A 57,671-nucleotide genomic window follows, 5' to 3' on the forward strand; every position below is an offset into this window, starting at 1 on the left:
TTGCTCAGCCATGATTTCGACATTGCCGCTTTCCAGGCCTCTGCTCGGCATCTGGTTTTCCATTTTCGCGATTCCCTCGGCCATCGGGGCGGTGTACTCCTTTTCGGCCTCCTGGGCGGTTTTACTGTCGCAGGCGGACAGCAGGCAGAGCAGGGGAAGGGCGGACAAAAGGGGCAGCAGGCGTGTCATTTTCATCCCGCGAGACTAAGACCCGCTTCCGGCGCTCGGCAAGCGCATATAGACGACGAAGCTGGTTAAGAGTTTGAGAGTTTGAAGGTTTGAGAGTTAGGGGGAGATTGATGGTTTAGACTGATTGTCCAGTGTGGGCATGCGCCTTACTCGATGAGGACGAGGGTGCCGGAGGGGACGGCGTTGTAGAAGTCGATCATCTCGGCGTTGCGCAGGAGGACGCAGCCGTGGCTGCGGGCGTTGGCGAAGTCGGCCTCCAGATTGGTGCCGTGGATGTAGATGTAGCGGTCGTGGCTGTCGCAGCCGGGTCCGGCGTTGTGGCCCGGTTCGAGTCCGCGCAGCCACAGAATGCGCGTGGTGACGAAGTTGCGTTTTTCCTCGGGGCCGTACTCCCAGTAGCGCTTGCCGGTGGGGATGCGGCCGATGAAGACCATGCCCTCGGGGGCGCCGTCGCCGATTTTCTCGTCAATAAAGTGCAGCCCGGTCGGCGTGCCGAGCGAGTTTTCCACACACGAGGGCGGGTTGATCCCGAAGGCGGTGTCGTAGGTGCGCACGAGAGCGCCATTGAGGAAGTGCCTCAGTTTCTTCTCGCCAAGACTGACATGAATCGCATGCTGTGTCGGTTCAATTGACAGCCGGGCACACCTGGCTAAGATACTAGAATAACCGTTAAAAACCACCATGAGCTATCGAGTCGGCATTGTCGGCGCCACCGGCGCCGTTGGTCAAGAACTGATCGAACTGCTCCATCGTCGGAATTTCCCGATGGAGTCCCTGACGCTGCTTGCGTCCAAGCGTTCGACCGGGAAGACCATCACCTGGGAAGACAAGTCCTGGGTCGTCGAGGAAGCCGTGGCCTCCGCCTTTGACGGGCTGGATGTCGCGATTTTCAGCGCCGGAGCCTCGACCTCGAAGGAACTCGGCCCCGAAGCGGCCAAGCGTGGCTGCGTGGTGGTGGATAACAGCTCGGCCTTCCGCATGGACGCGGATGTGCCGCTCGTCGTGCCCGAAGTCAACGCCCATGCCATGCGCGAGCACAAGGGCATCATCGCCAACCCGAACTGCTCGACCGCCGTCGCGTTGATGGGCCTGTACCCGCTGCATGAGGCTTTCGGGCTGAAGCGCTTTACCGCCGCGACCTATCAGGCCGTTTCCGGCGCGGGCGCGTCCGCCATGCAGGAGTTGGTTGACCAGCTTCACGCCTGGGCCAAGGACGAGCCGTTGAAGGTCGAGAAGTTCCCGCACCAGATCGCCTTCAACGTGCTCCCGCACGTCGATGTCTTCTACGAGGACGGCTACACCAAGGAGGAGCACAAGATGCTCAACGAGTGCCGCAAAATCCTCGGCCTGGAAAGTCTGCGCGCCTCCACGACCTGCGTGCGCGTGCCGGTCCTGCGGGCCCACAGCATCGCGATCAACGCCGAGTTCGAGCGCCCCGTGGACCTGGCCAAGGCCCGCGAAGCCATCGCCGGTTTCGCCGGTGCCGAGCTGTGTGACGACCCTGCCCACAACCGTTACCCGATGCCCCTGGACTACTCGGGCAAGGAAAAATGCGGGGTGGGACGCCTGCGTATCGACTCCGCGCTCGACAATGGCCTGGCCCTCTGGGTCGTCGGCGACCAGCTCTGGAAGGGGGCGGCGCTCAACGCCGTCCAGATCGCCGAGGAACTGCACCGTCAGTCCGCGTTGGCCTGAGCCGGTCCGCGTTGGTGGGCGGGCTGAGCAGTTGGCCTGTTTCGTTTTTTTATCGCCAAAGGCGGCCTCTTGCGGGGCCGCCTTTTTTGATGAAAAAATAGAAGGGAATTGCCCGCGAAGACACGCGAAGTCCACCTTTCTATCACACCGTTTCTAAACCGAAATGAGACCGTTTTTGATAAAGAAAGAGATTTAACAGGAAGGCCGGAAAGAACGGTAAGCAAGACCTCCGGCTTTTCTTCCCTTGCTTCCCGGCCTTCCTGTTAATCCTTTTTACGGTATCAGAATGGGTGAGATGAGATATAAACTTCGCGCCTCTTCGCGTGTCTTCGCGGGCAATCCTCTTTCCCTTCTTTTTGCGGGCGGCGATGTCAGGCTTATCTTGTCGAAGCCGTCCGGAACTGGTAGCTACATAAAAAATGTCGGAATCGTGGCTGCAACGGCTTCGGGCGTGGTCCCCGCACTTTGCCCGGCGTCTGGAGCGTTTCCCGCCGGAGCGCGAATGGCTGGACCGTGAACTGGCGCAGGGGCGCGACTGGGACACGGCTGACCTGGAAAAACTCTGGGCGGAACTGGCCCCGCAGGAGCCGCAGGTGTGTTCCGAGGCCGCGCTGGGCACCTTGCAACAGTTGCGCCAGCGGGTTTCCCTGCGGGTCGCCGCCCGCGAGATCGCCGGGCTGGCCCCGGTCGATACCTCGCTGCGGGAAATGACCCTGCTGGCCGAGTTTTGCCTGCGCAGGCTCTGCGGCTGGCTCTGGGCCGAGTTGACGGCCCGGCACGGCACGCCTTTTAACGAGGAGACCGGGCAGCCCGCCCGCTGGTGCGTGATGGCGCTGGGGAAGTTCGGCGGGGGCGAGTTGAACTTTTGCTCCGACCTCGACCTGGTTTACGTCGTGGACGGGCACGGCCCCTGCGAAGGCGGGCCGGGCCGCTGGGACAGTCGGCAATTCTTTGACCGGTTTTTTCGCGACCTGTCGGCCCGCCTGAGCCAGAATGCGCCCGAGGGGCAGCTCTACCGGATCGACCTGCGGCTGCGCCCCGAGGGCGAGACCGGACCGCTGGTGCGGACCTTTGCCGCGCTCACCGGCTACTATTGGAGCGCGGGGCAGCTCTGGGAGCGCATGGCCTGGATCAAGGCTCGCCCCGTGGCCGGGGACCGGGCGCTGGCCGGGGAGATTCTCGAAGAGCTGAACCCCTTCCGCTATCCGCGCAGCCTGACCGGCAACCTCGTCTCCGAAGTCGCCGGGCTCAAGGCCCGCACCGAGCGTGAAGTGGTCGGCGAGGCCCGTCTGGCCGCCGACATCAAGTCCGGTCCCGGCGGTATCCGTGAAATCGAGTACCCGGTGCAGGCCCTGCAACTGCTCGAAGGCGGCCGCAACCCTTTTCTCCAAAGCGGTTCGACGCTGGAGGCTCTCGGCCAGCTCGCCCGTTACGGGCTGCTGCCGCCCGCCGAGGCCGGGGAGCTGACCGAGGCCTACCGTTTTCTGAGAATGGTGGAGAACCGCCTGCAAATGCGGGCGGATGCGCCCGCCCACCTCCTGCCCGAGAACTCCGGCCAGCGCGAAGCCTTGGCTCTTAGCCTTGGGTTCGCAGACTGGGTACATTTTCTGGACGAGCTGGACCGGCGGCGGGAACGCGTGCATGCGCTGTTCGCGGACCGCTTTGTCACCCCGCTGGACGAGCACCGGCTGGAGGCGTGGAGCGCTTTTTTGGCGGGGCAAGAGCCCGAACCCTTTGTCCGTAGCTGCCTTCAGCAGTGGTTCCCCCGGGCGGAGGACATCCCGGCCCGGCTGCGGCACTTTGTCCTCGGAGACGCGCAGTTTCTGATCACCCGGGACCAGGTGCGGGCCTTTCTCGATCTCTCACAGCACTGGGACGACCTGCTTCCGCGCCTGGCCCGGCCCTTGCGGACGCTGGAGCGGGTGGGGGACTTCGCGGAGCAGTACGGCTCGCGACGCCAGTTTTTCCAGGCCGGCGGCAATCCCGGTCTCTTGCGCACGCTCTGCCTGCTGTTCGATCGCAGCAACTTCATCTTTACGCTTTTTTGCCGCCACCCGGAGATGGTGGACGAACTCATGGCCGAGGCGCCCCGGCGGCGGAAAAACCGGGACGAGTTGCGCCGCGAAGTCGGCCTGCTGCCGCGCGGGGAGGATTTTCCGCGTTTGCTGTGGCTCTACGTCAAGGCTGAGCAGGTCCGGCTCGCGATGGGAGAGCTGCTCTATGACCTTCCTCTGGAAAAAACGACCCGCAGCCTGGCCGCGCTGGCCGATGTCGCGGTGGAGGCTGCGCTGGCTGAGGCGGACCCCGAGGGCGAGTTGGCTGTGATCGCGGCGGGAAAGTTTGGCGGCGGGGCCTTGACCCCCGGCTCGGACCTTGACCTCATGGTCTGGGGGAGCCGTAAAAACCTCACCCGGCAGGGAGAAAAAGCCCGCGCGCTGACCCGCCTGCTGGGCTACCGGACTCCGCTGGGGCCGGTTTTCGAGGTGGATCAGCGTTTGCGGCCCCACGGGCAGGACGGCCCGCTGGTGGTGACGCCGGAAGCTTTTCGGGAATATCACGCCGGGGCCGGGGCTCAAGCCTGGGAGCGGCAGCTTTTATGCCGTTGCCGCCCGGTGGCGGGAAACCCGGACCTGCTGGCCGATTTCGAGCGCCAGCGGGACGAACTTCTCTACGCCGGGGCGCCGCCGCAGGCGGCAGATTTCCTGGACATGCGCGCCCGTATCGAAGCCACCGCCGCCCCGGAGGCGGCATCCGCCTACAAGACCGGCCCCGGCGGGCTGGTGGACGTTGATTTCGCGGCCCAGTGGCTCCAGATGACGTGCGGACGGGCCGAAACCGCCCTCCGCCGCACCGATACGCGCAAAATTCTGCGAACCGCGGCCCGAATCGGTTGTCTGGATAAGGCGGTGGCCGAAGACCTGCTCGAAGACCACGGCTTTTTGCGCATGATTGAACTGAACCTGCGACGCGTCGATTTTACCGGTGTCTCCCGCCTGCCGGAGGGAGAGGTTGAGCGGCGTTCGCTCGCGCACTGGATGGGCTACGGGGACTTCGCGGGGCTCCGGGCCGACCTGTCGCGCCGCATGGCCCGGGTGCGGGGGCATTTTAGCCGCCTTTTCGAAATGTAAATAGCGTTCGACAAATTCCGATACCCGAATATGCTCTTAAAACTCCGCGCGAGTAATCTCCAACCTCTCTGACTCAACCATGAAATTTGCCAGATCCATCAGCCTCGCCCTGTTCGTGTTCCTCGCGGGGGGGGCGCTCGCCCAGGCCGAGAAGCTCAACAGCGCGCCCTTCGAGACCACCGGCACCATGCGGGAGGAAACCCGCTACCTGATCCAGTGCCTCGAAACCCAGCACTACCTGAACCAGCCGCTGAGCAAGCTCGACAGCGAGGGCTTCATCAAGTCCTACATCCAGGACCTCGATCCGCAGCACCTCTTTTTCCTCCAGAGCGAGATCAACGACTACGAAGCCCGCTTCGGCCCGAGCCTGTACCTCTTTCTGGAGCGCGGACGGCTCTATCCGGCCTTCGTGATCTTCGAGGACTACCGCGACCGCGTCATCGCCCGCGCCGCCTGGGTGCAGGAGCGCCTCCAGCAGGACTTTAACTTCACCAGCGAGAGCACCTACGCCCCCGACCGCTCGAAGACCGAGTGGCCCGCCACCGAGGCCGAGGCCAACGCCCTGTGGGAGAAGCGGATCGAGTATCAGGTGCTGGACCAGATCCTGAGCGAGATCGACAACGACGAGGTCGCCGTGGACGAGGCGGTGAAGGAAAAAGTCGATGCCACCGCCGCCGCCGAGGTTGTCGTGGCAGCCGAGGAAGTTGTCGTGCCCGAGATCACCCCGGAAATGCTGACCGAGGCCCGCGACGTCATCCGCAAGCAGTACGAGCGCATGGAAAAATCCGTCACCGAACTGGAGGCCAGTGACGTGCAGGAGATTTTCCTCACCGCGCTGACCCACATGTACGACCCGCATTCGACCTATTTTTCGGCTAACTCGCTGGAGGAATTTTCCATCGCCATGCGTAACTCGCTGGTCGGCATCGGTGCCGTCCTGCAGGACAACGAAGGCTACTGCACGATCAAGGAGCTACTCCCCGGTGGCCCCGCCGAGCGCAGCCGCGAGCTTGACCCCGAGGACCGCATCCTGGCCGTGGCCCAGGGCAAGGACGGGGAATTCGTCGATGTGGTCGGCATGAAGCTGACCAAGATCGTCAAGCTGATCCGGGGCAAGGAGGGCACGCTGGTGCGCCTGCTGGTGCGTCCGGCCAAGGGCGACCCCTCGGACCGCAAGACCGTCAACCTCGTGCGTGACGAGATCAAGCTGACCGCCAACCTCGCCAGCGCCGAAGTCTTTGACGTGCCTGCGGGCAACACCACGGTTCCCATCGGGGTGATCGAGCTGCCCGCCTTCTACGGCTCGGGCGACCCGTCCTCCGATGAGCCGAGCACAACCGGCGACGTGGAGGAACTCATCGGCAAGCTCAAGGACATGGGCGTGAAGGGCCTCGTGCTCGACCTGCGCCGCAACGGCGGCGGTCTCCTGACCGAGGCCATCGGCCTGACCGGACTCTTTATCCCCGACGGCCCCGTCGTGCAGGTGCGCGACATCATGGGTCAGGTGCAGGGCCGCGTGGACGACAACGGAATGGTGGCCTGGGACGGGCCGCTCATCGTGCTGGTTTCGCGCTTCAGCGCCTCGGCCTCCGAGATCGTGGCCGGTGCCCTCAAAAACCACAACCGCGCCATCATCGTCGGTGACGAAGAAACCCACGGCAAAGGCACGGTGCAGGCGATTTTCGAGATGAACCGCTCGAACTTCCTCTCCTCGGTCAAGCCCCGCCGCGGCGCGGCCAAGGTCACGGTCCAGAAGTACTATCTGCCCGACGGCACCTCGACCCAGATCAAGGGCGTGCGCTCCGACATCGTGCTGCCCTCGGCCAACATGCTCCTGCCCATCGGCGAGGACGACCTGCCCAACGCCATGGCCTGGGACTCCATCCCCGGCATGGAGTGGAGCTACAGCATCGATTTCACACCCGAGGGCGAGCCCATCAGCCCCGCGCTGCTCGACGACCTGCGCCAGCGCAGCATGGACCGGCAGGGCGCGCTGGAGGAGTTCACCTACCTCAACGACAACATCGACTGGGTGAAAAAACGCCGCGAGCAAAAGGACTATTCGCTCAACCTCAGCGAACGCCTCGCCCTGCGCAAGGAAGACGAGCTTTTCCAGCAAAAGATGAAGAAGGGCCTGCGCGAACTTGCCTCGCTCAATTTCCCCTCCGAATCGGTCCTGCTAAAAGTGACCGAGGAGCAGAACGCCGAGCACGAGGCCTACCTGGCCGAAATCGCCGAGCGTGACGCCCAGGAGGCCGCTCAGGCGGAAAGCACCCCGGCTAAAGGAGCCGAGAAGGCCGCTGAACCGCTCAACGACGCCGCCCCCAAGACGGTTGACGCCGGAGATGCTTCCGAGACCCCGGCTGTGGCTGAGTTTAACCCGAAGTCGAAGCTCGAAATCGAGAGCCTCGAATCCGCCGCCAAAACCGTTTACACGCCAAAGGAAACCTTCGATCCGGACGCGCAAGTGAAGGAAGATGTTGAGGTGCAGGTGTTCAAGACCAAGGACGGCGAGAGCGAAACCGTCCGTGTGGAGGTTGACGAAGAGGAAGACTTGCCCGACTTTGACATCCACTTGCGTGAAGCCCTCCGCATCATGGCCGACTGGGTGGAAATGAGCGAGCAGGCCGCGCCGTCCGCCCCGCTGGCCGCCAACGCCACCAAGGACAAAAACGGCTGAGTTCAGGGCAACTGTCGAAAGAACAAGCTCATTGGCGGCTTTCGGGCCAATTATTTCCCACCCACCGTCCAAGCCCGGACGGTGGGTGTTTTTCGTGTCGGCTGCCAGGTCTTATCACGTGATGGCAGTGGGTATTTGCCCCGCCACAGGGATGAAAAGGGCTTAACATTCTAAAATTTGCTATTGCTAATTAGCGCCCATGCTATAACGAATGGCGGCTCACATGAATCAATAATGGATGGACGGGCTTCGAATCCCTCAACCCGGGCATTCATTTAAGGGCTAGACGCCAAAGGTAATACAATGGACATCTACGTGGGGAACCTCCCCTATGAACTAGACGAGCAGACGCTCCAGGATGCCTTCGCCGCTTACGGTGAAGTCGAAAAGGTCAAGATCATCATGGACCACGAAACGGGCCGCTCCAAGGGCTTCGCCTTCGTGACCATGAACGATAACGAAGCAGGCCAGAATGCCATCGCCGAACTCAACGGCGCTGAGCTCAACGGCCGACCCATGAAAGTCAATGAAGCTCGCCCGCGCGAGGAACGTGCCCCCCGCCGTGATTTCGGCGGCGGCGGTGGTGGTTTCGGTGGCGGCGGCGGCGGCGGTGGCTTCCGCAAACCGGGCGGTTTTAAGCGCGGTGGCGGCGGCTTCGGCGGCGGCGGCGGTGGTGGCGGCCATCGCGGCGGGCGTGATCGTCGTGGCGGCCGTGGCGGCTACCAGGACGGTTTCGGCGACTAATTCGCTCCTACCTCCAAACCCAAACTCTTTCGGGCCTGTGCGGATACTATTCCGCACGGGTCTTTTTTTTGCGGGCGGGCAGTTGGTGCCCCGGCGGTGTTGTCCGGCCTTGCCGGGAGCGTAAAACTGATGCAGGGTGGTGGGGTGATCAACGGACTCACAGTCAAGGTTTGCGGTATCACCCGCTGGGCGGATGCCGAGCTCGCGCTCGAACTGGGCGCGGACTATATCGGCATGATCTGCTACGCGAAATCGCCCCGTGCGGTCACGCTGGAGCAGGCGCGCGACCTGTGCAACCGCATCCCGGCGGGCAAACGGGTGTTTGTCGATGTCGCCACCGGGACGGACGAGTTGGAAAACTTCGCTGACCTCGGCTTCGATGCCTTTCAACTGCACTTCGACCTCGATCTGAGTCTGGCCACGGTGGCGGCCTGGTCGGGGATTGTCGGGCCCGAAGCGCTCTGGCTGGCCCCGCGCCTGCCAGTGGAGGAGGACTTCCCGCAGCCGATCCTGGAGTTTGCCGACACCGTGGTGCTCGACGCCCACAGCAAGGCTGTTTACGGCGGCAGCGGCCAGACGGGCGACTGGGGGCGCTTCGCGGATCTGTCCACGCTCTACCAGCACAAGCGCTGGGTGCTCGCCGGTGGCCTGAGTCCGGAGAATGTCGCCGAAGCCGTCCGCCAAAGCGGCGCGACCATGATCGACGTCAACAGCGGTGTCGAAAGCTCCCCCGGCGTCAAAGATCCGGCCCGGCTCCGCGCCCTGTTCGCTGCGCTCGGCCAGCTCGCTCAGTAATTTTGTAGCGAAGGCCGAGGGGGCTGAGCCCTTAGTATTTATGCCAAGGACCTCGGTAACACCACACGAGGTATGGCTCGGCGGGGTCAGGGAATCCGGGCTGCCCGGTCGCGTATCAGGAGGACCGGGCGGGGGTCGAGGATGCTGTCGTCGCCGAGCTTCGGACGTAAAAACACGTAGTAGCGCGCGTCAGCGGCCATAGGGAATTCTGACCCGCCAAAACGGTACCATTGCTGGTCCTGCGGGGACTGGTAGGCCAGTTTCAGTGTAGCGTAGATGCTGGTGTCATCTTCTCTGCTGGCGGAGGGCCGGATGGTCTGCACCCTTTCCTGACCGGGGTGCATGACCTCGATGGGCTGCTCCTGTACGCTGACGGCGACCGGGTACCTGGACGCATTGACGAAGCGCACGCTGCCCAAGGGAGCGACTTGGGCGGAGTCATTGAGGACAAATGTCCCGTAGGGCAGGACGGTATCATTGGGGCCTTTTACCGGGCCGGGAAAAAGCATCACCAGCGGATGCTCGATGCCGGGAGGGATGTTGACCAGGGCCAGCGTTTGTTCGAGCCCTTGCCCGTCTTTTTGCGAAATGGCGAAGGGGCGTCCGGGCTGGTAAGCGTAGGGCCCGCTGAGAAAGCCGGGCCGGATTTTCAGGTAGTAGGGGCCGCCGGTTTTGGGGGACTGATAATAGGCCCCGCTGAGGCCGTCGGCCAGTGTGCCCAGTCGGAAGGCTGGCGTGCTGGGGGTCTGGGCGTGGAGGAGAGTCGAGAGTACGCAAAGTAGCGGCCACAGGCACAGGCAGGTGTATCGAAGTATCATGACAACGAGGGGATGCGGTTAGATATCATCCGCCCCCAGCCACCGGAACGAGCGCACGACGAAACGGCGGCCAAGTTGACGGTTGAGGGACGAGGTGAGGGCGGCGGGGGCGATGTCGGGCGAATCGGCGGCGGCCTCCATGTACTCGGGCAGCCGTTGGACAAGGGCCTCGCACCAGGCGCGACCCTCGACCGTCCCGTCCAGTGGCGAAACAGACTCGCCGTAGGCGCGCACGACAAAGGTGTCGGAGCGGGGCGTGAGGGTGGCCCCGATGGCGGCGAGTACGTCGGCCTGGGTGACGTCGCCGGGGACGAAGTAGTTCGAGCGGGTAAACGGGTTGTTGCTGGTGTTGCGGTTGGTGCTGTCCCAGCCGAGGTAGGCCTTTACGTCGTAGTCGCCGGAGAAACCGTCACCATAGCCGTAGTTGTCCTTGTAGATGTTCAGGTTGCGCCCGCCGCTTTCGATCATGTAGTTGATGCGGGAGGCGTCATCGCGGTTGGCGTTGCCCTGGTCGTTGTCAATGGCGGCCTGGATGGCCCCGCGCAGCCGCTGCTTGTCGTCGTCGGAGCCGGGTGCGCGGTTAATGAAGTCCGACAGCGAAAGGAACGGGCCGCGGGCGCGGACTTCATCGACGAGGCGCTCGGCCAGGCCGTCGAGTTCGGCCTCGGTCAGTTCCCGGTAGCCGCTGTAGTGTTCCGTGGCGTTGGCGACGGTGTTGCCGTCCATGCTCTGGCGCGTGGAGGCGGCCTTGGTCTGCCACAGTCGGGAGAACGGGTTGCTGAGGGACTCGGCGTCCGCGTCGTCAGGTTGCATGGGGTCGTAGCGGAGTCCGTTGAGAGAGCCGAGAACAGCCCGCCAGGCCTGAATCGACGTCGAGTTGACATTGAACGCGCCCTCCAGCATGAGCCGGGTGGAGGCGAGTTTTCCTGCGTTGTCTGCGATGTCGGTGCGGGCCGGGATTTGTCCGTCCTGCTTGAGCCAGGTTAGACGGCTGTTGGGAAGTTGCTGGGGAAGGGCGCCGGAGCCCGGAATTGTCGAAAAGAAATAGCGATCCCAGAGCGCGTCGTTAAGCCGGTAGGACTGATCGTAGAGCGTCTGCGCGAGGGGGCCGAAGCCGGGGCCACCGACGGGATCTGCGTAGCCGGAATCAACGGCGACGGAGGTTTCACCGAGCCCGACGCGGAAGTCGGCCAGCGAGTTGCCGATGGCGTAGCCGGGGCTGGTGACATGGGCTGAGGTGAGCGCGTGGCGCAGGTCGGCGATAGAAAAAAGCGGATGCTCCTCGGAAGGAAGTTGAAAAAGCGTCGGGCGCACGTAGCGACCGGCGTAGGGAGAGCTGCGGTCGAAACTGGTGTTGTTGTAGTCGTTGCCGAGGGGGACTTCGCCCTCGACCTGGGAGTTGGCCATGACGGGGACGACGAAGGAAGTCCCCGAGCCGTAGGAAATGTCGGAAAAATTGCTGGCGAGTCCGAAGTACTGCGGGTTGATGGTGAGCCCGCCCCCGGCGACCTCCTCCATGCCGGTGCGGTTGAGCATGTAGGCGCGCGGGTTGGCGGCGGCGATCCAGCGCGTGGGCAACGGGCTGGCGAAGACCCCGCCGGCACCCAGGGAGTGAAAGACGTCCATCTCGACAAGGGCGGTCGGCCCCAGCGAACTGTCGGGCAGGAGCGGCAGCGTGAACGTCGGCTCCTCGTAAATAGCGGTGTGGTTGTTGGCACTGGCTCCGACGGGAGTAGTGACGCCGACGCGCCCGATCCATTGGTAGAACCCGGCCGTGTTCGTCGAGCCGGGGTTGAGGGCCGAACCGGGCGCGGCTGTGCCCGCTCCGGGCGTGCCGAGATAGAGGTTGGCTTCACCCATATTCTGGAGCGGGACTTTGAACGTACCGGTTTCCTCGGCGGGGACGCTCAGGCTCGCGATGCGGGCGCGGGCGTTACGGGTGTGGTCGTAGATCTGACGGTTCTTGCGCCGCTCCAGCATGAGCAGCGAGGTGCCCGTGAAGTCGTAGTCTTGCACGCCCTGCGGAAGCATAAAGGAGATGGTTTCACCGGGCTGCCAGGGCCGGTCCATGACGAGATTGAACCGGAAAAAATGCCTGTCATTGGTCAGTGGGTTTTCGAATTGGCCGGAAGAGAGGTTGAAGGTGTAATCGTTCGATGTGACGGAGCCGTCGGCGGGGTTCGTTGTTTCCAGCGTGATCGTGACGGTGCCTCCTTCCTCCAGGCCGGATTGCTGGCGCGGGGGCTGGAAGCCGATTTCGTAAGTCCCGGCGGCGAGGGGACGGTCATAGGGGTTCCAGAGAAAGACGCGGGGCGAGGCGTACACCTCAATGATCTGCCGGGTGGAATCGGCGGAGTCGGGCAGGATCGCCAGCGAGTAGCTCATGCTCGCGAGCATGAGCACCGGGTTGATTCCCTGCCGGGTGGAGGTGGGCGTTTGCGGCTGGAGTGTACCCCGGGCGGATTGGCCGAAGCGGGCGAAGTCCCGCAGCAGGCCCCAGGTGGGCGGATTGGTGTAAAAGGCCGAAGCGCTCGGGCCGTAGTCGCCGTCGCCATCGGCGAAGAGAAAGCGTCCGTTTTCCTCTTCGGTGCTGCCACCGCCGTTTTCGAGGATGCGGCTGAGGTCGCGCTTGAGCCCGCCCCGGCGTGTATCGGTCAGCACTCCACTGGAGCCGATGCTCAGGTCGTGGAAGCGCTCGCGCAGTTGAGTGGAATCAACGCCGGAAGCCACCAGCGGGAGCTGGGCCGGGCTGAGTAGTTCGCCCAGGATCGTGTTTTCCGGCTGGGAAGCGGAGGGGAGCGCCGTCAGGCCGTCAATTTTATCGGCAGCCACGCTTTGCGCGGTTCCGAAGCTCCAGGCCAGTTGCTCCGTGCGGTCGGAGGTGGCGGCTTCATCGTTGGGATAGGGGTTGACGAGGTTCAGGCGGGCCTTTGTTCCCTCGTCACCGACCCAGTAGGCGTAGGCCCCGGTTTGAGTCTGGCCATCGCCATCGTGGAGCGGGACGAGCGGTGCCGCCACGTACCCGGCAACCGCATTGTTGGTGGTGCCCATGGTGCCGGGGCCGACAAGCAAACGGGCCGGGGAGCTGCCGAGTTGGAACTCCTGCAAGGCGCTGGCGGAGGCGGACAGCACGGGGCTCAGGACGGCGCTGGGCAAGTGCCCGGGCGTGCCGGCGGAAACGATCATGCCGAAATCTTCGCCGGACTGCCGCGCGTCCAGCGTGAGGCCCTCGTTTCCACTGACCAGCCAGTTGAGCAGCAGCGGGTCGCGTTCGTCGGCGTCGGGAGCGTTGCGGTTGCCCCAGACGCCGGTCCAGTAACGGGTGCCGTCCTGCCCGCCGGTGATATCAGCCGTTGCGGTGATTCGCTGGTCCGGACCGGCGTAGCGCTGGAGCTGATTCAGGGCGGTTTTCAGGCCGAAGAGGGCGTTTTGCCGGGCATAGGTCTGCTCCTGTACCAGTTCCGAGGTCCGTAACTGCACCTGGGTGAAAATTCCCAGCGAGGCCAACAACAACAAGAGCATCCCCATCAGCACCAGCGCGACGATAATGGCAAAGCCCCCTTCGTTTCTGCGAAGGTGCGGACGGGACGGGCTGGGGGCAGGAGGGGGCATGGGGCGTGATTTACAGGAGGGTTGGTCTTAGTCCTTGAGCTCCTCGCGGGGGAAGCCGTAAACCTTGCCGTCTTCGGCTCCGACGATGACGCCCGGGAGTTCCTCCCCGGAGAGCCGGGTGGGCCAGGCCGAGGCGGTGTGGATGCCGAGGTGGATCGGGTCGCCCTCGCGGGGAAGGATCACCTGCGCCGGGGCGAAGACGGGGTGCTCGTTGCTGCCGACGTTTTTAAGTAACAGCGGACTGGCGCCGCCGGGGGGCGTGTCGAGGATGTAACGGTGGTTACCGCGGATGGTTCCGAAAACAACATCCCAGACGCCGTTGCCGTCCCAGTCGGTGACGGAGAGCTCGGCGCGACCCCAGCTTCCTGCCGGGCCACAGAGGATGACCGGCGTGCCGTTCGCGTATTCGAGCTTGGTCAGGCGGGAAATGTCTATCGATCCGTCGGTGTCCACTTCGGCCACGGCTAACTGCCCGTCATAGTCGAGGTGGAGCAGGGCGGGGCGCTCGTGTCCGCCGAAGCGGGCCGAGGCCGGAATGATGGCCGGACGCGAGCGCCAGGCAGCCTGATAAGGCTCGCCGTAGCGTTGGAAGCGTTCAGGCCGGGCAAGCTCGGTCACAGTCGGCCCCTGGCGATAAAGTGTGAGGTAGCCCTCGATGTCGCTCGTGATGATGACCGGGGTTCCCTTGTTGTCCCAGTCACCGACGGTCGGCTGGAGGTAGCCCCAGCGTTTCTCGTTCGGGCCCTGGATGGAGCCGGTGAGCCCGGCCTGGTGGTGAACGGGCACGCCGTCCACTTTCATCAACTCGCCCGCCCGGTACACCCAGGGGTCAGAGGTGCCTTTCCAGAATGTCAGCCAACCGGAGGCATCACCGATGATGAGGTCGGCGGTGCCATCGCCGTCCCAGTCGGCGCGGGCGGGGGTGGCCAGTGAATCCACCGCGAGCGCACCGCCGCGCATCAGGAGCGGGCCGACTTCCTCGAAATCGCCAATACGATCCCCCTCAATGGCAATGAGGCGACCGGGGTTGCCGTCCAGAAGCAGGCGGGTTTTGCCGTCGCGGCCGGGGGCCAGCGCGGAAATGCTATGGACAAAGTACGTGCCCTGAATGTTCATTCCGCCCTGAAGCAGCGGACGGGCTTCCCCGCAGATCATTTCGCCGTCCTCAAACTCGTAAGGCATGGCCATGATCTGATCGACGCTGCCGGTGTGAATCACCACAGGTCCTTCGTCCAGATCGGCGATGGCGAGGGCGCGTTCCCGCTCCCCGGATTTCCACTGCACGCTGAAGCCCGGGACCCGGTAGCTGACTTTGCGCAGATCGTTGAAGGCCAGATTGCCGTCCGCGTCAGTACTTCCCCTGGCCCAGTAAAGCTCGCTGACGCATTCCCCGCCCAGCCATTTCCCCTGGATGTCGTAGCCGCGGTCTTTGCCGCTATTGGTGCGTTCGACTCCGCTCCACATACCCTCGCCGTCGGGCCAGTAGCTGCTGCCGCCAGGTTTGAGCGCCGCCACGAGCAGGTCAGGGGTGTCGTCGTCGTCCACCGGGCCGATATACCAGCCGCTGATGGGGGTGCGAAACGCCTCGCCCAGATGCTTACCGTTGATAAGCACTGGCTGTGGCGGGGCGTAGCGGAACTGGCCCGGAGTGGTATTACGGTAATGCAGCAGGCTGCCGTCCCCGTAGGGGCTGCCCTGGCCGCTGGCAAAAAGGTCCGTGCGTCCGCCGGAGCGGCTGACGGCCATGAACTCGGCCCCGGGCATGCCTTCGACCGTCGAGCCGGTGTCGTAGTAGGGGAGGCCGCGGGCGTCAGTCCCGATCTGGCGGTAGTACGCCAGTCGCCACCCGAAGTAGCTCGTACGGGTGCCGCAGATAAGCAGGTCCTGTCGCCCTTCCATCGGCAGAACCGTCGCGCTGACGTGGAGCTGCTCGATCAGCGGGTGCAGGTCTTCCGGGGTGGTAGTGAGCGCGCGGTACTGCGCATAGGTGGAGGCCGTCTGCGCCTTCACCGCGCCCTGGTCCTTGAGAGAGACCTGGCGGAGGCGCTCAGCGGCGAGCTTGCGGACGGCGGCGGCGGACAGCTCGGAATCGTAGAAGCGGGGCTCCAGCATCGTCCCGTAAAAGGGGCGTAAGCGTCCGAAGCGTCCGAACTCGACCCGGTCAAGCTGGTCGAGCACCGGCCCGGCAAAATCCTGCATGACCAGTTCGCCGTTCACATAAACGGCACTTCGCTGTCCTGACTTGGTGAAGGTGAGCATGTACCAGGCTCCGGCCTGCAGGAGTGGCCCGGTCTTGTAGGCGGGCCAGCCCTGCACGGATGGCGAAGTCCCGGCCACGGCCATGCCTCCGGCGGGCAGACGCAGGACCAGTCGTTGGGAATTGTCTGCGGACTTGAGCACCCAGACCGTCATCGGGTGGGCGTCAGTCCAGCTTCCCGCGTCATTGAGCAGTTTTTCGGCCGAGGGGGCGACCTGGAGCCAGAGGTTGACACTGAACGCGTCCCCCAAGGGCTGCGGCAGCGTGGCAACCGGCAGTTCCACGCTGCCGCTGTCGAATGTCAGGACCTCGATCTGGCCTTTGGTGTCCACCTGCGCACTCTGGTTCGATGTGCCGGAGGCGAACCGAGCAGGTATGGCCTCCGGCACGCCTTGGGCCGGCAGGTGGACAGCGGATAGCACCAAGCCTGCCATGAGGCTCATGGCGGTTGCTCGTAAACAGCTCATGTGGGGAAAATGCGTTTGGGGCTGTGGGCGGACTATCTGCAAGCGCGGATACGGCAGCCGAAGACGAGGCAAGCGGCCAAGCCGGCAAAGATCAGGCCGAGGCTGGAGGCTTCGGGGATTTGCGTCAGGCTGACCGACTCGACGGTAATCGGGTTTATCGCGGTTGCGCCAATAGCGAAGGTGTTGAACGTGTAGGAACTGGTCGTCGTGTTCCAGGTCTGGGTAGTGGCGTCAATGTCACCACCGCTGAGTAACGCGGTGATCGTAATATTACCGGAGCCGGTGTTCGTAAAGGTTAGGGTGTAGGTATAGGTGGTACTGGCCGCGAGACCACCGGAGAAGGCATTGTTCGTGCCGCTGATTACGGTATAGGGGCTTTGCGAGTTCGTGATCGGGCCGGAGTTTGTGTTGCGGTAAAACAGGTACGCTCCCGAATTGGCTTTATCCGTGCCGTTGAGGTTGTTCAGGCCGAACATGAAGCCGGTGGCAGTGATGTTTGGGTTGCTGTTGTTAGGGAGGGTGGTGTCCGTGTTGAGCAGAGCGATGCGCATGGCATTGGTCGTGCTCCAGGTGCTCGACGAGGGGGTGGAAAAGGTGAAGGCGGCGTTCAGCGTCTGGCCGTCGGCAAGCGTGACCGCGTCGAACTGCAAGGCGGAGTGAAAGCCCGTGTTATTGACCCCGACCTGCATGGCGCTGTCGTCGAAGGTGACATTGCCGCTCTGGCCGGAGACCCACCCGAGGGTGTTGCCGTTGTCGAAGTCGTCGTTCACGGGAAGAGTGGTGGCCGCAAAGGCGGACGCCGTCGCCGTGAGCAGGAGGGTGACGAGGGAGTAGATCTTGTGCATGGTTAGACTGGGTTTGCTTTGGATTTAGTGATTAGTTGAAAATGGTTTTGCCGTACTGACGGATTTTCCTGCTGGCTGAAACCGTCTTGGGGTAATTGAGCGGGCCGGATCCGCGATGCGCCCACGGGGCTCTGGTAGGCGGGGTAATTCTATCTGGCTTCAGCATGATCCTTCTTCTTGGAAATTCAAGAAAAATTCCTTGGAATCTTTATTGTTATTCTGGAAATATTTTAGCCATCGGCGTGGTGTCATAGGAAAGCCTTGATTGTTGGCCTCAACACATAAAGCTCAGGATTCGATTGTTATTGACTTTAAAATTGAGAATAGATGGAGCCCGATGGAGAGAACTTATTGGGTTATGAAGTCTGGGAATAGTTTCTGGAATATATTTGACGGATAATTGCAGGTATGCATAATAATTGCTATGAGTGTGAATGATATTGCCCTTAAGGCGGGAGTCTCGCAGGCGACAGTTTCCAAGGTCATCAATAATTATCCGACCGTTTCTGCTGAAAGTGTGGCACGCGTGCGTAAGGCGATGCGTGAACTCAATTACGAACCCTTGTCGCGTACCCGCCGGGTGAAGGAGAAAAGCGAGCAAGTGCCCTTGGTGGCTCTGCTGATTTTTCCCGGAAAATATTTTCAGGACTACCGGGCCAGTTTCGTAAAAATGATCCGCAGCATCGAGGAGTCGCTGCGCGAGAAGGGGATGGACCTTATCATGGCCCACGTTTCCCGGGTGGAGGATCTTCCGGCCTCGGTCCGGCACAGGCGCGTGCAGGGCGTCATCCTGCAGGGGGGCGATCCGGGGGAGGATGTTCTGAAGGAGCTCAAGGACATCCCATCGGTCTGGGTCAGCTCGCACCGGGGGCAGGCGGGAAACTCCCTGCTCGGCGGCAACGAGGATGTCGGTCGGGTCGCGGCGGAGTATCTGGTCTCGTGCGGGCACAAGCGGCTCGGTGTCATCAACACGATGAGTGAAGACCCGGTCCTGGTCGTGCGCTGCAGGTATTTTCAGTTCGTGGCGGAGAACGCCGGTTGCCAGTGCCGGATGTACGTTAGCGATAGTCACGGCGAGAGTTGGTCACATGGCGAGGACCTCGATATGGCCGCGTTTGAAAAACAGGTCGATGAACAGGTCTCGGCATTTCTCGCGGACAAAAACAGGCCGACCGGCATTTTTGTTCCGGTGGATTTCCAGTTGGCGATGGTCTATCGCATCCTGCAACGACGGGGGGTGCAGATCGGGAAAAACCTCGATTTCATCGGCAGCGACGAGGAGAAATCCGTCCTGCTCGGTTTGTATCCACGTCCCGCTACAATCGAGGTCGGCCCGACGCTGATCGGCATGCAGGCAGTCAAGGAGCTGTGCTGGCGGATGGAAAATCTGGCCGGAGACAGTCGCTTGCGTGTCAGTGTCGCCCCGCGCCTCGTACCCGGAGAAAAGCTGTCCTGAGGGACGGATCAGCGGGTGGACGCTGACATCTTTTCCAAAACTTCCACCCGATATGGGATGGAGGGTTGGGCACCGCGGCGGGTGCACGCGAGCGCCCCACCGACAACCGCGTAGCGGATCGCCTCCGGCATGGAGTGCCCGGAGGCCAGAGCGACGGACAGCGCGCCCGCGAAGGTGTCACCGGCGGCGGTTGTGTCTACGGCCTTGACCGGGATGGATGGCACGTGCAGGGAGGTTTCGGCGTTGAGCCAGAGCGCGCCTTTTGCCCCGAGTGTGACGACGATTTCACGCACGTCATAGTTTTGCACAAGGCTGCGGGCAGCCTGGACGATTTGTTCGAAACTGTCCGTGGGTTGGCCGCTGAGGGTGGCCAGTTCGGTTTCGTTGGGAAGGAGGTAATCGACCGCCGAGAGCAACTCGCGTGGGAGCTCTGGCAAGGCCGGAGCGGGGTCCAGCATGACGGGCACACCTTGCGAACGGGCATGGCGGGCGGCGTCCAGAGCGGCTTCGACTGGCGTTTCCAGTTGCAGCATGAGCATCCCGGCTCCCGCGTACCACGCGGGGTCTGCAGGAGCGGTCGCCTCGGCGTTGGCGCCGGGGCCGACCATGATGGAGTTTTGTCCGCTGGCCTGGTTGAGCAGGATGACGGCGGTGCCGCTGGATTTTGTCGAATCGCGGAGGGCCCGGGTGTCGATGCCCTCACGTTCGAGGTTGGCGCGCAGTTGCAGGCCGAAGCTGTCCGTCCCCACGCTTCCGGCGAAGCGGACCTTGCCCCCGAGCCGCGCGGCGGCGACCGCGGCGTTGGCTCCCTTACCGCCGGGGGCGAGCATGATGTCGCCGGCGTGAATGGTTTCTCCGGGCCGTGGCAGTCGCTGGAGCGGCGTGACCACGTCCATGTTTATGCTGCCAAAGACGAGGATGGAAGGGGGCGGGGGCATCTTGCTACTGCGGACGAGGGATTTTTTTTGAGGCATCGGGCGGCATGTCGTTGGCGGTGGTTGCGTTTGATTAAACCATCGCCACAGAAAAAGCGGAAGGCCTGTCCGGCAGGCGATTTCGCTGTGAATAAAGGTCGTTTCGACGAGGTCGTTATCTAACGAGGGTATGGACCATCAAAGCGAAGGGCAAGCGCTTCCGGTAGCGGAAGTGGAGTTCTCGGCGATACCTTTGCCTACGGTCTGGCGATCCGTATAAACGGGCTGCGCGCACAGTTCCACGATCTCGTTGACGGATTGTTTCAGCTGCTCGGGCACGATTTTAAGATAACGGTGAAGACCGGCGGAGTCTTCGTGAAAGCGCATGATGCCCTGCTCGTCCACCGCGACCCATCCGGGGGGCGAACAGGTAAAGGCTTCGCAGCCGGGGCGCACGGCTTCGAGCGCGGCGGCGGGGTCCCACATCGGGCGGTCGTAGGGCATGGGTTTGTAGAGCCGGTAGCCTTCGGCCAGAGGATGGTAGCGGGTCCACTCGTAGTCTTCCAGAATGCTCCGGCACGGGTAGAGCATGGCGAGTCCGATCTCGTACCCGCAGAGGGTGAGCGGTACCGGGCAGTCGTTGAAAAAACGCATCGAGGCGGAGATGTCGCAGTGCACGTTGTACTCACGGTTATCAAGGGTGGGGTGTCGCTGCACCTCCTCGCTGAAGTCGCCCGCCATGACCACAACACGCCCGACCTTGCGGGCGAGCAGTTCGCGTCCGTCAAGGGGGCTGTGTTCGTCGGCTCCGGTGTCAAAAAGTTGGGCGATATTCGTGCTGAAGCCGATCATGAGCAGCGTGACGGAGCCATCGGCCTCGCGGCTGAGCAGGCGGCGGAGCAGGGCGACGGACGGCTCGTATCCATTTTCCGGATACGAGCGTGGGAAGCGGTCGGGGGCGCGACAGATGGGACCGAGGTATGTCCGCTCGTTCGGGGTGACTCCCTCGTGCACGGCCCCGACAGGGATGGTGCCGCGCCCGTAAAAGGTATTCATCAGGTCGATGAAGACGGGTGAAAGCTCATGGGCCTTGCTGCTGATGACGCCTAGCAACTCGCACTCGCCCCGGCTCTGCATGGCGTGGAGCATGGCGAGCGCGAGGGCATCGTCGATGTCGTTACCCATGTCGGTGTCGAGGATGAGCCTGACGGGTTCTTTGCTGAAATTGTGGCAATTCATAGTATGGGTGGTGCGTCTCTCAGTGTCGGGGCGTGCCGGTTGGCTTGGGGGATGGCGGGAAGCCTTATGCCGAAAACCCGGGATGGCACGGGAGCGTTCACAGGACGCTCACTATGAATACTTATCGCCTGTTTTTTTGGAAAAATGCAAGTTTAAATTACATATTTCTAGAATATTCGTTGGGTTTGATTCTTGGAATATATTCTATGTGCGAAATATCCGATGTGCCGTCGTGTCATCGAAGGTGGATTCGGGAGCCTGAGACGCCCCGGGGGCTTGATCACCTGGCACTATGCATCGCTGACATAGAAATGATTCTGCGCGATGGAGGGCCTCCGGCTCTCAGGCCTGTCTGTCTGGCCGTCTTAGCGTGAGCCGAGCAGCTCCAGGGCGTGCCTGAGTACCATGTCCGGATGGACTTGGCTGATGGACATGCCGCCGGTCGGGGGGCAGCCTGCGGGCTGGACCAGCCGGGTCGGCGCGGTAAATATCGGGCCGGTACGGACAGGGTTGGTCGGGCCGAAGACGACCAGCACAGGCACGCCGAGGGCGTTGGCCAGGTGCATGCCTCCGGTGTCGTTGCAGATGAGCAGATCGAGTCGGGAAAGCTCGTCAGCGAACTCCACCAGGGCGGTTTTACCGGCGCGGTCGATGACGCTCTGCGGGCGAAAGTCCTTCGTCACCTCGCGGGTGATGGCGGCGTCGCGCTCCGTGCCGAAGGTGAAAACCTGCGCGTCGGGCCGGGCGTCCTGAAGCGCCGCAACGAGGGTGCGCCAGTGGTCAACCGGCCAGCGCTTTTCGGGGGAATTCTCCGTGCCCGGAATGAGCCCGATGCGCGGCGCGTTGGCGGTGGTGGCGGTGGTGTCTTCGCTGTGGGCAAAGCTCACGCCGGGGGCGTCCGGCTTGCTGCCTGCGGCGGGGGCGGAGGCCGAGGCTTCCCAGGCGAAGGGGGAGAGGTCGAGCTCCTGCTGGAGCCCGAAGTGCTGGAAAAATTTTTCCCAGAGACGAGTCTGGTGAATCGTTGCTTCGTCCAGCCCGGTGGGCAGCGGCCAGGTGAGGTTCAGGCAGCGGCGGGGCTTGCCGGGGCGGGCGATGCCGAAGCGCTGTGGAGCGCCGATGAGGCGGGCTTCGAGGTCGCCCCGGGTGGAATTGGTGAAAAGGATGTGGCAGTCCGGGTACTCCTCGCGCCAGCGCCGGAATTGCCTGTAATAGCCCCGGCCCTTGGCGGGGAGCGGCAGGAGACGGTCGCCGACGCCGAAGCGCTCCAGCAGCGGCAGGAAGTGCGGACGGGCCAGCAGGGTCAGCTCAGCGTCGGGACGAGCCAGACGCAGGGCGCGCAGCAGGGGAAGGGCCATAATGACGTCGCCCAGCCAGTTGGGCAGGCGAACCCAGAAGCGGGTTTTGCGCGGGAGCGCGTCCCAGCCGTGGTACTCCAGCGTCTCCTCGATGGCGTCGCGTCGGGCGCGCAGGCGGAAGCGCTTGTCGGGGTCCTCCTGGGTGCCCCAGCGCGAGTGCAGCCAGAGCCAGTCTGCGCAGAGGTCGTCACCGCCGGTTTTGAGCTTGTCCTCCAGCCATTGGTTGGCGGCGAGCATGATGTCGATGGCGCGGGGCGGGCAGGTGAGGATCTCCGCGCGGATGCGGCCCTGCCAGAAGCCCGTGCGCTCGGTGTAGAGGATGCCGACGCGGGTCTTGCGCCGCTGCGCGAGCAGGCCGGGCAGGTCCGTGGTCGAGGCCACGCGCCCGAAGAAAGTGGTCAGCACGCCTTTGTGCCCGGCGTTCTGGTCGAAGAGCACGGCAACGATGCCGTTGTTTTCGATCAACTGCATGGCCGGGCCGAATCCCTCCTTGCGCGAAAGCAGCTTTAGGCCGAAGCGTTCACGGGTGCGTTTGACCCAGTGGTCGAGGCCGGGCTGGTTGAGCGGGCGGAAGATCACGCCGACGTTGAGCGGGGGCTGGCCGTTGGCCTCGTGGAGGCCGGGCAGGGCGGTCAGCGATTCCATGAGCGAGAAATGCGGCACCATGACGACTCCGCCCTCGCGGTTGCGGAGAGCCTGGTCGAGTTCGTGGCTGAGATCCTCGTCCAGCGTGAAGTGCCGCTTCAGCCGTTTGAGGGAAAAGGCCGGGCTGGCCAGCACGTACAGGCCCATCTCGACCGTGCGCCGACAACTCTCGCGCCCGATGCGCCGGTGCCATTGCCGGGGCTTGTCCGGGAAGGCGTGGTGCAGGTTCGAGAGCAGCGCGTGGCGGCGTCCGGGCAGGCCAAAGTAAATGAGATCCCCGACCAGCTTGCAGAAGCATTCGGAGACTTTGGAGGGCAGGGCGGCGAGCACGCGCCCCAGACTGTCGAGCAGAAAGCCGATCACCCCGACAGCAGAGCCGGATTCTGCCCCCGGCCCAAGTCAAAAATGCGGCTGGACTGAATACGCCCCACGGGATTTAAAATAGCGGCTTGGAAATCCTCATCATCAAGCCCTCCTCCCTGGGCGACATCATCCACGGCCTGCAAGTGGCCCAGTCGCTCAAAACACAGCGGCCGGGTGTGCGCATCACCTGGGTGGCACGGGAGATTTTCGCGCCGCTGGCGGAGGCCTGCGCGTGCGTGGACGAGGTGATCGTCTTTCACCGCAAGGCTGGTTGGGCCGGGCTGCGACAGTGCATCCGCGAGATTCGCAATCGCCGCTACGACTGGGTGCTGGACATGCAGGGACTGGCCCGCAGCGGCCTGATGACCTGGCGGGCGCGGGCAGATAACAAGGCCGGTCGCCGCGACTCCCGCGAAGGCGCGCGCCTGGCCTACCAGTTCATGCCGGAGCTTCCCCCTGCCGGGCGCACGGCCCACGCACTGGACATTTTACTGGAATTTCTGCCGCTGCTTGGGCTGGAGGCCCGCGCCGATGGTCCTTTGCGTTTCCGCGAGGTTAAGGCAAGCAACCTCCCGCCCAAAACCGCCGGGGCGGTGGTGCTTTTTCCCGGCAGCCGCCGGGCGGAAAAGGAGTGGCCGGGCTTTGCCGCGCTGACCGAGAAGTTGCTCGCTGCCGAGCCGGGGCGGACGATTGTCTGGGCTGGCGATCAGCCGGTGACGGCCCCGCTGGAGTGGCCGCGCGAGCGTTTCTTTAACCTGACCGGAAAAACGGCCCTGCCCGAACTGCTGCCGCTCATCGCCGGGGCGCGACTGTGCGTGTGCAACGACAGCGGTCCGATGCACCTGGCTGCCGCGCTGGGAACGGAACTGGTGGCGATTTTCGGGCCGACCCCGCCGGAGCGTTTCGGCCCCTGGCCGCTCGACAACCCGCGCCACTACGTCGTGCAAGCGCCCGCTAGCGGGTTGGCCGGGCTGGAGGTCGGGGAGGTCTTCGCGCTCGTCGAGGCCGCGCTTGCCGCCGACCGGGAGGAAGCCCCGGCGGAGGCCCCAGCAGAAACGACGGCGAGTATCCAGTCGGTGGCCAAAGGGAAGTCCTCGGCTGCTGATGCCAGGGAGGCACCGATTGAGATCAAGCTCTTTGAACCGCGGCACGCGGAGCCTTTCCGGCGGCTGAACCTGGACTGGATCGAGCGGTTTTTCGAGGTGGAGGAGCAGGACCGGCGCATGCTGGGCGACCCGCAGCAGGCCATCATCGCGCACGGTGGCGAGATTGTGGCGGCGGAGGCCGGAGGCGAGGTCGTTGGCGTTGGGGCCTTGCAGTTTATCGAGCCCGGTTACTACGAAATCGCGAAGATGGCGGTTGACCCGGCCTGGCAGGGGCGGGGGATCGGCCGCAAGATCATGGCCCGGCTGATCGAGCGCGCCCGGGAACTCGATGCCGTGCGCCTCCTCATCCTGACCAATACCCGGCTCGGCCCCGCCCTGCACCTGTACCGCGAATTCGGTTTTCAGGAGATTCCCACTCCGAAAGATTCGCACTACCAACGGGTGGACATCAGCTTTGAGCTTCAGTTGACCCCTGAGTCCTGAAGCGCCGCGTCCTTTTTATATATACCCGCAGGCTCATTCCTCTTTCACCGCAAGGCATAAGGTGGCCGCTTAATTCTGGTCGCGGCTCTGGCGCTTGAGAGAAAAATAGGCCTGGAGCAGTTCGCGGCATTCGCGCTCAAGGATGCCGCTGTGGGGGGTGACGCGGTGGTTGAGGCCGGGGACTTCGTGCAGGGGGGTGGCACCGCCGAGGCAGCCCATTTTCGGGTCGGGGACGGCGAAGACCACATCGGTCAGCCGCGCCATGATGCTGGCCCCGGCGCACATCGGGCAGGGCTCCTTGGTCACGTAAAGGGTGGCACCGTTAAGCCGCCAGTCGCCGATGGCGTTGGCCGCCTGGGTGATGGCGAGCATCTCGGCGTGCGCGGTCGGGTCGAGCGTGCTCTGGGTGGCGTTGTGGGCGGCGGCGATGACTTCGCCCTCGTATACGATGACCGCGCCGATGGGCACTTCGTCCTGACGCCACGCGTCGATGGCGAGGTTGTAGGCCAGCTTCATGTAAAACTCCCCGTCGCGCTGGAGTTGCGAGGGGAACATTTTTTCAAACGGGCAGGGCAGGGGCTGGCGGTCGCTCTGGTCGTGCATGATGGTGGGAAATTGAATGCAGGTCACAAAGAACACGAAGAAGACACGAAGGGCACGAAGAAAAATAGAGCATGTTCGCTCTAGTAACCGCAGAGGTGCAAAGACGCTGAGAAGAGAAACGCGGAGAGGATGTAATCCGACGCGCTCGCTATTTCTCAATAAACCTTCGTGCCCTTCGTGTCTGCTTCGTGACCTTTTACTTATTCCATCTTAAATCATCAACCAAACAGCCGGTTCATTTCCTGCTCGTCGAGGGTGCGGCAGAGGCGGTAGCCCTTACCGCTGGGCGGCAGCGAGACGGCGAACTGTGCCCGGTCCTCGGCGGTTTCAAACTCCAGCCCGATGAGGGCGCGACCCACGCGTTCGCCAGAGTAGCGGTAGTTGAAGTAGCAGAAGTTTCCGCGTCCGCGCACGGTGCCATCGAGAAAGGCGTGCATCGCGCCGGGGCGTTCGTAGAACTCCAGTTCCAGGAACAGCGGGTGCGTGAGCAGACGGGCCTCGCAGGCGATGGCGCGGTAGCGGACCTCGACCGAGTTGTCCACCTCGGTGAAGCGGTAACCGCTCGCGCGCAGACGCTCAACCAGCGCGGCGTGCTCAGGCTCCGAACACGAAAGCCCGAAGACGGGCCAGGCAAGCTCCCTGTCGCGCTTGCCGTACTGGAAGTCGATAATGTTGAGCGCGCCCAGCCCGGTTTCCAGGAGGGCGAGCATGGCTCCGGGACGTTCGGGGATCTCAATACGCAGGTGCCGCCGGTGTCCACCGCCGATCCCGGCGGCGTCGGCGATGCGGGCGAGCTGCCCGAAGTCGAGATTCGCGCCGGTGGCCACGACCAGTGCCCGCCCGAAGGGGTGCGCGGCACGGTCCTTGAGCAGCCCGGCCAGCCCCATCGCCCCGGAGGGCTCTTGCAGGCAGCGGAGGTTTTCCCAGTAAAGGCGGATCGCGTCGGAGACTTCCTCGTTGGTCACGGTGATGACCTCGTCGAGGACTTCGCGACAGACTGCAAAGGTCGTGCTCCCGGCCTTGCGGACAGCGGTGCCGTCGCAGAAAATATCCAGCGTGTCCAGCCCGACCGGCTGGCCCGCTTCCAGCGCGGCCTTCATGGAAGCCTGCCCCACGCCTTCGACGCCAACGACGCGGATGCCGGGGTAATAGGTTTTGAGCCAGTTGGCCACGCCAGCGGCCATGCCACCGCCGCCGATCTGGAGGTAGGCCACATCGAACGGCCCCTCTCCGGACATGACGACCTCGTCGGCGAGCGTGGCCTGTCCGGCCATCACCTGGAGGTCGTCGTAAGCGTGGATATAAACGCCGCCCGTATCCTTGGCCCGCTGGAGCGCGGCGGCGTAGGCGTCGTCGTAGCCATCGCCGTGCAGGACGATTTCAACCGCGTCGCCCCCGTGGCGCAGGACGGCGTTGCGCTTGACGGCGGGCGTCGTCACCGGCATGAAGACCTGCGCCTTCAGCCCGAGCAGCCGTGCGGCCAGGGCAACCCCCTGCGCGTGATTGCCCGCCGAGGCGGCCAGAACGGGCTTGTCCGCCTCCTGCGGGCTGAGCAGCGCCATGCGGTTGAACGCGCCCCGCCACTTGTAGGCCTTGATCGCACAGAGGTCCTCGCGTTTGACGAAAATCCGGCCCTCTCCATCAAGTTCGATCTGCTCCAGTGGCGTGGGCTGACCGGCACGGTACACGCGCTGGCGGGCGAAGAGCGTTTCCTGTCGCAGTTGTCTCAGTAAATCCATAGTTGGTCAAGTTGGCGGGGAGGTGTAAACGATGACTCGACGCATTCCGTTTGGCAAGGTCCGGCTGGCTTTGGCCAAAGAAAGACTTTTTAACAGGAAGGCCGGGAAGAACATGAAGAAGCAGGACAGAGTCCTGCACCTGTGATGCTCCCGCATCACTGATGCCGCCGCCAACGCGACGGCATGGGGCAACGGTGATCGACGCCGACTCAAACGAACTTCGCAAGCACCACCTGCGTGATGTGCGAGACTTGTAGGTAAATTACCATTGACTGCAAGAAGCGCGCAGGGCCGCCCATCCGCCGTGCTACCCCGAAGAAACAAAAAGCCGGTCCCACTGTGGAACCGGCTCGAAAAACGAGGAATTGATATTGGATTCCGCCTGAATGCCCAGTGCCACTGCGTCTCCAGGGGCAGCGGCCTTTCTGGCCGCGATGGGGCGGAGCCCCATCACGGTGCGCAGCACCGAGGGTGCAGGGCATGCCCTGCTAGGCGATGGTGACGTCGGAGCAGAGGTAAACGTCCTGAATGGCGTTGAGGAGCTTGACGCCTTCGGCCATCGGGCGCTGGAAGGCCTTGCGACCGGAAATGAGGCCGGTGCCGCCCGCGCGCTTGTTGATGACGGCGGTGCGCACGGCGTCGTGGAAGTCGTTCGCGCCGGAAGCGCCCCCGGAGTTGATCAGCCCCTGACGGCCCATGTAGCAGTTGGCCACCTGGTAGCGGGTCAGGTCAATCGGGTGGTCGGTGGTCAGCTCGGTGTAAACGCGTTCGTCGATCTTGCCGTAGCTGGAGCTGCCCATGTTGAGGGCCTTGTAGCCGCCGTTGTTTTCGGGGAGCTTCTGCTTGATGATGTCGGCCTCGATGGTGACGCCGAGGTGGTTGGCCTGGCCGGTGAGGTCGGCTGAGACGTGGTAGTCAACGCCGTCTTTCTTAAAGGCCGGATTACGCAGGTAGCACCACAGGATGGTGGCCATGCCCAGCTCGTGAGCGCGGGCGAAGGCTTCCGAGACTTCGAGGATCTGGCGATTGGACTCTTCGGAGCCGAAGTAGATCGTCGCGCCCACGGCGGCCGCGCCCATGTCATAAGCCTGCTCGACCGAGGCGAACATGATCTGGTCGAACTGGTTCGGGTAGGTCAGCAGTTGGTTGTGGTTGATTTTTACGATAAAGGGAATCTTGTGCGCGTAGCGACGGGCGACCGAGCCGAGCACACCGAGGGTGGAGGCGACGCCGTTACAGCCGCCTTCGATGGCGAGCTTGACGATGTTTTCGCTGTCGAAGTAGTCCGGGTTCTTGGCGAAGGAAGCGCCGCCGCTGTGCTCGATGCCCTGGTCTACGGGCAGGATGCTGACGTAGCCGGTGCCGGAGAGGCGGCCCGTGTGGAAGAGCCAGTTGAGGTTGTTGAGCACGCGCGGGTTGCGATCGCTCGGGACAAAAATGCGGTCAACGAAATCGCCGCCCGGCAGGTGCAGGCGATCCTTGCTGATCGTTTTGCATTCGTGAGAGAGGAGGTCCTTGGCGTTGTCGCCGAGGTATTCTTCGATCTTATTGATCATGGGAGCGGATGGTTGGCGTTTTCAGTTAGAGGTTGGTACACACCGATGAAATACCCCGCGTCGGGGCCGGGCAATCCATAAATGCCGCAGACAGGGCTTAGGGGGCGGTGTTCCGGTGGATAAGGCAGTGGGGCGGGGCTCGCTTGGAGCTGGATTGAGCGCCGGGGCCGAGAAAACTCGGGCCGGGGATTAATTGATGTTGATTTGAGCCCGATGCAGTATAAGCTGCCCTGCTTCAACACGCACAATACCTATTAACAAAAGCACACATGCCAGTTGCAACACCGAAGCAGTACGAAGCGATGATCGACGCCGCCCAGAAGGGCAACTACGCCTATCCGGCCGTCAACGTCACTTCGATCACGACCATCAATGCCGCGCTCAAAGCCTTTGCTGACAGCAAGTCGGACGGCATCATCCAGGTTTCCACCGGCGGCGGTCAGTTCGCCTCCGGCCTCGGCGTCAACGACGCGGCCTTCGGCGCCATCGTCCTGGCCGAAGCTACCCACATCCTGGCCGAAAAGTACGACGTGCTCGTCGCGCTGCACACCGACCACTGCCACCCGGAGAAGGTTGACGGCTTCCTCAAGCCGCTGCTCGAAGCCTCCCGCAAGCGCAAGGCCGAAGGCAAGGGCCCGCTCTTCCAGTCGCACATGTTCGATGGTTCCGTCGTTCCGTTGGACGAGAACCTGAAGATCTCCAAGGAGCTCCTGAAGGAGTGCGCCGAGCTGGACATCATCCTCGAAGTCGAAGCCGGCTGCGTCGGTGGTGAAGAAGACGGCCACGACACCTCGGGCCTGCCCTCCGAAAAGCTCTACACGACCCCCGAAGACATGGTCGAAGTTTACGAAGCCCTCAGCCCGATTGGCCGCTTCCTCTTCGCCGCCACCTTCGGCAATGTGCACGGCGCTTACAAGCCCGGCGCGGTCAAGCTCAAGCCGACCATCCTGCGCGACGGCCAGAAGGCGGTTATTGAAAAGCACGGCGAGAAGGCCAAGATGGACCTCGTCTTCCACGGCGGCTCCGGCTCCGAGCTGAGCGACATCCGCGAGACCCTCGAATACGGCGTGGTCAAGATGAACATCGACACCGACACGCAGTACGCCTTCACCCGCCCGATCGTTAACCACGTCTGCACCAACATCGAAGGCGTGCTCAAGATCGACGGCGAAGTCGGCAACAAGAAGACCTACGACCCGCGCAGCTACCTCAAGAAGGCCGAAAAGAGCATGTGTGCCCGCATGGCCCAGGCTTGCGAAGACCTCTGCTCGACCGGCAAGTCCATCTACGGCACCGTCTAAGGTTTAGCTCTTCAAAAACATTTCAAAGCCGGACTCCTGCGCGGGGTCCGGCTTTTTTTTTAAAACCACAGAGGACACAGAGAGCACAGAGGAAGAAGGTGGGGCCATGCTTTTTGCCTAACAAGAGTACTTTAAAAAGGGAAAAGAGACTGCCCGCGAAGCCACGCGAAGAGGCGCGAAGAAATATTGTTAAAAAAACTTCGCGTTCCTTCGCGTGGCTTCGCGGGAAATATTCCCCCTCTCTGCGCTCTCTGTGTCCTCTGTGGTTATATATCCCTCTTTCCCCCGAAGCGGCTCTCCGGTTTTTGGATTGCTCTGCGCGCCCGGCTGGGGCTTAGCTAGGGGTTCGCATGTTCAAGTACGTTCACCCGACGATTTTCTCCTTCGACGTGGAGTGGATTCCCGACCCGAAGGCCGCGCAAATGCTTTACGGTGTGGCCTACGATCCGCCGCACAACACCCACGACGCTTTCAGGAAAATCTGGGCCGAGTCCGGGGCCACCCCCGAGAACCCGCGCCCCTGGGTCAAGACCGCTCTGTGCCGCATCGTTTCCATCTGCGGGATTTTTCGCGAAGCCGGGGCCGCTGGCGGGGTTTCCCTCAAACTGGTCTCGATGCCCGCCGACACCTCCGACCCGGCCAAGTGTGCCGAGCCGCGTATTTTAGAGATGTTCCTCAAGGCTGTGGGCGGGAGCAAGCCGCAGCTCGTCGGGTTCAACTCGGTCAACGCCGACGTGCCGATCATCGTGCAGCGGGCCATCATTCACGGACTCGACAGCCACGGCTTCGCCAAGCGCCCGGAAAAGCCCTGGGAGGGGATCGACTACTTTTCCAACGCGGGGGACTTTCACGTGGACCTCGCTCACGGGCTGGCGCGAGGCGTCAACACGCCACGCCTGCACGAGATCGCCACGCTCAGCGGTATCCCCGGAAAAATCGACGCGGCGGGCGACCAGGTTTGGGATCTCTACCTGCGTGGCCATGTGGACCAGATCGTGGATTACAACGAGTGCGACGCCTTCACCACGCACCTGCTGTGGGCGCGGATGGCGCACTTCGCCGGGCTGCTGGACAAGAAGGCTTACGAGACCGAACAGCGGGCCGTCCGTGAACTGCTGGAGGAATGCGCCTCCCAGGGCAAGGACCACCTGCGCACCTACCTGCACAAGTGGGACGAACTGCAGGAAATGATGCGCGGACAGTACCCCAATTCTTGAGGGGGGGAAGAGACTCACACGGAGGCACAGAGGCACGGAGGTAAGATTTTGGTTAAATACGGGCCTGCCTCCTGCCCGTGAGGTTTGTGGACGCTTTGCCGGATTTTTTTTAAAAAAAAGCGGTCACGCCGAGGCGCGTTAGTCTCGTCCGGGCGAGGGGGAGGTTTTTAGTTTTGACTGCGGGGCGAAAATGGATGCCCTCTATAAGCTTTCATTTAGATAACACACGCTATGTATAAGATTGTACTTCTGCGCCACGGCGAAAGCCAATGGAACCTTGAAAACCGCTTCACCGGCTGGACCGACGTGGACCTGACCGAAAAGGGCGAAGCCCAGGCCCGCGAGGCCGGTCACGTGCTGGCCAAGGAAGGCTTCCGTTTCGACATCGCTTTCACCTCCCTGCAAACCCGCGCCAACCGCACGCTCAACCTCTGCCTGGAGTCGATGAACCTGAGCTTCATCCCCGTGCTCAAGAGCTGGCGGCTGAACGAGCGCCACTACGGCGCGCTGCAAGGGCTCGACAAGAGCGAAACCGCCGCCAAGTACGGCGACGAGCAGGTGCTGGTGTGGCGTCGCAGCTACGACATCCCGCCCCCCGCGCTGGAACTGACCGACGAGCGCTTCCCCGGCAACGACCCGCGCTACGCCGACCTGCCCAAGGACGACCTGCCCCAGACCGAGTGCCTGAAGGACTGCGTGGCCCGCTTCCTGCCGTACTGGGACATGGAAATCAAGCCCCGCGTGGCTGAAGGCAAGTCCGTCATCATCGCCGCCCACGGCAACTCCCTGCGCTCCCTTTACAAGCACCTGGCCAAGGTTTCCGACGAGGACATCATCGGCGTCAACATCCCCACCGGCATGCCGCTCGTGTTTGAATTGAACGAAAAGTTCGAGACCGAGAAGTTCTACTACCTGGGCGACCCGGAGGCCGTAAAAAAGGCCATGGAAGCTGTTGCCAACCAGGGCAAGGCCAAGTAGCGTGGTTCCGTTTTTATAAACGGAATGCCACCCCTTAACGACAAACCCGAGTCAGAACCCGTCGAGTCCCCGGCCGCGTCCGAATCCTCCCCGCCCAGCGAGGAGCAGGAGGAGCGGCTGGAGAATTTCTCCGAGGAGTTCGGACGCTTTTTCGCTCACGGCCACCCCGATCCGAGCAGTTGGATCGGGGTCGGTCTGGACGGAACGCTTGCCCACTGTGAGGGTGAGATTGACCCGGCCCATATCGGGCCGCCCGTGGCGGACATGGTGGCCCGCGTGCGGGATTGGACTGATCGCGGACATACGGTGAAGGTTTTCACCCCTCGCGCCGCTTCGGAGGAGGGGCGCGGCCAGGTCGAACAGTGGCTGCGCGAACACGAGCTGCCGGAGCTGGAAGTCACCTGCGAGAAAGACCTGCACATGTTGGAAGTCTGGGACAGCCGGACGGTGCAGGTCATTGCCAACAGTGGCCAGCCGGTCGGGCAGAGCCGCGTCGAGCAGCCTCGGCAAGTCCTTGCGGATGAGACTCTTTTGCAGGAAGAGGGGGATTCTCCCAAAGAATCCGATACCACCGCACAATAGGCTTTTCACCCGTGGCTGAGGAGGCCTAGTGTGGGCCTGTCATGGCCGAAAAGGAAGATTGCCCGTGCCCGGATTCCCGGGCGTCGTGTCCGGCTGGCGTGGGCCAGACGGTGCGCCAGTCGCCGGGGGTGGAGGGCGTGGACATCGACCACGAGTCTGGCCGCATTGACATCCTTTACGACCCGCAGCGAGCCACCCCGGCGGATGTCGAGCAGGCCGCCCGGCGCTTGAGCGGGCAGATCGGGGCCATCCCCGGCAAGTGCGTTTTCCGTCTGCACGGGCGCGGCTGCGAGGAGTGCGCCCGCCGCATCGGCATTGACCTGGAGCACCGTCCGGGCATCCGGCGGGCCAGCGCGTCATTTCTGGGCGGCGTGCTCAGTGTGAGTTTCGATCAGGGCGGGCACGACGAGGGCACGATTCTGGAGACGGCCCGCTCGGCGGGGGCGCAGGTCGAGCCGCTGGAGGAGGCGCTCCACAAGGAGGAGGCGGAAAAAGCCGAGTCGCGCAAATCCGTGGGCGCGTTCATCCGCTACTGGCTCAGTGGCAGCCGCCTGGAAATCGTTTTTACCGCGCTCACTCTGGCCGGCATGTGCGCCGGACTGGTCACCGAAAAGCTGGGGGCGTCCGGGGCGGTTTACAACACGCTGTATGTGCTGGCCTATGTTTTTGGCGGGTACTACGGGACGCTGGCCGGGCTGGAGTCGATCCGCCGCCGGGTGGTCGATGTGGACCTGCTCATGATCCTGGCCGCGCTCGGGGCGGCCTATGTGGGGGCGCCCTTCGAGGGGGCCATGCTGCTCTTTTTGTTTTCCTTTTCCGAGGTTCTGCAAAATTTCGCCATCGGCCGCACCCGCAACGCCATCAAGGCGCTGGCGCAGATGCGTCCGCAGTCGGCCCACGTGTTGCGCGGCGACCGCATTGTGGAAACGCCCATCGCCGAGATCGAGCTGGGGGCGCGACTGCTGATCCGCCCCGGAGACCGCATCCCGCTGGACGGACAGGTCGTGGCGGGCGAGAGCACGCTCGATCAGAGTTCCGTCACCGGCGAGTCGATGCCGGTGGCCAAGGCCGTGGGCGACGGCGTTTTTGCCGGAACCATGAACCAGAACGGCAGCCTCACGGTGCAGGTCACCAAGCTGGCCAAGGACTCGACCATTTCCAAGCTGATCAAAATGGTCGAGGAGGCGCAGTCCGAGAAGGCGAAGACCCAGCGCTTTCTCGAAAGCGCGGAGCAGTATTACGCGCTCGGGGTGATTGTGTTTACCGTGCTGCTGGGGGTGCTCCTGCCCACGGTTTTCAAGGTGCCGCTCGACGAGGCCCTGTATCGGGCGATCACTGTCATGGTGGTGGCCTCGCCCTGCGCGCTGGTCATCAGCACGCCCGCCTCCATCCTCTCCGCCATCGGCAACGGTGCCCGCCGGGGGATTCTGTTCAAGGGGGGGGCGCACCTGGAGCAGGCCGCCACGCTGCGCGTGATCACTTTTGACAAAACCGGCACGCTGACCGAGGGCAAGCCCCGTGTGAACGAGCTGATCGCCTTCGCGGAGACCCCGGAGGGCGACCTGCTGCGGCTGGCCGGGGCGGTCGAGGCCAAGTCCGAGCACCCGCTGGCGCAGGCCATTGTCGAGATGGCGCAAGGGCAGGGTGTTAGCTTTCCCGAGTGCCGGGGCTTCCGCGCTGTCACCGGCAAGGGCGCGCTGGCCGAAGTCGAGGGCCGGACGATTCTCGTGGGCAGCCCGAAGTGGATGCGCGAGTACCACTTTGAAAACGCGGACGAGATCGAGGCGCGGGTGGCGCAGATTCAGGACTCGGGCCGTACGAACGTCCTGGTGGGCGAACTGCACGAGCAGAGCAAGACGGTCAAGGTGCTGGGGTCGTTCGCCATCGCCGACCACCTGCGGGCGGAAGTCCCCGCCGTGGTCAAGCGCCTGCGCGAGCAGGGCATCCGCCGCGTGGTCATGCTGACCGGGGATGCCCGGCGGGTCGCCCGCGCCGTCTCCGCCGAGGCCGGGCTGGATGAGTATTATGCCGATCTTTTACCGGAGGAAAAAGTCCGCCTGATGAAGGAGCTTTCGCGCGGTGAACACGTCGGCATGGTCGGCGACGGCACCAACGACGCGCCCGCGCTGGCCTCGGCCACGGTGGGGATCGCAATGGGCGCGGCGGGCAGCGACGTGGCGCTGGAGAGCGCGGACATCGTGCTCATGGCCAACGACCTCAAACGCATCCCGTACCTGATCGCGCTCAGCCACGCGGCCCGCCGCGTCATGCTCCAGAACCTGATCTTCGCCGCCGGGGTGATCGTGGTCATGGTTCTGGCCACGCTTTTCCTGCCGCTGGTCGGGGTGGATGTACCGCTGCCGCTGGGCGTCTTCGCGCACGAGGGCGGCACCGTGCTGGTCTGCCTGAACGGCCTGCGCCTGCTCGCCTTCAACGACAAAAGCCTGGAGACGGATTGATCGGTTTTTCGGCCACCTTGGCTACGAAGTTTTTACCGGAAGCTCGGAAAGCGAGAAAGTTTAGGTCTCCGAACTGACTTTGCGCTCTTTCCGCTCTTCCTGTTAAATCCCTGTTAGAGCTAATCCCACTGCGATGTACTGAAAAGCTCTCGTTTTCGTTCCCACTCCGTGCCTTTGTGCCTCCGTGTGAGCCCTTTCTTTTCGGCCCGGCGTCGGCTTTCAGGGGAAAGAGTTGCGAAGCGGCCGGGACCCTGTATCTTGCGGAGAATTACCCGCAATTTCACCTCTACCGCGGGTCAACACCCATTCCCAACCCAAGCCTTTTTCCGATATGTCCCTGCCGAATATAGCCACCCGCCGCGGCGACAGCGGCACGACCGCCCTGTGGTCGGGCGAACGGGTTTCCAAGACCGATGCGCGCATCCGCACCACCGGCGAGATCGACCTCGTGCTGGCCATGCTGGGGCGCGGGCACCGCTACCTGCGGGCCGGGGACGCCTTTGCGCAGCAGCTCAGCACGGACTTCCTGCACCTGCAGCGGCGCTTCACCTACCTGATGGGCGAAGTCTCCACCGGCGAGGAGGGCAAGCAGAAGTACACCGAGCGCAAGGAGGCGATCACCCAGGCCGATGTCGAGTTCATCGAGGGCATTTACGAGCGCCTGCGCACCCACCTCGACGAGAGCGGTTACCAGTTTGACTTCAGTAGCTGGAAGGTCTCCGGTGAGACTGGCGAAGCCTCGGCGGAGTTCCACGTCATCCGGGCGGCCTTCCGCCGGGTCGAGTTGATGCTGTGGGCCTTGCACGAGCAGGGCTTCACTATCCGCGAGCCCCTGCTCAAGTGCTTTAACCGCTTTTCCGACGTGCTCTTTTACACCGCGGTCCTCTTGGAAGAGTAAGCGCAAACGCTCGGCGTTCGATCCGCAAACGCTCGGCGTTTGATCCGAATGAGGGGCTCCGCCCCTTCGGAGCCAGAAAGGCTCCTGCCCCGGTTGCCCGCGGGTTCGGTCGCTGCCTCCTTTTCGATGGAGGTACAGGCAGCGACGATACGCTTTCGGGTGAGCATGTTATTTGTGCAGGTTAAACGTCCGGCGTGCGGAAGTGGAAACAAAACTTGCCTTCGTTTCAGGCGCTGGCAGATAGTTGGGCGATGGGAAAAATCTGGTTTGCGCTGGCCCTGGTGCTCTTCTCTCTGTGCGGCTGTTCGGACAACAGCAGCCTGGAAGTCGTCCCTGAGCGCGACGAAAAGCACTTCAACCGCGGGATGATCAAGCTCAGCGAGCAGCGTTACGACGAGGCGCTGGGGGCCTTTCTGAAGGTGATCGAAAAGCGCCCCGAGGCCCCCGAGTCCCACCTGGAGGCGGGCCGCCTGTATCAGGACTACCTCGGCGACCCGATCGCGGCGATCTACCACTACCGCAAGTACCTGGAGTATCGCCCGGACAGCGACCAGTCGCCGCTCGTGCGCCAGATGATCGAGTCGGCGAAAAAGGACTTTGCGCGGCAACTGCCCGGCCAGCCTTACGACGACGAGATCGAGCGGCTCGACCTGCTGGAAATCATCGAGAGCGTGCGGGCCGAAAACCTCGACCTGAAACGCCAACTGGCCGCCGCCCGCGGGCGGGTCGGTCAACTGGAAGGCGCGCCCGTCTCGGCCCCGACTTTTTCCACCGCCGGCACCTCCTCGACGCGCACGCCTCCGGCGAGTACGTCTTCCCGCCCCGTCACGAACACCACGGCGGCAACCTCCACCTCCGCTCCGCGCCCGTCCACGGCGACAGCAAACACCCGCCCGTCAGCCTCGGCGGCCAGCCCGGCCCCCAGCGGGATGCGCCTGTACACGGTGGAGGCCGGGGACACGCTGTCGCGTATCAGCACGAAATTCTACGGCTCCTCGGCGCGCTGGCAGGACATTTTCAACGCCAACCGCGACACCCTGGCCAGCCCGCACTCGCTACGCCAGGGACAGCAGATCAAGATCCCGCCGGAGTAGGAGCGCTTACAATTGTTACCGGTGTGCCTTTTTGCCCTTTCCGGTCTTCCTGTTAAATTCCATATTCAAACAAGACTAGGATGACCTTTCCTGTAATTATTGTTGATACGGAATAGTTTTTATGCTGTCGTGATGAAAGAAAAAAAGGTCAGGGCAGTGGAAATTCAGGGCGAATACGGGGCGGTGACCGTGTCAGAGCGGGTGCTGCAAAAAATCTGGCAGCGCGGCGATTTCAGGCAGGAACGGCTGCGGACACTGGAGGGGCAGCGACTGGCCATTCGCCGGCGGGGGCGCTGGAACCACTACGAGGGGCCGGACTTTCGCGAGGCCGAGTTGATGCTCGACGGCGAAAAGCTGGAGGGCGATGTCGAGGTGCATTTTTACCCGCAGGACTGGTTCCTGCACGGGCATGACCGCGACCCCGGTTTCGACCGGGTGGCACTGCATGTGTGCCTGTTTCCTCCCTTGAACTCAAAACGTCCGGCAGTCACGAGCGGCGGGCACTGGCCGCCCACGCTTGTCCTGCTGGACCGCCTGGAGCAGGACCTGGAAAGCTACGCCTCGGAGGAGGCACTGCTGGCGCTGGAAAAGACCGAGCAACTGGCCGCATTGGAGGTCATGCTGGCGGCCCGGCCCGAAGACCGCCTGGCCGAACTGCGGGAGCGGGCGGGGCGGCGTTGGCGGCAGAAGGCGGCCTTTGCTCGCCAGCGACTGAGCCGGATGGAGTGGGACCAGGCCTGTCACCTGACCGCGCTGGAGGTGCTTGGCTACCGCCGTAACCGCGCTCCCATGACGGCGCTGGCAGGGCATTACCCGCCGGAGGAGATGCGGGGGCGCAGCGCGGAGGAGCTTTTTAGCCGGATGAAGGGCGAGTGGGCGTTGACGGGGCTGCGTCCGCCCAATCACCCGAAGCGCCGGCTGGCGCAATACCTGGAACTGCTGGACAAGCGCCCGGACTGGCCGCAACGGCTGATCGAGTGGGGGCTGGAAAAGCGCCTGCACTGCCGGGCCGGGGCAGAGACGGGAGTCGAGCGGCGGCGAGGCCTGAGTGCCGCCCGGCAGGTGTTGGCGGAGGATGTGCTGGCCGGGACGGTCGGCGGCAGCCGCTTTGACACGCTGGCGGTGGATGCCTTTCTGCCGTTGCTGGCGGTGAAAACCGGGGCGGAGCTGTTCGCGGCGTGGTTTCACTGGTGGGTGGGAGACATGCCCGACACGTTAAAGGACTTTCTCCGGCAGGCTGAGATCACCGGTCCCGGACGGCCCGCCGCCAACGGCTGGGCGCAGGGCGGCTGGCAACTGCTTTTGGAAAGCGGCTTGTAATCACGGCGTTTTCGGGAAATATTAGGGCGTACGGGCCGTGTCACTTGATTGCACGGATAATTTTGCTGCACAACCTTTCCTGAAAACCGTTATTGCCCATGAAACTGTTAAAATGGATCCTCATTCTTGTCGTCGTCTGCGTGCTTCTGGCCGTGGCTGGCATCCTCTTTGTCCTCAACAGCGCCGGTTTCCAGAAGTCCCTCGTGCAGGGGGTGTTGGACAAGCAGGTCTCGGTGCGCGAGTTTGAGTATTTCAAGGCCGGGTTCAGCCAGGTGACGATCCGCTCGCTGGCGGTGGAAAAAGACGGCACCCTCATCGGTCTGGAGGATCTGACCCTGAACTACTCGCTCTGGGATTACCTCTTTGGCAAGGAGGTTCGGGTCGATTCGCTGGCGGTGAAGGGTCTCGTGGTCAACATGCGCGGGCCATCCATCCCGATGGGGCCGGGGCCGGTCATCCCGCAGTTGAGCAGTCCGAGCGAAGTCTCACCCGGCACGGTGGCCGAGAAGACCGGTTCTAAAACCTCGTCCGGGAAAACCGAACTGCCCGAGGCACCCGATCTGGAGCCGTTCAAGGGGCTCTTTGCGCACGGGGTGTTGCCGTTCAAACTTTATGTGGGCGAGGTGGCGGTCAAGGCCCAGGTGCTGCTCCCCGGAGAGCGTGAGGTCAACGCCACGCTCAGCGGTGGCGGGATCGAGCCGGGGGCCGACGGCAAGGTTGAGTTCAAGGTGATTTTCGACGACGCCGCTCCCGAGGCGCAACTGCGCCAGGCCACGGTGGACGGACGGCTCACCCTGACCCAGAACGACGAGGCCGCCATCACCGCGATCGTGCTGGAGGTGGACGTGGCGGGTGAAAGCTCGGCGGTGGAAAACGCCCCCAAGCTCGCTTTTGTCGCCGACCTGGCGCAACAGCCGGACAAGACCGAGTCGTACCGGGTCACGATGGCCGAGACCTCGAACCCCGAGGCCAAGCTGGTTAGCCTCGACGCGACCTTCGACCCCTCGGGCAACAACCTCAAGGGCACGCTCAACCTGAACGCCGCCGACCCGCAGGTGGCGGCGCTGGTCCCGGCGGACATGCTTCCGGCCTTCGAGCTGGACGGCGAGCTCGACTTTGACGTGGTGACGACCAACGGCGACGGCCGGGTGCAGGGCAAGTTCCGGCTCGTGCTTGACCAGTTGGCCCGCCTCCGCGAGGAACTGGCCTCGCTGGGCCAGGTCACCCTGACCGCCAACCTCCAGGCCGAATGCGCCGATCGCCTGGTCACGCTGAAGACTCTGGATGCCGGGCTGGCCAGTGCCAATCAGGGGCAACTGCTGGTGCTGGAGACGCTGCGCGCCTTTTCCTTCAAGTGCGGCGAGGGCGCGGAAATGCCCGAGCTCACGGGCGACCTCGTGCGCCTGACCCTGAACGCGCTTCCCCTCCCGCTCATCGATCCGTGGCTGAAGGGCATCCAACTCAGCGGGCAGCCGGTTTCGGCGCAGGTGTTGGTCAGCGCGGAGGACGATGACACGTACCGGATCACCCTGCCGCAGGGGCTGACGCTGACGGACCTTTCCGTAGTCAAGGACGGCCAGCCCATGCTCGACGCGCTCACCCTTGCCGCGCAGCCCACGGTGGTCTATTCGCCAGACAAGGCCACGGTGGATGTGACCGCGCTCAAGCTCACCCAGCGCGGTGTGCCGCTGGCGAGCGGGACGGTGCAGATCGAGGCCGACCCCTCCGCCGACGAGCCCGAGATGGAGCTTAAGGCCCAACTCTCCGGCGACCTGGCGCAGTTGCTCAAGCAGCCCGCGCTAAGCGCGTACAATAACGTGGCGACGGGCACCTTCGAGGCGACGGCGACGCTGGACTACGAGGACGGCAAGGCCGACTTTGATGTGGCAGCGACCGTGGCCAACCTCCTCGTTCGCCAGCCGATGAAGCCGGTCGGGCAGATGATGGTTTCGGCCAAGGGCAGCTTTGAAAACTCCGGCAAGCTGGAGGTGAGCGCGCCCTTCGTCCTCCGGACTGCCGAGGGCAACACCGATCTCAAGCTCAAGGCCGAACTGGAGAAAAAGGCCGGGGTCCAGCATTTCGACGTGGACCTGACCGGGGACGAACTCGGCCTCGATGGCCTGCAACTGCTCGCCTCCGCCTTCAAGAATCCCGCCGCGCAGACGGCGGCCTCAACGGCGACTGCCGCGACCCCGGCAGCCCCGACGGGCACGACCGCCCAGCCCGCGACTGCGGCCTCGCAGTCCACCGCGACGGCTTCGGCCCAGCGCACATCCGGCAGCGCCGCGCAGGCGGACACGGTGCCGTTCTGGGACGGCTTTGCCGGGCAGGCCACGGCCAGGATCGACAAGATTTACGTCAAGCAGTACCAACTGACCGCCGCCACGCTCAAGCTCGTGCTGACCGCTGACCGGCTCACCGTCGATCCGCTTTCGGCCACCTTCGCGGGCGCGCCGCTCAAGTCCGATACGGTTATCGCCTTTACGCCGGGCGCGAGCCCCTACGACCTCAAGAGTAACCTGACCTTTTCGCAGTTCGATGTGGGCAAGTTTCTCGTGCAGGCGCAGCCGGGGGCGACACCGCCGCTGACGGGCATGTTCTCGGTCACGGGGACAGCCACCGGCACCGGCCCGACCATGAACGTCTTGACGCAAAACATTCAGGGTAAGTTCAACCTGGAGGGCAAGGACGGCACCCTGCGCATGCTCGCCGCCGCCGGCCAGGAGCAGACGGGCAACCTGCTCGGCTTCGGGTTGGGCGTGGCCTCGCTTTTCCAGAAAAATCAGCGCACGGGCGTGCAGACCGCGCAGCGGCTGATCCAGATACTCCAGCAGATTGATTACGAGCGCTTCTCCATCGTGGCCGAGCGCGGCGCGAACCTCGACATCGACCTGAGCGAGCTCGCCCTTGACGGCCCCGAGATCCGCCTCAACGGCACGGCCAAGGTCAAAAACCAGTCCGGCGTGCCCATCCCGCAACAGACGCTCAGCGGCGAGGTCAAGCTCTCCGCCGCCGGTGACGCGGCCCGCCTGTTCTCCGACCTGCGCATGCTCTCTTCCAGCCAGCCGGACGCGGACGGGTTTTACGACGCCTTTTCCTTCCCGCTCAAGGGCACACTGGCCAAGCCGGACTTCTCCGAACTGAACCAGAAGCTCCTCAGCGCCGCAGCCGCCACCGCCATGGGCAGCGACGAGGGCCGGATGAACGAAAACACCGGCACTCAACCCGACGGGACCACGACGGGCGAGGACTCCTCGCAACAGCAACAGAAACAGAAACAGGCGACGCCCGAGGACGCCGTCCGGGGACTGCTCCAGAACCTGCTCAAGTAAAACCGGAGGAATTCTGCGATCATGAGCAACAGCGCACCCGGGCAAGTGGAAACGTCGGCCCCCGTTTCCCGGGCCTCCTCGCCCTTCCACATCATGACCAAGCCGATGGGGCCGCTGTGCAACCTCGATTGCCAGTACTGCTTTTATCTGGAAAAGGAGGGACTGTTTCCGAGTAACGAGCGGTTCAAGATGAACCCGGAACTGCTCGAAACCTATATCCGCGACTACATCGCGGCCCAGCCCGGCCAGAGCGTGTCCTTCGCCTGGCAGGGGGGGGAGCCGACGCTGGCCGGGGTGGATTTTTTCCGCAAGGTGGTCGAACTCCAGCGCAAGTACGCCGCCGGGCGGCAGATCGAGAACGCCCTCCAGACCAATGGCACTCTGCTCAACGACGAGTGGTGCCGCTTCCTGGCCGGGGAGGGCTTTCTGGTCGGGATCAGTATCGACGGCCCCGAGCGGCTGCACGACGCCGGGCGCGTCGATAAGCGCGGCCAGTCCAGCTATCGCCAGGTGATCCGGGGGATCGAGCTGGCGCGTAAGCACAAGGTCGAGTTCAACACCCTGACCGTGGTCAGCAGCTCCAACGTGGGCGAACCGCTGGAGGTGTACAAATTCCTGCGCAACATCGGCTCGAACTACCTCCAGTTCATCCCGCTGGTGGAGCGCGCCGCCGACGAGGCTTCGGCCAAGCTCGGGCTTAGCCTGGGGCTGCCGCCGGACTTCGACAACCCGCCCGCCCCGCACCAGCCCATTGTGACGAAGTGGACCGTCGATTCGCGGGCCTGGGGGCAGTTTTTGTGCAAGATATTCGACCGCTGGGTCACGCGCGATGTCGGGCGCACCTTCGTGCAGCAGTTCGATGTGGCGCTGGGCAAGTGGCTCGGCATGCCGGGCGGAACCTGCGTTTTTTCCGAAACCTGCGGCAAGGCTTTCGCCCTCGAACACAACGGCGACCTCTACGCCTGCGACCACTACGTGTACCCCCGTTACAAGCTGGGCAACATCCTCAACCAGTCCATCGCCGAGCTGGCCGACAGTGCGGCGGCGCGCAAGTTCGGCAACGACAAGCGCGACAAGCTTACGCGCTACTGCCGGGAGTGCGAGGTGCGCTTCGCCTGCAACGGTGACTGCCCCAAGCACCGCTTCACCTTCACGCCGGAGGGGGAGTTCGGGCTTAGCCACCTGTGCGCGGGCTACAAGCTGTTTTTCCACCACATCGACCCGGCCATGAAACTGATGGCCGACCTCTACCGCAACCGTCGCCCGTCCTCGGACATCATGGCCATCCTCAAGCGTCAGCCCGGCCTCTTGAAAAAAGCCTGAGACGGGCGAGTGGGGGCGGGGGAAATCTTCGCCCTCGAAGTCACGCGAAGGGGCGCGAAGCTTTTTTAATTGTCCAGTGCGGCCACGCACCGCGGGTGCGGGCTGCGCAAGCCCGCAATTATTATTCCCTGGGAAAACACGAAAAAGGCGCTCCCGAAGCTGGGAGCGCCTTGTCGCAAAGAGCGTAAGAACCCGGCGGGTTTTTGACCCGCTGCCGGGGTGTCCCGTTAGCTGTTGGCCGGGGTGGTGACGTCGGCGGGCTTGGGATCGGCCTGATAGACGTGCACGTCGCGCTGCGGGAACGGAATCGAGATGCCTTCCTCGTCGAAGCGGAGCTTGATGGTCATTTGCAGGCGGAAGAAGGTCGGCCAGTAGTCCGAGCTGTTAACCCAGGGGCGCACGGCGAAGTTCACGCTGCTGTCGGCCATTTCGAGCACACCGACGGTGTAGGAGGGATCCTTGAGCACGCATTCGTCGTTGTTGAGGATGTCCTCCAGCACGGCTTTGACCTTGCGCAGGTCATCGTCGTAGCCACAGCCGACCACGAGGTCCATGCGGCGGGTGTCGTGAGAGGAGAAGTTCGTGATCGGCCCGCTGGTGATCTGGCCGTTGGGCACGACGATCTTCTTGTTGTCGGGCGTCTTGAACTGGGTCTCGAAAATGCTCAGGTCAACCACCGTGCCGCTGATTCCTGCGGCCTGGATGAAGTCACCGATGCGGAAGGGCTTGAAGACCAGAATCATGATCCCGGCGGCGAAGTTGCCCAGGGAGTCCTTCAGGGCGAAGCCAATGGCCACGGTACAGGCGCCGACAATGGCGACGGCCGAGGTCGTGTTGATGCCGACTTTCTCGAGCGCGGCGATGACGACGAGGGCCAGCAGAATGAAATAGAGCACATTTCCACCGAAGGAGACCACGGCGGCCTCGACCTTGCGGGCAGTCAGCACCTTGCGGAATATCTTGGTGATGAATTTGGCCAGGATGCGACCGACAATCAGGATGATGATGGCGTAGAGGGCCGGGAAGGCGTAGGTCTCCACCAAGTGAATGATAGTGTTGGTTTCTTCCATAGGTAATCTAATAGTCTCGTTAGTAGCTTGAATGTCCAGAGCCGCTTTTTTTGCTCGGACCGGTGTGAAATCGGCGCTTAAATTGAATGCTTTATATGAAAACGTCCAGCATCTCCCTGCGCGTCGCCGATTTTCTCAAGCAATACCCTCCGTTTGAATTTCTGAGCCTGCAGGACCTGGTTCATCTGGCCGGATCGGGCCGCGTGAAGTTCCACGAGGAAGGCGAGCATGTCTTCGACGAGGGAGAGCCGAGAAACCGCCACTTCTACGTGATCCAGCAGGGGACGGTCAACCTCTATACCCGCTCGCCCAAGGGCGGCGAGGAACTGGTGGATGTGCGCGTCGAAGGCGACCTGCTGGGGATTTTCTGGCTCATGGGTGAGCAGCCCTACCGCTACACCGCCATCACCGCCAGCGACACCTTGCTGTACGCGTTACCCTTCGAAGATTTTCTGCCGCTCGTCGCCCGTTACCCTGCTGCCACGCGCTACCTGGTGGACTATTTTTCTGAACTCCCCGCCGGCAAAGGCGAGGACTCCGGCAACGAGGCCGGGCAGGAGCAGCGTCTATGGCTCCAGAAAAGCGGCGTTCACCATACCTTTGAGTCCGATGGTTATCTGACCTGTTCGCCCGGCGAGAAAGTCCGCGAGGTCGCCCTGAAGCTTTCCGCTCATCACCAGCAGGCGGCGATTGTCACCAGCGCCGAAGCGCTTCCGCTGGGCATCGTGACTGAGGCTGACTTGTGCCGCCGCGTCGCCACGGGCGAGATTTCGCCCGAAGCCCCGGTCGAGACGCTGATGACTTCGCCCGTGCGCACGGTCGGCCCTGACCTCAACGCCGGGGAACTCCTCCTGCGCATGCTCCGCTACCGGCTGCGTCACTTGTGTGTGACCCGCGACGGCACACCCGATTCCCCCGTCATGGGGCTGGTTTCCGAGCGCGAACTCCAGCTCAACTACGGTCGCCTGCCCAACGCCCTCGGCCGCCAGATCCTGGCCGCTTCGGATGTCCGCGCGCTCTCGCGCCTGCGCGACCGCGCGGACGAGCTTTTGTTGGAGTACCTGGAGAATGAGGCCGACATGGGCTTCCTGATCGACTTTGTGGCCGAGATCGACGGGCTCGTGCTCAACCGCGCCCTGCAAATGGGCGAACAGCACCTGCTCGACCGCGGGCTGGAAAAGCCGGACGTCGGCTTCTGCTGGCTGGCCATGCACAGCGAGGGCCGCAAGGAGCGGCTGATCCGGTCGGCGCAGCGGACGGCGCTCGTCTATGAAGACCCGCCGGTGGAGATCAGCCGCTACTGTCGCCGCTGGTTCCTGCACCTGGCCGAGGAGGTGAGCCATATCCTGGTCGGGTGCGGCTTCCCCTTCGATACCAACGGCCGACTCGCCAGCAATACCGAATGGTGCCAGCCCCTGACCACCTGGAAGGCGTATTTCAGCCGGTGGATTCACGAGCCGATTGAGAGCAACATCGTTTCGCTGACCTCGCTCTTTGACCTGCGCGCGGTCGGGGGCAAGAAAGAGCTGGCCGACGCCCTCAGCAGCCACATTCGGGCCGAGATCAAGGAGAGCCCGAACTTCATCCCGCTCCTGGCCAACGACGCTATGGCAAACCTGCCTCCGGTCACGATTTTCCGTGATTCGGTCATGGACAAGGCGGGCATCCTCTGGAGCTGTATCGACACCAAGATGCACGCGCTCTACCCGCTGGTGGACGTGGGCCGGGTCTTCGCGCTGGAGTACGAGCAGGAGGACTGCACCAGCACGATTGAGCGCTTTACCCGCATGGCGGACCTCCTGCCGGACGAGCGCGAGCTGTTCCGCGCCGCCGCCGACGCCGCCCGGGCCAGTCTCGCCTTGCAATCGCTCATCGGACACCGCCGGGGCGACAACGGCCAGTTTATCCGCCCGCATGAGTTGACGAAATCCGACCAGGAGCACCTGAAAGGCGTTTTTCGCACGATTGTTCGCCTGTTGGACTTCGCGGCGGCACACTTTAAGCTCAACGGAGAGGGAAAACGATGAACTTATTTGGCGACAGCGACGACATCCAGCTCTACCACGAGTCTTTCGAACAGACCTGGAGCGACTCCGATCCGATGGACCATGTGCGCTTCGTCGTGCTCGACACCGAGACAACCGGCCTCAATGCCCGCAAGGACGGCATTGTGAGTATTGGCGCGGTCGCCGTGCGTCGGGGGCAGATCATGCTGGAGGACCAGTACGAGGCTATGATCAAGTTTGCCTACAACACCTCGGCGGTGGTCGTGCACGGAGTCACGCGCGAAGTGGCGCAGGAGGACGGGCTGGAGGAACCGGTTGCGCTGCGGGAGTTTTTGGCTTACCTGCGCGACGGGGTTATCGTCGGGCACCACATCGGCTTTGACGTGGAAATCCTGGGCGAGCGTTGCTGGCAGCGTTTCGGCCTGAAACTTCAGAACCGCTGGATTGATACCATGGAGCTGACCCTCCGGCTGGAGGACCTGGGGGCGTTTCCGGAAGAGGAGCACTTGAAGAAAGACTTCAGCCTCGACGGGCTGTGCCGACGCTTCGGGGTCAAGCCGCACGACCGCCACACTGCTCCCGGTGACGCCTTTATTACGGCGCAGATTTTCCTGAAACTTTTGCGCCTCGCCCGGCGTTATAATATCCAGACGCTGGCCGAACTGAGCGAACGCTGGCAGCCCCCCGAGGAACGCACCTGAGCGTAGCGTATCTGCCGGGAGGGCTAAACCGGAGGCTTCGCGATGGGAAAGCGGCGTGGGTAACTCCCCTCCGATAAGGCTTCCCATGAATAAACTTCTTTTTCGGCGCGTGCTCAACCTGCTGCTGTGGTTGAGCATCTGTTTCATGGCCGGTAGCGGCCTTCTTCTGAAGTGGAAATTTCCCCACGGCCAGGGGCGTGGCTCGGGTCGTCTCTACGAGTTGCTCGGCCTCGACAAACACGAATGGGGTCAAGTGCACACCTGGGTGGGGATCGCCTTCGCGCTGCTCGTACTGGCTCACCTTTACCTCGCCTGGCCCTGGCTCAAAAGCGCGGCAGCGGGTCGCAAGCGCCTCTGGGCGGTCTTCGCCGGGCTCGCCCTCGGGCTGGCTATTCCCGTCGGGTTGATGCTCGCGCCCGTTCGGGAAAATACGCTGGCGGCGAAAGACTCCGTGCTGACTGGCTCGCCGGAACAAAGCCCGCCGGAGCCGGGCTATGGACAAGGGCAGGGACCGGGCAAGGGATACCGCTGGCGGCAGCAGTAGCGCTGCCGCGGGCGTGTTGCGCGTTTCAATGACCGCCGCCCGCGTACAAAATGTTACAAGAACGATTGCAGCCGTGATGGCTAAATAGGCAAGATAGTTAATTGTTGGCTTCCCGGTTCAACATCCAGACATTAACAATCAGCCATTTTAACCATTTAGCCATTCATCGTTCCGGTATGAACACGGTTTATTCATGGGGACACGAGCGCCGCTACAACGACGCTTCGAGCGCGTTTCGGCAACACTTCGCCGGGCGGGTGCAGAAGGTCTCGGTGGACGGCGGCTTCACCTGCCCAAACCGGGACGGCAAGCTCGCCCGCACCGGCTGCGCCTACTGCAACAACGCCACTTTCAACCCCGACTACTGCCGGGAAGAGGGGAGCATCGCCGCGCAACTGCGGGAGGGGATGGTTGTCTTTTCCCGTAACCGCAAAAGCCTGCCGTCGGTTTTTCTGGCCTATTTTCAGGCCTACTCCAACACCTACGCGCCGCTCGAAGTCCTGAAGGCGCGCTACGAGGAGGCGCTGAGCGTGCCGGGCATAAACGGGCTGGTGCTGGGGACACGACCGGACTGCGTGACGCCGGAGATCCTCGATTACCTGGCCGAACTTTCGCAGCGCTGCTACGTGATGGTCGAGTACGGGGTTGAGTCGGTCAAGGACGAGACCCTGCGGCGCATCAACCGGGGGCACAGCTTTGCGGAAGCCCGACTCGCCATCGGTGAAACCGCCCAGCGCGGCATCGCCTGCGGGGCGCATCTGATGCTTGGGCTGCCGGGCGAGGACCGCGCCGACTGGCTCGAACAGGCGCGGGTAATTTCAGAGCTGCCCATCGATCACCTCAAGTTGCACCAGCTCCAGATCGTGCACGGCACGCAGATGGCGAACGAGTACCGCGAGCACCCGGAGCGTTTTCCGCTGTTTACACCGGAGGAGTACCTGGAACTTGTGGTCGATTATCTCGAACGCCTTTCGCCGCAGATCGTGGTGGAGCGTTTTACCAGCGAGTCGCCCCCCGCCTTGCTTATTGCGCCGCAGTGGGGGGAGCTCCGCAATTACCAGTTTACCCACCGGGTCGAAAAACGCCTGCGTGACCGTGCGACCTGGCAGGGGAGGCTTTTTCAGGAAGTCTCGCCACAGGCCTGAGCACCTCAGACACCGGGAAAGGTGAACGAGGAGGGCCGCGGAGTGCTTGTGGCGGGGGCCTGAGTTTCACACGGGTATCGCAGGTGCCGAAGATAATGACGATTATGACGATTTGAAATTGTTTAGGTAAGATAATCTTATATTAATCTTTCATTGAATAAGTAAATTGACCCCGTGATGGGTATTGAAATTGAATCTCAACATCGAAAGTTGGCGAGGGCAATTTACCGTTCTGGTAGCTGCTATTGCCTGGAATTCGATCCACAGACCTCGACGTGTTGGATGAGAATGAAAGCATGAGACATGGACTCAGTTTCGGGCTCAATCACGCAGGCAGGCGAGAGTGAAGACAGATTTCTTCCCAAAAGCTTTAATCCATCGCTGACAGACTATGAACGCTATCAATCAGGTGCTTTTTTTATCACTGGCGGTCGCCGCCACCGGGGTCTATGCCCAGACTGAGGTTTTTGAAGGGATCGACCGAGAGGCCGAAACCCAGGCCCGCGAAGCGGCTGTTGTTGGCAGCGGTGAAACACCCCAGTTGCACGCTTTCGCCAATATCGGCTATGAGTCGATGTATGTCACCTCGGGGATGCAGGGCGCATACGCCTCGCTCCAGCCGAATATCGAGTTCGAGTACTACGGTTTTTACGCCGGAATATGGGCGAACCTTCCGCTGGATTCCAACCCCGGCGGCAATTACGCCACCGACCCTTTTTCGGATGAGTATGATATCTATGCCGGGTACGGGATGGGCTTCCTCGACGACTTGCTGACGGCTTCGCTCGGGGCGACGTATTACTACTACCCGGACGATGCCGCCGACCCCGGCCACACCTGGGAGCTGAACTTCGCGGTGGAGGCCGATGTGCTCCTGAGCCCCGGTTTCGAGGTCAACTATGACCTCAACCTCAACCAGCTCGAACTGGTCGTCGTCAGCAGCTACGACTACGACCTGAGCACCTATACGGTGGACGGACTGGGCCTGGCCGCAGGCGCGGCCTTCGGTTATCTTCAGAATCAGACCGACCAGTTTTCGTACTTTTACGTGGAACTGGCCGTGGACCTGACCTACGTGTACAACGATAATTTCTCCCTCTACGCGGGGCCCCGCTTTTCCACCAATGACGCCGGGGACCACAACATCGGGGAACGCGAAACCAACTTCTGGTGGGGCGTCGGCGCTACCTTCCAGTTCTAGGGACTGGGCATTGTATTGAGATTATCAATACAATGCCAGCGGTCGGGCGTTGGCTGATCCTGATGTGCCGGGGAGGCGTGCCGCTCAGGCCATGCGGACGATATTGTCCGGGGTGACCGGGACGAGCGCGGGTTCTCCGGCCAGGTAGCGATGACACTCTTCGCGGGCCATGTCCCCCAGCCGGTGGCATTCGCGACCGGCCGAGCCGGCGATATGCGGGGTGAGAAAGACGTTGGGCAGCGTGAGCAGAGGAGTCGTGCAGTAGGCGGTTTCGTCGGTGATGACATCGAGAACAGCGAAAATATCGGGCCGGTTTTTCAGGACACGGACAAGGGCGTTCTCATCGACAATAGCCCCGCGGGAGGTGTTGATAAAGGTGGCATTGCGGGGCATGAGCTGGAGCAGCTCGCCGGTAATCATGCCTTCGGTTTCGGGCAGTTTGGGCGCGTGGAGAGAGACGACATCGCACCCGGAAAAAAGCGCTTCGAGCGTCGGCACCCGGCGCACGGACAACTCCTGAAAAAGCGATTCGCTGGCAAAGGGATCGTAGGCGACGACATCCAGCTCGAACTGCGATAGCCGCTGGCAGATCAGCCGTCCGATGGCTCCCAGCGAGATGATGCCGACGCGCGAGCCGGTGTAAACGCCGGAGACTTCCTGGCTGGCGTGATCTATGCGGCCTTGGCGCAGTGCGTAGTTTTTGGTCCAGGCGCGCTTGAGGGCAAAGACGATGCTGGCCATCGTGTACTCGGCCACCGGGATCGCGTTGGCGGTGTAGGCGCTGGTCAGGCGGATGTTACGCTCCCAGAAGGCGTCTGTGACGAAGTATCGGACGGTGCCGGCCCCGTAGAAAAAGGCTTTCAATGAGGGTAGGGCGTGGAGCAGTTCGGCGTTCAGGACCGGGGCATTCCAGCCCGAGAAAATGATTTCTACGTCCTGATAGTATTCGGGATTTTTCAGGATTTCCTCCGCCGTGTGGACCCGCCCGTCGTTTTCGGTTATGTCGCAGATTTCAGCGATAGCCGATTCGCTGTAGACCACGCTCAGGAACTCTTCCTTAAGCAGAAAAATGGATTTCGGTTTCTTCATTATTCGTGTAAAAAGGCCTACTCCCGAGCCTTACTGCTGTAAAGCATCATGGCGTGCATTAATATGTATGACTGAATTATAGGACGCATTGCCTCGGTAATTGGGGCCATGACCACGTACAAGCCGGTAGTTTCGCCGTCGCCCATGAGATTTTTTAGTTGTCCATAAGCAAGGCTCCCAGCCTGAGTGGCCGGGCTTTTGCGCTTTCAACTCGTATGAGAGGCGTTATGGTACGGTTCCATGAAGCTATCCCCATATGTGTGTGCCCTTGTCCTTTCCCTGTGCCCGGCTATGGTTTTCGCCCTGCCAGCCAGCCAGCGGAACGGTGCGAAGTTCGTTAAGAAAGCCGAGCAGATTGAAGGCTCGTGGGTATCGACGGACCTCTCAGGCGATGCGATCTGGCTGGTAGTCGATACCGTGGGGGTCGTCTTCAGCGATGACGGAAGATTCAAGGCGACGGCGGTGCTCGAGGGCGGCAGTCGCAAGAGCCTGGCTGGCCCCTACCACCTGGACCTCGGCAAGGTCCGTCTTGAGCCCAAGGGGTGGGGCACGCAGATCTGCACGTACTCGATCGACGGGGGCGTGCTGACGCTCTACAACGAGGCGCACGGCATCACCGCGAAGTTCAAACGTGGCGAGCTTCCGGCCCCGCAGCCCCGGCAATCCGCGCCCACTGGCGGTATGCCTGGAATGGGGTTTTGATCGGTCTGAGTGGGGGAGAGCCTGTCGGAGCGGTCATTTTTTGGACGCCCGCGGCCTGTGGCCTTGGAAAAGAGCCGATTTTTTGCTTTCGCCCGGGCGCGAACTCTGCCAATGTCTCCTGTTTTTATGCGCCACACGATCTCAGCATTGGTTGAAAACAAGTTCGGTGTTCTTGCCCGCGTGGCGGGTATGTTCAGCGGACGCGGGTTCAACATCGACACGCTCAATGTCGGGCCGACCCACGACCCGCTCCTTTCGCGCATAACGATCACGGTAGTAGCCGAGGCGGAAGGGACGCTGGACCAGGCCATCAAGCAGCTCGACAAGCTGGTCAACGTCATCGAGGTGACACACTTCAGCGAGCGCACCTCGTTCGTGGCCCGCGAGCTGGTCATGCTCAAGATCGACGCCGGTCGCGAGACCCGCTCGGAGATCATTGAAATCGTTGATATTTTCCGCGCCAAGGTTGTGGATGTCTCGACCGATTCGATCATCATCGAGTGTACCGGCAACGAGAACAAGATCCGCGCCTTCCTGGAGCTGATCACGCCCTTTGGCATCAAGGAAATGGCCCGCACCGGCAATGTCGCTCTTTCACGCGGCTACGTGGCCGAGCGCTAAGGGCTTTGCTTTACCGGACGACCCCCGCGTGGGGGCGCACTATTGTCTCTTTCATTGAACCGACACCTTTAACCCAACCAGAAACCCAATACACACCATGCCCGCCAAGGTCTATACGGACAAAGACGCGGACCTGAAGGTCCTCAAAGGAAAAACGCTGGCCGTCATCGGATACGGCTCCCAGGGGCACGCCCATGCCCTCAACCTGAAGGATAGTGGCTGCAAAGTCATTATCGGCCTGTATCCCAAGAGCAAATCCGTCGCCGTCGCCAAGAAGCAGGGCTTCGAAGTCTTCGACACTGCCGAGGCTGTCAAGCGCGCCGACGTCATCATGCTCTCCATTCCGGATATGGTGCAGCCCGACGTTTACGAGAAGGACGTTCTTCCGAACCTGGACAAGGGCAAGACCCTCGTGTTCTGCCACGGCCTCTGCGTGCACTTCGGCCTCATCACCCCGCCCAAGGGCGTGGACGTCATCATGGTCGCCCCGAAGGGCCCCGGCCACGTCGTGCGCTCGCAGTATGTCGAGGGCAAGGGCGTTCCGGCCCTGATCGCCGTCCTCAAGGGCTCCTCCAAGGGTGCCAAGGACATCGCTCTGGCCTGGGCCAAGGGTGTTGGCGGCACTCGCGCCGGTGTCATCCAGACCACTTTCAAGGAAGAAACCGAGACCGACCTCTTTGGCGAGCAGGCCGTCCTCTGCGGCGGTGCTTCCGCTCTGGTCATGGCTGGTTTCGAGACCCTGGTCGAGGCTGGTTACCAGCCCGAAATGGCCTACTTCGAGTGCTTGCACGAACTGAAGCTGATCGTGGACCTGATGGTCGAGTCCGGCATCAGCGGCATGCGCTTCTCCATCTCCGAAACCGCCGAGTACGGCGACGTCACCCGTGGCCCGCGCGTCATCAATGACAAGTCGAAGAAGGCGATGCAGGCTATCCTGAAGGAAATTCAGGAAGGCAAGTTCACCCGCGAGTGGGTCAAGGAGTACAAGGCCGGTTACCCGAAGTTCAACGAACTGCGCAAGCAGGGCGAGCAGCATGGCGTCGAGAAGGTCGGCAAGAAGCTGCGCGCACTCATGCCCTGGGTCCCGAAGAAGGACATCAAGGGTGCGCAAGCCTCCTACACTTCCAACTAAGCCTTAACGGTTTACGAAATGTGTTTTGTGCGGGCAGGTTTAATACCTGCCCGCTTTGGCTTATGGATACGCAAACTCTCAGGCTCGCCACCCGGGGCAGCCCGCTGGCCTTGCGCCAGACAGAATTGACCCTCGCCTGGCTGCGCGAGCGGCTGCCGCAGGTGCAGTGCAGCGTGCACGAAATGGTTACCACCGGCGACAAGCAGAAGCAGTGGTCGCTGGAGGAACGCGGCGGCCAGGGACTCTTCGTCAAGGAGTTGGAGGAGGCCCTGCGCAGCGGTGAGGCCGATGTGGCCGTCCACAGCGCGAAGGATTTGCCCGCCGTCCAGCCGGACGATCTTGAGTTGGCCGGTTATCTGCCGCGCGCGGAGGTCAACGACGTGCTTGTCGTGCGCGAAGATGTCGCCACCCCGTGCTATATCGCGACGAGCAGCCCGCGCCGCCGGGCGCAGCTCAAGCGGCTTTTCCCGCAGGCAGTCTGGTCGGAGATCCGTGGCAATGTCGAAACGCGGCTGAAAAAGGTCGCCCACGGTAAGGTCGAGGCGACCGTGCTGGCCGCCGCCGGGCTGAAGCGACTGGGACTGTTTGAGTGGCCGGGGCTGGTTTTCAAGCCCCTGAGCCCCGCGCAGGTCATCCCCGCCGCCGGGCAGGGGGCCATCGCCTTGCAGGTCCGCAAGGGCGAGGGCGAAATCCTTCGTACCGTGCTCGATGAGGAGACGCGCTTCGCGGTCGAGACCGAGAAGGCTGTCCTCGCCGGGATGGGCGGAGGTTGCCACACCTCGATCGGCGTGTATTGTTGCAACGGCGCGGTGTCGGTTTTTTACGAAGAGGTCGGCATGCGCAACTACCCGCTGCGGGGCGACGATGACGAAGCCCGCCAGCGTGTGGTGAAAGAGATCGTGTCCGATCTCGGTTTGAATGAGGAATCTTGAATGAGTGAGGGAAAAGTCTTTCTGGTTGGAGCCGGGCCGGGCGATCCGGGCCTGATCACTGTGCGTGCGCGTTCCCTGATCGAGAGCTGCGACGTGCTGGTCTATGACTACCTGGCCAACGCCGATTTAAAAACCTGGGTCAAGCCCGGCTGCGAGTGCATCTACGTGGGCAAACGGCCGGGACGGCACTCCATCTCGCAGGAGAAGATCGAGGACATCCTCGTCGAGCACGCCAGCGCCGGTAAGCAGGTGGTCCGCCTCAAAGGGGGCGATCCGTTTATCTTTGGACGCGGCGGCGAAGAAGCCTGTCGCCTGAGCGCGGCCGGGATCGCTTTCGAGGTCGTGCCTGCCGTGACTGCGGCCTTGGGGGCGGCGGCCTGCGCGGGCATCCCGCTCACGCACCGCGGGCACAGTTCGTCGGTGTGTTTCCTGACCGGGCACGAGGATATTGAGCGCGGCGACATGCACGTGGACTTCGCTAAATTCGCTCAGATCGGCGGCACACTGTGCATTTACATGGGCATGGGGCACATCTCCGACATCACGGAAAAGCTGATGGCCGGCGGGCTTTCGCCCAAGACCCCCGTGGCCGTGGTCGAGTGGGCCACCCTGCCACGCCAGCGAAGCCTGCGGGCGACGTTGGGCACCGTGGCCGAGGCCAAGGACAAGGCTGGCCTCAAGCCACCCGCCATCGTCATTGTGGGCGAAGTGGCCCGCTACTACGACGAGCTGAACTGGTTTGAGCACCGTCCGCTCTCCGGTAAGCGCGTGGTCGTGACCCGCGCCCGCGAGCAGGCGGGCGAACTTCGCGCCAAGCTGGAATCCCTCGGGGCCGAGGTGCTCTCGCTGCCGCTGATCGACATCATCGAGGCCGAGTCGCACGAGACGGCGGACGTTTACGACGGCATGGCCAACTACGATTGGGTTGTCTTTACCAGCCCGAACGGCGCACGGCTGTTCTTTAAGAAATTCTTTGAAAAATTCACTGACCTGCGCTGCATCGGCGGGGTGCGGATCGCCTGTATCGGCGCAGCCACGGCCCGCGAGGTCGAGCGTTACCACCTCGCAGTGGATCTGATCCCCGAGACGGCGGTGGCCGAAAGCCTGGCCGATGCCCTGTTGGCGACAGAAACCCTGGATAGCCGCACGGTGCTCGTCGTGACCGGCAACCGCAATCGCGACGTGCTGGTCCGCAAGCTGGAGGATGAGGGCCGGGCGATTGTTGATATGCTGCCAGTGTATCGCAACGAGCCGACCGACCTGAGCGAGGAACCCGACGCCAAGAGTTTCCGCGAAAAAGGAGCCGACGCCATCCTCTTCACCAGCGCGAGCACGGTGGAGAACTTCGTCGCCCAGAGCGGCCAGCTTCAGCTTGCCAAGGGTGCCCGCCGCCCCAAGGCGATCAGCATGGGGCCGATCACCAGCGCCGCGATGAAGGAAAAGGGTGTGCCGGTGGACGCCGAGGCCAAGGAGCAGACGCTGGATTCACTCGTGGCCGCTGTGATCAAGAAAATCGGCTGAGCAGAAGTAACTGCGGCTTGGCTTATCGCTCGAAGCGGGGGAGCGGAGAATTGGTCAGCCAGCAAGCATCGCTCAAGGGAACGAAGCCACTTTATTGCCCTGTGAGGTACACCCAGCGGGGCTCGAGAGTGCATAGCCCTGGTACTTGCCTTAAAACTTCGGGCAACGCGAAGTCGCTCAGGCTTCGCTCTCCGGGGATGGCAGGTGCTCGCGGATGTCGGGGAGGGCGATTTCGCGGTGGCCGGAGGGGAGGCGGACCAGGTAGGCGTCGGCCTTGGGGGTGAGATCGATGATCTCGTCGGGCAGTTCCTCGTCATCGAGTTCGAGCGAGTCGATGGCGTCGAGATCGTCAAAAACGTGGCTCAGTCGACGCGGCTCGGGATGAAGGATTTGCGGCGGGTTGGCGACCCGGCCTTTTTTGACCATTTCAAAGAGGCAGGGGAAGTGGCGCTTTTTAAAGGACTGCTCGAAATCGCGAATCCACTTGTTGCCGACGTTCTCGCGGCGGTTGAGCAGCACGCAGTCGGAGAAATGGATCAGCGCCTCGAACCACGGGGCGAGGGCGGCGTGTTGCTCGGCCAGTGCGCAGTCGATGACCGTGATGACGCGCTGGAGCACGGCGCCGGTGGAGTCGAGCCAGCGCTTGAAGGTCTCAATCTCGTCGCGGAAGTCGGCGCTGCCGTCGGCGAGGTAGAAGACGACCGCTCCGGCGTCCGGGGCGGGAGCCAGGCCGCTGTCCTCGCGCTCAATCAGTTCGACTTGGGGGAGCGCGGCCAATCTCTCATCTTCCGGGGACTCGGCCTCGGTGGAGGAGAGGATGACGTTGACCGGCTGGTCGCTGGGGAGCCCGTCGTCGATCAGGTCGAAGACGATTTCGCGCCGCCCGGAGCCGGGCGTGCCAAGGATGAGATAGACTTCGGTCATGGAGAAGGTGGCTGGCTGATTGCCTGCGGTTGAAGTTGGAAAGACTGGGGGGAGGCGGTCGAAAAGGGCGGGGACGGGTTTTGCGCGCCTGACCGCCCCGGCGCGAGGGTCAGGCGGTTTGCGGACCGCGGGCTTGTTGGGCCATCCACAGATCGGTCAGGACGAGCCAAGTCATCGCCTCGACGATAGGCACGGCGCGGGGCACGACACAGGGGTCGTGGCGGCCACGCCCGATCAGCTCGGTCTCGGCCCCGGAAAGGTCAACGGTCTGCTGGGGCTGGAGAATGGTGGCAGTCGGCTTGAAGCCGATGCGGAAGTAAAGCTCCTCGCCGTTGCTGATGCCCCCCTGGCTGCCGCCGGAGCGGTTGGTGCGCGTGCGGATGCGACCGTCCGCGTTTTCAAAAACATCGTTGTGCTCGGAGCCCTTCATGAAGGTGCCCGCAAAGCCGCTGCCAAATTCAAAGGCCTTGGTCGCCGGGAGCGAGAGCATGGCCTTGGCCAGTTCGGCCTCCAGCCGGTCAAAGACCGGTTCACCCAGGCCGACGGGCAGCCCGCGCACGCGGCACACGATGATCCCTCCCACCGAATCACCCTTGGAGCGGACTTCTTTGATGCGGTCGATCATTTGCGCGGCGATATCTGTGTCCGGGCAGCGCACGGGGGTCGCCTCGACCTGCTCCAGAGTGGGGAAGGGATAAATCGGAGCCTCGCCGCTGCCAAAGTCCTCCAGCCCGAGGGTGTGAATGCGTTCGACATAGGCGCGCACCTCGATCCCGGCGTGGCGGGACAGGAGTGCCTTTTGCGCGACGGCGCCGGCTGCGACGCGGCCGATGGTCTCGCGGGCGGAGGAGCGGCCGCCGCCCTCGTGGTTGCGGACGCCGTACTTGGTC

At 63.0% G+C, this 57,671-nt stretch carries 43 protein-coding genes (2 of these 43 only partly in view); 27 read left to right on the plus strand and 16 right to left on the minus strand.

Annotated features, from left to right (window positions below; all coding sequences use genetic code 11):
* Together H5P28_RS05430 and H5P28_RS05435 are read right to left on the minus strand one after the other, a co-directional pair.
* A protein-coding gene (locus tag H5P28_RS05430) for a hypothetical protein (protein WP_185674700.1) crosses the window boundary here: on the minus strand, positions 1-195 show its 5' portion. It extends 309 nt beyond the left edge of the window; 195 of the gene's 504 nt are visible here — the first part of the coding sequence; the start codon lies at positions 193-195; the stop codon falls past the left edge of the window.
* A 140-nt stretch (positions 196-335) separates the two neighbouring features.
* Positions 336-872, minus strand: coding sequence for a L,D-transpeptidase (locus tag H5P28_RS05435; protein WP_185674701.1), 537 nt, complete (start codon positions 870-872; stop codon positions 336-338).
* Here H5P28_RS05435 and H5P28_RS05440 point away from each other — a divergent pair.
* From H5P28_RS05440 to H5P28_RS05460, 5 genes are all read left to right on the plus strand, one after another.
* Entirely contained in the window at positions 871-1,884 is a 1,014-nt protein-coding gene (locus tag H5P28_RS05440; RefSeq protein WP_185674702.1) for an aspartate-semialdehyde dehydrogenase, read from the plus strand. The two genes, H5P28_RS05435 and H5P28_RS05440, sit on opposite strands and share 2 nt — an antisense overlap.
* 419 nt (positions 1,885-2,303) lie before the next feature.
* Positions 2,304-5,012 (plus strand): [protein-PII] uridylyltransferase family protein, encoded by a 2,709-nt coding sequence (locus tag H5P28_RS05445; RefSeq protein WP_185674703.1) that lies wholly within the window; start codon positions 2,304-2,306, stop codon positions 5,010-5,012.
* 79 nt (positions 5,013-5,091) lie between these two features.
* The gene (locus tag H5P28_RS05450; RefSeq protein ID WP_185674704.1) at positions 5,092-7,692 is read left to right on the plus strand and encodes a carboxy terminal-processing peptidase; all 2,601 of its coding nucleotides are present in this window, start codon (positions 5,092-5,094) and stop codon (positions 7,690-7,692) included.
* A gap of 303 nt (positions 7,693-7,995) precedes the next feature.
* Positions 7,996-8,436, plus strand: a complete 441-nt coding sequence (locus H5P28_RS05455) for an RNA recognition motif domain-containing protein (protein ID WP_185674705.1) — start codon at positions 7,996-7,998, stop codon at positions 8,434-8,436.
* A gap of 144 nt (positions 8,437-8,580) precedes the next feature.
* Complete coding sequence (locus H5P28_RS05460) at positions 8,581-9,231, plus strand: phosphoribosylanthranilate isomerase (protein ID WP_185674706.1); 651 nt, start codon at positions 8,581-8,583, stop codon at positions 9,229-9,231.
* A gap of 86 nt (positions 9,232-9,317) precedes the next feature.
* On the opposite strand, the gene H5P28_RS05465 is transcribed toward H5P28_RS05460, so the two are convergent.
* From H5P28_RS05465 to H5P28_RS05480, 4 genes are read right to left on the minus strand one after another with little or no spacing between them, the layout of a single operon-like run.
* Positions 9,318-10,049 carry a hypothetical protein gene (locus H5P28_RS05465; protein ID WP_185674707.1) on the minus strand — a complete coding sequence of 244 codons (732 nt, stop codon included), beginning with the start codon at positions 10,047-10,049 and terminating at the stop codon, positions 9,318-9,320.
* An 18-nt stretch (positions 10,050-10,067) separates the two neighbouring features.
* Positions 10,068-13,661 carry a hypothetical protein gene (locus H5P28_RS05470; RefSeq protein WP_185674708.1) on the minus strand — a complete coding sequence of 1,198 codons (3,594 nt, stop codon included), beginning with the start codon at positions 13,659-13,661 and terminating at the stop codon, positions 10,068-10,070.
* Between the two features lie 27 nt (positions 13,662-13,688).
* On the minus strand, positions 13,689-16,385 hold the full coding sequence (locus tag H5P28_RS05475; RefSeq protein WP_185674709.1) for a LamG domain-containing protein: 2,697 nt from the start codon (positions 16,383-16,385) through the stop codon (positions 13,689-13,691).
* 32 nt (positions 16,386-16,417) lie between these two features.
* On the minus strand, positions 16,418-17,230 hold the full coding sequence (locus H5P28_RS05480; RefSeq protein WP_185674710.1) for a hypothetical protein: 813 nt from the start codon (positions 17,228-17,230) through the stop codon (positions 16,418-16,420).
* Between the two features lie 424 nt (positions 17,231-17,654).
* On the opposite strand from H5P28_RS05480, the gene H5P28_RS05485 reads away from it, so the two are divergent.
* A complete protein-coding gene (locus H5P28_RS05485; RefSeq protein WP_185674711.1) occupies positions 17,655-18,686 on the plus strand; it encodes a LacI family DNA-binding transcriptional regulator in 1,032 nt (343 codons plus the stop codon).
* Between the two features lie 8 nt (positions 18,687-18,694).
* On the opposite strand, the gene rbsK is transcribed toward H5P28_RS05485, so the two are convergent.
* The 3 genes from rbsK to H5P28_RS05500 all read right to left on the minus strand — a co-directional run bounded on the left by rbsK (position 18,695) and on the right by H5P28_RS05500 (position 23,202).
* Complete coding sequence (rbsK, locus tag H5P28_RS05490; RefSeq protein WP_185674712.1) at positions 18,695-19,624, minus strand: ribokinase; 930 nt, start codon at positions 19,622-19,624, stop codon at positions 18,695-18,697.
* 174 nt (positions 19,625-19,798) lie between these two features.
* The gene (locus tag H5P28_RS05495) at positions 19,799-20,839 is read right to left on the minus strand and encodes a nucleoside hydrolase (RefSeq protein WP_185674713.1); all 1,041 of its coding nucleotides are present in this window, start codon (positions 20,837-20,839) and stop codon (positions 19,799-19,801) included.
* 365 nt (positions 20,840-21,204) lie between these two features.
* Positions 21,205-23,202: an LpxL/LpxP family acyltransferase gene (locus H5P28_RS05500; RefSeq protein WP_185674714.1), complete on the minus strand. Its 1,998-nt coding sequence runs from the start codon at positions 23,200-23,202 to the stop codon at positions 21,205-21,207.
* 86 nt (positions 23,203-23,288) lie between these two features.
* On the opposite strand from H5P28_RS05500, the gene H5P28_RS19565 reads away from it, so the two are divergent.
* The gene (locus H5P28_RS19565; RefSeq protein ID WP_221773364.1) at positions 23,289-24,791 is read left to right on the plus strand and encodes a GNAT family N-acetyltransferase; all 1,503 of its coding nucleotides are present in this window, start codon (positions 23,289-23,291) and stop codon (positions 24,789-24,791) included.
* A 69-nt stretch (positions 24,792-24,860) separates the two neighbouring features.
* On the opposite strand, the gene H5P28_RS05510 is transcribed toward H5P28_RS19565, so the two are convergent.
* From H5P28_RS05510 to H5P28_RS05520, 3 genes are all read right to left on the minus strand, one after another.
* Positions 24,861-25,346 (minus strand): nucleoside deaminase, encoded by a 486-nt coding sequence (locus H5P28_RS05510; protein ID WP_425504444.1) that lies wholly within the window; start codon positions 25,344-25,346, stop codon positions 24,861-24,863.
* Between the two features lie 266 nt (positions 25,347-25,612).
* A complete protein-coding gene (locus tag H5P28_RS05515) occupies positions 25,613-27,133 on the minus strand; it encodes a pyridoxal-phosphate dependent enzyme (protein ID WP_185674716.1) in 1,521 nt (506 codons plus the stop codon).
* A 488-nt stretch (positions 27,134-27,621) separates the two neighbouring features.
* Positions 27,622-28,689: a class I fructose-bisphosphate aldolase gene (locus tag H5P28_RS05520; RefSeq protein WP_185674717.1), complete on the minus strand. Its 1,068-nt coding sequence runs from the start codon at positions 28,687-28,689 to the stop codon at positions 27,622-27,624.
* Positions 28,690-28,958: 269 nt separating this feature from the next.
* On the opposite strand from H5P28_RS05520, the gene fbaA reads away from it, so the two are divergent.
* From fbaA to H5P28_RS05570, 10 genes are all read left to right on the plus strand, one after another.
* Positions 28,959-29,990 (plus strand): class II fructose-bisphosphate aldolase, encoded by a 1,032-nt coding sequence (gene fbaA, locus H5P28_RS05525; protein ID WP_185674718.1) that lies wholly within the window; start codon positions 28,959-28,961, stop codon positions 29,988-29,990.
* Between the two features lie 350 nt (positions 29,991-30,340).
* A complete protein-coding gene (locus H5P28_RS05530) occupies positions 30,341-31,207 on the plus strand; it encodes a hypothetical protein (RefSeq protein WP_185674719.1) in 867 nt (288 codons plus the stop codon).
* 231 nt (positions 31,208-31,438) lie between these two features.
* Positions 31,439-32,185 carry a 2,3-diphosphoglycerate-dependent phosphoglycerate mutase gene (gpmA, locus tag H5P28_RS05535; protein ID WP_185674720.1) on the plus strand — a complete coding sequence of 249 codons (747 nt, stop codon included), beginning with the start codon at positions 31,439-31,441 and terminating at the stop codon, positions 32,183-32,185.
* Between the two features lie 24 nt (positions 32,186-32,209).
* A complete protein-coding gene (locus H5P28_RS05540) occupies positions 32,210-32,767 on the plus strand; it encodes a hypothetical protein (protein ID WP_185674721.1) in 558 nt (185 codons plus the stop codon).
* 41 nt (positions 32,768-32,808) lie between these two features.
* A complete protein-coding gene (locus H5P28_RS05545; RefSeq protein ID WP_185674722.1) occupies positions 32,809-35,226 on the plus strand; it encodes a heavy metal translocating P-type ATPase in 2,418 nt (805 codons plus the stop codon).
* Between the two features lie 331 nt (positions 35,227-35,557).
* Positions 35,558-36,124: an ATP:cob(I)alamin adenosyltransferase gene (locus tag H5P28_RS05550; RefSeq protein WP_185674723.1), complete on the plus strand. Its 567-nt coding sequence runs from the start codon at positions 35,558-35,560 to the stop codon at positions 36,122-36,124.
* A gap of 251 nt (positions 36,125-36,375) precedes the next feature.
* Positions 36,376-37,218, plus strand: coding sequence for a LysM peptidoglycan-binding domain-containing protein (locus tag H5P28_RS05555; protein ID WP_185674724.1), 843 nt, complete (start codon positions 36,376-36,378; stop codon positions 37,216-37,218).
* A 132-nt stretch (positions 37,219-37,350) separates the two neighbouring features.
* Positions 37,351-38,538, plus strand: a complete 1,188-nt coding sequence (locus H5P28_RS05560; RefSeq protein WP_185674725.1) for a DUF2851 family protein — start codon at positions 37,351-37,353, stop codon at positions 38,536-38,538.
* Positions 38,539-38,636: 98 nt separating this feature from the next.
* Positions 38,637-41,870, plus strand: coding sequence for an AsmA family protein (locus tag H5P28_RS05565; protein WP_185674726.1), 3,234 nt, complete (start codon positions 38,637-38,639; stop codon positions 41,868-41,870).
* Positions 41,871-41,891: 21 nt separating this feature from the next.
* Positions 41,892-43,193, plus strand: a complete 1,302-nt coding sequence (locus H5P28_RS05570) for an anaerobic sulfatase maturase (protein WP_185674727.1) — start codon at positions 41,892-41,894, stop codon at positions 43,191-43,193.
* A gap of 227 nt (positions 43,194-43,420) precedes the next feature.
* Here the strand turns inward: H5P28_RS05570 and H5P28_RS05575 are convergent, their stop codons facing one another.
* Positions 43,421-44,263 carry a mechanosensitive ion channel family protein gene (locus H5P28_RS05575; protein ID WP_185674728.1) on the minus strand — a complete coding sequence of 281 codons (843 nt, stop codon included), beginning with the start codon at positions 44,261-44,263 and terminating at the stop codon, positions 43,421-43,423.
* Between the two features lie 95 nt (positions 44,264-44,358).
* Here H5P28_RS05575 and H5P28_RS05580 point away from each other — a divergent pair, with 95 nt between their 5' ends.
* The 5 genes from H5P28_RS05580 to H5P28_RS05600 all read left to right on the plus strand — a co-directional run bounded on the left by H5P28_RS05580 (position 44,359) and on the right by H5P28_RS05600 (position 49,860).
* Positions 44,359-46,290 carry a DUF294 nucleotidyltransferase-like domain-containing protein gene (locus tag H5P28_RS05580; protein ID WP_185674729.1) on the plus strand — a complete coding sequence of 644 codons (1,932 nt, stop codon included), beginning with the start codon at positions 44,359-44,361 and terminating at the stop codon, positions 46,288-46,290.
* A complete protein-coding gene (locus tag H5P28_RS05585; RefSeq protein ID WP_185674730.1) occupies positions 46,287-46,970 on the plus strand; it encodes a 3'-5' exonuclease in 684 nt (227 codons plus the stop codon). Before H5P28_RS05580 ends, H5P28_RS05585 begins: the two co-directional genes overlap by 4 nt.
* An 85-nt stretch (positions 46,971-47,055) precedes the next feature.
* The gene (locus H5P28_RS05590) at positions 47,056-47,514 is read left to right on the plus strand and encodes a DUF4405 domain-containing protein (RefSeq protein ID WP_185674731.1); all 459 of its coding nucleotides are present in this window, start codon (positions 47,056-47,058) and stop codon (positions 47,512-47,514) included.
* Between the two features lie 176 nt (positions 47,515-47,690).
* Positions 47,691-48,659, plus strand: coding sequence for a tRNA modification radical SAM protein MnmL/YtqA (mnmL, locus tag H5P28_RS05595; RefSeq protein ID WP_185674732.1), 969 nt, complete (start codon positions 47,691-47,693; stop codon positions 48,657-48,659).
* A gap of 391 nt (positions 48,660-49,050) precedes the next feature.
* Positions 49,051-49,860, plus strand: coding sequence for a TorF family putative porin (locus H5P28_RS05600; RefSeq protein ID WP_185674733.1), 810 nt, complete (start codon positions 49,051-49,053; stop codon positions 49,858-49,860).
* An 84-nt stretch (positions 49,861-49,944) separates the two neighbouring features.
* Here the strand turns inward: H5P28_RS05600 and H5P28_RS05605 are convergent, their stop codons facing one another.
* Positions 49,945-50,949 carry a hydroxyacid dehydrogenase gene (locus H5P28_RS05605; RefSeq protein WP_185674734.1) on the minus strand — a complete coding sequence of 335 codons (1,005 nt, stop codon included), beginning with the start codon at positions 50,947-50,949 and terminating at the stop codon, positions 49,945-49,947.
* Positions 50,950-51,189: 240 nt separating this feature from the next.
* On the opposite strand from H5P28_RS05605, the gene H5P28_RS05610 reads away from it, so the two are divergent.
* From H5P28_RS05610 to cobA, 5 genes are all read left to right on the plus strand, one after another.
* On the plus strand, positions 51,190-51,651 hold the full coding sequence (locus tag H5P28_RS05610; RefSeq protein ID WP_185674735.1) for a hypothetical protein: 462 nt from the start codon (positions 51,190-51,192) through the stop codon (positions 51,649-51,651).
* 126 nt (positions 51,652-51,777) lie between these two features.
* Complete coding sequence (gene ilvN, locus H5P28_RS05615) at positions 51,778-52,272, plus strand: acetolactate synthase small subunit (protein ID WP_185674828.1); 495 nt, start codon at positions 51,778-51,780, stop codon at positions 52,270-52,272.
* A 97-nt stretch (positions 52,273-52,369) separates the two neighbouring features.
* Positions 52,370-53,404, plus strand: coding sequence for a ketol-acid reductoisomerase (ilvC, locus tag H5P28_RS05620; protein ID WP_185674736.1), 1,035 nt, complete (start codon positions 52,370-52,372; stop codon positions 53,402-53,404).
* 62 nt (positions 53,405-53,466) lie between these two features.
* The gene (gene hemC, locus H5P28_RS05625) at positions 53,467-54,336 is read left to right on the plus strand and encodes a hydroxymethylbilane synthase (protein WP_185674737.1); all 870 of its coding nucleotides are present in this window, start codon (positions 53,467-53,469) and stop codon (positions 54,334-54,336) included.
* A complete protein-coding gene (gene cobA, locus H5P28_RS05630) occupies positions 54,337-55,857 on the plus strand; it encodes a uroporphyrinogen-III C-methyltransferase (RefSeq protein WP_185674738.1) in 1,521 nt (506 codons plus the stop codon). It begins immediately after the preceding gene.
* A gap of 177 nt (positions 55,858-56,034) precedes the next feature.
* Here cobA and H5P28_RS05635 read toward each other — a convergent pair whose 3' ends face one another.
* Together H5P28_RS05635 and aroC are read right to left on the minus strand one after the other, a co-directional pair.
* Complete coding sequence (locus H5P28_RS05635) at positions 56,035-56,781, minus strand: hypothetical protein (protein WP_185674739.1); 747 nt, start codon at positions 56,779-56,781, stop codon at positions 56,035-56,037.
* Positions 56,782-56,890: 109 nt separating this feature from the next.
* Positions 56,891-57,671, minus strand: the 3' portion of a protein-coding gene (gene aroC, locus H5P28_RS05640) for a chorismate synthase (protein ID WP_185674740.1). 335 nt of this gene lie beyond the right edge of the window; 781 of the gene's 1,116 nt are visible here — the last part of the coding sequence; the start codon falls outside the window, past its right edge — the gene reads right to left on this strand; its stop codon occupies positions 56,891-56,893.

The sequence above is a fragment of the Ruficoccus amylovorans genome, assembly GCF_014230085.1.
Taxonomy (GTDB): Bacteria; Verrucomicrobiota; Verrucomicrobiia; order Opitutales; family Cerasicoccaceae; genus Ruficoccus; species Ruficoccus amylovorans.

Excerpts from the sequence above, each read along its gene's own strand:
- H5P28_RS05600 (WP_185674733.1), top strand. The coding sequence starts at position 49,051 with ATGAACGCTATCAATCAGGTGCTTTTTTTATCACTGGCGGTCGCCGCC.
- H5P28_RS05520 (WP_185674717.1), bottom strand. The coding sequence starts at position 28,689 with ATGATCAATAAGATCGAAGAATACCTCGGCGACAACGCCAAGGACCTC.
- H5P28_RS05450 (WP_185674704.1), top strand. The coding sequence starts at position 5,092 with ATGAAATTTGCCAGATCCATCAGCCTCGCCCTGTTCGTGTTCCTCGCG.
- rbsK (WP_185674712.1), bottom strand. The coding sequence starts at position 19,624 with ATGCCCCCGCCCCCTTCCATCCTCGTCTTTGGCAGCATAAACATGGAC.
- H5P28_RS05635 (WP_185674739.1), bottom strand. The coding sequence starts at position 56,781 with ATGACCGAAGTCTATCTCATCCTTGGCACGCCCGGCTCCGGGCGGCGC.
- ilvC (WP_185674736.1), top strand. The coding sequence starts at position 52,370 with ATGCCCGCCAAGGTCTATACGGACAAAGACGCGGACCTGAAGGTCCTC.
- H5P28_RS05545 (WP_185674722.1), top strand. The coding sequence starts at position 32,809 with ATGGCCGAAAAGGAAGATTGCCCGTGCCCGGATTCCCGGGCGTCGTGT.
- hemC (WP_185674737.1), top strand. The coding sequence starts at position 53,467 with ATGGATACGCAAACTCTCAGGCTCGCCACCCGGGGCAGCCCGCTGGCC.
- H5P28_RS05540 (WP_185674721.1), top strand. The coding sequence starts at position 32,210 with ATGCCACCCCTTAACGACAAACCCGAGTCAGAACCCGTCGAGTCCCCG.
- mnmL (WP_185674732.1), top strand. The coding sequence starts at position 47,691 with ATGAACACGGTTTATTCATGGGGACACGAGCGCCGCTACAACGACGCT.
- fbaA (WP_185674718.1), top strand. The coding sequence starts at position 28,959 with ATGCCAGTTGCAACACCGAAGCAGTACGAAGCGATGATCGACGCCGCC.
- H5P28_RS05495 (WP_185674713.1), bottom strand. The coding sequence starts at position 20,839 with ATGAATTGCCACAATTTCAGCAAAGAACCCGTCAGGCTCATCCTCGAC.
- H5P28_RS05580 (WP_185674729.1), top strand. The coding sequence starts at position 44,359 with ATGAAAACGTCCAGCATCTCCCTGCGCGTCGCCGATTTTCTCAAGCAA.
- H5P28_RS05440 (WP_185674702.1), top strand. The coding sequence starts at position 871 with ATGAGCTATCGAGTCGGCATTGTCGGCGCCACCGGCGCCGTTGGTCAA.
- H5P28_RS05470 (WP_185674708.1), bottom strand. The coding sequence starts at position 13,661 with ATGCCCCCTCCTGCCCCCAGCCCGTCCCGTCCGCACCTTCGCAGAAAC.
- H5P28_RS05465 (WP_185674707.1), bottom strand. The coding sequence starts at position 10,049 with ATGATACTTCGATACACCTGCCTGTGCCTGTGGCCGCTACTTTGCGTA.
- H5P28_RS05570 (WP_185674727.1), top strand. The coding sequence starts at position 41,892 with ATGAGCAACAGCGCACCCGGGCAAGTGGAAACGTCGGCCCCCGTTTCC.
- H5P28_RS05560 (WP_185674725.1), top strand. The coding sequence starts at position 37,351 with ATGAAAGAAAAAAAGGTCAGGGCAGTGGAAATTCAGGGCGAATACGGG.
- H5P28_RS05605 (WP_185674734.1), bottom strand. The coding sequence starts at position 50,949 with ATGAAGAAACCGAAATCCATTTTTCTGCTTAAGGAAGAGTTCCTGAGC.
- H5P28_RS05575 (WP_185674728.1), bottom strand. The coding sequence starts at position 44,263 with ATGGAAGAAACCAACACTATCATTCACTTGGTGGAGACCTACGCCTTC.
- H5P28_RS05585 (WP_185674730.1), top strand. The coding sequence starts at position 46,287 with ATGAACTTATTTGGCGACAGCGACGACATCCAGCTCTACCACGAGTCT.
- H5P28_RS05485 (WP_185674711.1), top strand. The coding sequence starts at position 17,655 with ATGAGTGTGAATGATATTGCCCTTAAGGCGGGAGTCTCGCAGGCGACA.
- H5P28_RS05480 (WP_185674710.1), bottom strand. The coding sequence starts at position 17,230 with ATGCACAAGATCTACTCCCTCGTCACCCTCCTGCTCACGGCGACGGCG.
- H5P28_RS05435 (WP_185674701.1), bottom strand. The coding sequence starts at position 872 with ATGGTGGTTTTTAACGGTTATTCTAGTATCTTAGCCAGGTGTGCCCGG.
- H5P28_RS05475 (WP_185674709.1), bottom strand. The coding sequence starts at position 16,385 with ATGAGCTGTTTACGAGCAACCGCCATGAGCCTCATGGCAGGCTTGGTG.
- H5P28_RS05530 (WP_185674719.1), top strand. The coding sequence starts at position 30,341 with ATGTTCAAGTACGTTCACCCGACGATTTTCTCCTTCGACGTGGAGTGG.
- H5P28_RS05590 (WP_185674731.1), top strand. The coding sequence starts at position 47,056 with ATGAATAAACTTCTTTTTCGGCGCGTGCTCAACCTGCTGCTGTGGTTG.
- H5P28_RS05610 (WP_185674735.1), top strand. The coding sequence starts at position 51,190 with ATGAAGCTATCCCCATATGTGTGTGCCCTTGTCCTTTCCCTGTGCCCG.
- H5P28_RS05445 (WP_185674703.1), top strand. The coding sequence starts at position 2,304 with ATGTCGGAATCGTGGCTGCAACGGCTTCGGGCGTGGTCCCCGCACTTT.
- H5P28_RS05565 (WP_185674726.1), top strand. The coding sequence starts at position 38,637 with ATGAAACTGTTAAAATGGATCCTCATTCTTGTCGTCGTCTGCGTGCTT.
- H5P28_RS05515 (WP_185674716.1), bottom strand. The coding sequence starts at position 27,133 with ATGGATTTACTGAGACAACTGCGACAGGAAACGCTCTTCGCCCGCCAG.
- H5P28_RS05510 (WP_425504444.1), bottom strand. The coding sequence starts at position 25,346 with ATGTTCCCCTCGCAACTCCAGCGCGACGGGGAGTTTTACATGAAGCTG.
- cobA (WP_185674738.1), top strand. The coding sequence starts at position 54,337 with ATGAGTGAGGGAAAAGTCTTTCTGGTTGGAGCCGGGCCGGGCGATCCG.
- H5P28_RS05455 (WP_185674705.1), top strand. The coding sequence starts at position 7,996 with ATGGACATCTACGTGGGGAACCTCCCCTATGAACTAGACGAGCAGACG.
- gpmA (WP_185674720.1), top strand. The coding sequence starts at position 31,439 with ATGTATAAGATTGTACTTCTGCGCCACGGCGAAAGCCAATGGAACCTT.
- H5P28_RS05555 (WP_185674724.1), top strand. The coding sequence starts at position 36,376 with ATGGGAAAAATCTGGTTTGCGCTGGCCCTGGTGCTCTTCTCTCTGTGC.
- H5P28_RS05550 (WP_185674723.1), top strand. The coding sequence starts at position 35,558 with ATGTCCCTGCCGAATATAGCCACCCGCCGCGGCGACAGCGGCACGACC.
- ilvN (WP_185674828.1), top strand. The coding sequence starts at position 51,778 with ATGCGCCACACGATCTCAGCATTGGTTGAAAACAAGTTCGGTGTTCTT.